The sequence below is a fragment of the Mycobacteroides sp. H003 genome, assembly GCF_001440135.1.
Lineage (GTDB): Bacteria > Actinomycetota > Actinomycetes > Mycobacteriales > Mycobacteriaceae > Mycobacterium > Mycobacterium gwanakae.
Map to the genome: position 1 here is coordinate 972,326 of NZ_LJYL01000034.1, position 56,569 is coordinate 1,028,894.

55 protein-coding genes and 1 pseudogene (2 of these 56 cut by a window edge) are annotated in these 56,569 nt (G+C 63.9%); 32 read left to right on the forward strand and 24 right to left on the reverse strand.

Features of this window, described 5'->3' with window-relative positions:
- From AOT87_RS24790 to AOT87_RS24795, 3 genes are all read left to right on the forward strand, one after another.
- On the forward strand, positions 1-337 hold the 3' portion of the coding sequence (locus tag AOT87_RS24790; protein ID WP_057968442.1) for an SRPBCC family protein. It extends 272 nt beyond the left edge of the window; only the last 337 of its 609 coding nucleotides appear in the window; its start codon lies off the left edge, out of view; it ends in the stop codon at positions 335-337.
- 74 nt (positions 338-411) lie between these two features.
- Positions 412-567, forward strand: a complete 156-nt coding sequence (locus tag AOT87_RS28535; protein ID WP_044105389.1) for a hypothetical protein — start codon at positions 412-414, stop codon at positions 565-567.
- An 82-nt stretch (positions 568-649) separates the two neighbouring features.
- On the forward strand, positions 650-946 hold the full coding sequence (locus tag AOT87_RS24795; protein ID WP_057968441.1) for a metalloregulator ArsR/SmtB family transcription factor: 297 nt from the start codon (positions 650-652) through the stop codon (positions 944-946).
- Positions 947-950: 4 nt separating this feature from the next.
- On the opposite strand, the gene AOT87_RS24800 is transcribed toward AOT87_RS24795, so the two are convergent.
- The gene (locus AOT87_RS24800) at positions 951-1,418 is read right to left on the reverse strand and encodes a helix-turn-helix domain-containing protein (RefSeq protein WP_057968455.1); all 468 of its coding nucleotides are present in this window, start codon (positions 1,416-1,418) and stop codon (positions 951-953) included.
- An 89-nt stretch (positions 1,419-1,507) separates the two neighbouring features.
- Between AOT87_RS24800 and AOT87_RS24805 the strand changes: the two genes are divergently transcribed.
- Complete coding sequence (locus AOT87_RS24805) at positions 1,508-2,203, forward strand: SDR family oxidoreductase (protein WP_057968440.1); 696 nt, start codon at positions 1,508-1,510, stop codon at positions 2,201-2,203.
- A 27-nt stretch (positions 2,204-2,230) separates the two neighbouring features.
- A complete protein-coding gene (locus tag AOT87_RS24810) occupies positions 2,231-2,665 on the forward strand; it encodes a tautomerase family protein (RefSeq protein ID WP_057968439.1) in 435 nt (144 codons plus the stop codon).
- Here the strand turns inward: AOT87_RS24810 and AOT87_RS24815 are convergent.
- Positions 2,662-3,150 (reverse strand): flavin reductase family protein, encoded by a 489-nt coding sequence (locus AOT87_RS24815; RefSeq protein ID WP_030097287.1) that lies wholly within the window; start codon positions 3,148-3,150, stop codon positions 2,662-2,664. The two genes, AOT87_RS24810 and AOT87_RS24815, sit on opposite strands and share 4 nt — an antisense overlap.
- Positions 3,151-3,178: 28 nt before the next feature.
- Here AOT87_RS24815 and AOT87_RS24820 point away from each other — a divergent pair, with 28 nt between their 5' ends.
- Positions 3,179-3,976: a crotonase/enoyl-CoA hydratase family protein gene (locus tag AOT87_RS24820; protein ID WP_030097288.1), complete on the forward strand. Its 798-nt coding sequence runs from the start codon at positions 3,179-3,181 to the stop codon at positions 3,974-3,976.
- Positions 3,977-4,032: 56 nt separating this feature from the next.
- On the opposite strand, the gene AOT87_RS24825 is transcribed toward AOT87_RS24820, so the two are convergent.
- Both AOT87_RS24825 and AOT87_RS24830 read right to left on the reverse strand, forming a co-directional pair.
- A complete protein-coding gene (locus AOT87_RS24825) occupies positions 4,033-4,353 on the reverse strand; it encodes a hypothetical protein (RefSeq protein ID WP_057965465.1) in 321 nt (106 codons plus the stop codon).
- Between the two features lie 88 nt (positions 4,354-4,441).
- Positions 4,442-5,404: a 2-oxoglutarate and iron-dependent oxygenase domain-containing protein gene (locus tag AOT87_RS24830; protein WP_057968438.1), complete on the reverse strand. Its 963-nt coding sequence runs from the start codon at positions 5,402-5,404 to the stop codon at positions 4,442-4,444.
- Positions 5,405-5,514: 110 nt separating this feature from the next.
- Between AOT87_RS24830 and AOT87_RS24835 the strand changes: the two genes are divergently transcribed.
- The gene (locus AOT87_RS24835) at positions 5,515-7,278 is read left to right on the forward strand and encodes a serine/threonine-protein kinase (RefSeq protein ID WP_057968437.1); all 1,764 of its coding nucleotides are present in this window, start codon (positions 5,515-5,517) and stop codon (positions 7,276-7,278) included.
- Here AOT87_RS24835 and AOT87_RS24840 read toward each other — a convergent pair.
- On the reverse strand, positions 7,275-7,844 hold the full coding sequence (locus AOT87_RS24840) for a DinB family protein (protein WP_057968436.1): 570 nt from the start codon (positions 7,842-7,844) through the stop codon (positions 7,275-7,277). The genes AOT87_RS24835 and AOT87_RS24840 overlap by 4 nt on opposite strands.
- Before the next feature lie 269 nt (positions 7,845-8,113).
- Here AOT87_RS24840 and AOT87_RS24845 point away from each other — a divergent pair, with 269 nt between their 5' ends.
- From AOT87_RS24845 to AOT87_RS24855, 3 genes are all read left to right on the forward strand, one after another.
- Positions 8,114-9,949 (forward strand): acyl-CoA dehydrogenase, encoded by a 1,836-nt coding sequence (locus tag AOT87_RS24845; protein ID WP_030097293.1) that lies wholly within the window; start codon positions 8,114-8,116, stop codon positions 9,947-9,949.
- 94 nt (positions 9,950-10,043) lie between these two features.
- Positions 10,044-10,997 carry an alpha/beta fold hydrolase gene (locus AOT87_RS24850; RefSeq protein WP_057968435.1) on the forward strand — a complete coding sequence of 318 codons (954 nt, stop codon included), beginning with the start codon at positions 10,044-10,046 and terminating at the stop codon, positions 10,995-10,997.
- 33 nt (positions 10,998-11,030) lie between these two features.
- A complete protein-coding gene (locus AOT87_RS24855) occupies positions 11,031-11,714 on the forward strand; it encodes a DUF1361 domain-containing protein (protein WP_057968434.1) in 684 nt (227 codons plus the stop codon).
- Between the two features lie 25 nt (positions 11,715-11,739).
- Here the strand turns inward: AOT87_RS24855 and AOT87_RS24860 are convergent, their stop codons facing one another.
- Positions 11,740-12,180 (reverse strand): AAA family ATPase, encoded by a 441-nt coding sequence (locus AOT87_RS24860; RefSeq protein ID WP_030097296.1) that lies wholly within the window; start codon positions 12,178-12,180, stop codon positions 11,740-11,742.
- Positions 12,181-12,247: 67 nt separating this feature from the next.
- Between AOT87_RS24860 and AOT87_RS24865 the strand changes: the two genes are divergently transcribed.
- On the forward strand, positions 12,248-13,741 hold the full coding sequence (locus AOT87_RS24865) for a molybdopterin-dependent oxidoreductase (RefSeq protein WP_057968433.1): 1,494 nt from the start codon (positions 12,248-12,250) through the stop codon (positions 13,739-13,741).
- On the opposite strand, the gene AOT87_RS24870 is transcribed toward AOT87_RS24865, so the two are convergent.
- Complete coding sequence (locus tag AOT87_RS24870; RefSeq protein ID WP_057968432.1) at positions 13,742-14,872, reverse strand: NDMA-dependent alcohol dehydrogenase; 1,131 nt, start codon at positions 14,870-14,872, stop codon at positions 13,742-13,744.
- On the reverse strand, positions 14,869-15,897 hold the full coding sequence (locus tag AOT87_RS24875; protein ID WP_057968431.1) for an oxygenase MpaB family protein: 1,029 nt from the start codon (positions 15,895-15,897) through the stop codon (positions 14,869-14,871). Before AOT87_RS24875 ends, AOT87_RS24870 begins: the two co-directional genes overlap by 4 nt.
- A gap of 78 nt (positions 15,898-15,975) precedes the next feature.
- On the opposite strand from AOT87_RS24875, the gene AOT87_RS24880 reads away from it, so the two are divergent.
- Entirely contained in the window at positions 15,976-16,599 is a 624-nt protein-coding gene (locus AOT87_RS24880) for a TetR/AcrR family transcriptional regulator (protein ID WP_057968430.1), read from the forward strand.
- A gap of 226 nt (positions 16,600-16,825) precedes the next feature.
- On the opposite strand, the gene AOT87_RS24885 is transcribed toward AOT87_RS24880, so the two are convergent.
- Positions 16,826-18,157, reverse strand: a complete 1,332-nt coding sequence (locus tag AOT87_RS24885; RefSeq protein WP_057968429.1) for an acetyl-CoA C-acetyltransferase — start codon at positions 18,155-18,157, stop codon at positions 16,826-16,828.
- A 99-nt stretch (positions 18,158-18,256) separates the two neighbouring features.
- Here AOT87_RS24885 and AOT87_RS24890 point away from each other — a divergent pair, with 99 nt between their 5' ends.
- The 4 genes from AOT87_RS24890 (at position 18,257) to AOT87_RS24905 (ending at position 23,594) form a co-directional block, all read left to right on the forward strand.
- Positions 18,257-19,615 carry a 3-oxoacyl-ACP reductase gene (locus AOT87_RS24890; protein WP_057965473.1) on the forward strand — a complete coding sequence of 453 codons (1,359 nt, stop codon included), beginning with the start codon at positions 18,257-18,259 and terminating at the stop codon, positions 19,613-19,615.
- Positions 19,616-19,617: 2 nt separating this feature from the next.
- Positions 19,618-20,460 (forward strand): MaoC/PaaZ C-terminal domain-containing protein, encoded by an 843-nt coding sequence (locus AOT87_RS24895; RefSeq protein ID WP_030097303.1) that lies wholly within the window; start codon positions 19,618-19,620, stop codon positions 20,458-20,460.
- A 233-nt stretch (positions 20,461-20,693) separates the two neighbouring features.
- Positions 20,694-21,812, forward strand: a complete 1,119-nt coding sequence (locus tag AOT87_RS24900; protein ID WP_057968428.1) for a sulfate ABC transporter substrate-binding protein — start codon at positions 20,694-20,696, stop codon at positions 21,810-21,812.
- The gene (locus AOT87_RS24905) at positions 21,813-23,594 is read left to right on the forward strand and encodes a SulP family inorganic anion transporter (protein ID WP_057968427.1); all 1,782 of its coding nucleotides are present in this window, start codon (positions 21,813-21,815) and stop codon (positions 23,592-23,594) included.
- Positions 23,595-23,598: 4 nt separating this feature from the next.
- Here the strand turns inward: AOT87_RS24905 and AOT87_RS24910 are convergent, their stop codons facing one another.
- The gene (locus AOT87_RS24910) at positions 23,599-24,216 is read right to left on the reverse strand and encodes a TetR/AcrR family transcriptional regulator (protein WP_030097306.1); all 618 of its coding nucleotides are present in this window, start codon (positions 24,214-24,216) and stop codon (positions 23,599-23,601) included.
- Between the two features lie 174 nt (positions 24,217-24,390).
- Here AOT87_RS24910 and AOT87_RS24915 point away from each other — a divergent pair, with 174 nt between their 5' ends.
- A complete protein-coding gene (locus tag AOT87_RS24915; RefSeq protein ID WP_057968454.1) occupies positions 24,391-25,278 on the forward strand; it encodes a TerC family protein in 888 nt (295 codons plus the stop codon).
- Here AOT87_RS24915 and AOT87_RS24920 read toward each other — a convergent pair.
- Complete coding sequence (locus tag AOT87_RS24920) at positions 25,275-26,570, reverse strand: cytochrome P450 (protein ID WP_057968426.1); 1,296 nt, start codon at positions 26,568-26,570, stop codon at positions 25,275-25,277. The genes AOT87_RS24915 and AOT87_RS24920 overlap by 4 nt on opposite strands.
- Positions 26,567-27,457, reverse strand: a complete 891-nt coding sequence (locus AOT87_RS24925; RefSeq protein ID WP_057970130.1) for a metal-dependent hydrolase — start codon at positions 27,455-27,457, stop codon at positions 26,567-26,569. Before AOT87_RS24925 ends, AOT87_RS24920 begins: the two co-directional genes overlap by 4 nt.
- Positions 27,458-27,537: 80 nt before the next feature.
- On the opposite strand from AOT87_RS24925, the gene AOT87_RS24930 reads away from it, so the two are divergent.
- Positions 27,538-28,278, forward strand: coding sequence for a MerR family transcriptional regulator (locus AOT87_RS24930; protein WP_057969303.1), 741 nt, complete (start codon positions 27,538-27,540; stop codon positions 28,276-28,278).
- Positions 28,279-28,280: 2 nt separating this feature from the next.
- Here the strand turns inward: AOT87_RS24930 and AOT87_RS24935 are convergent, their stop codons facing one another.
- From AOT87_RS24935 to AOT87_RS24945, 3 genes are all read right to left on the reverse strand, one after another.
- The gene (locus AOT87_RS24935) at positions 28,281-28,643 is read right to left on the reverse strand and encodes a YciI family protein (protein ID WP_030097311.1); all 363 of its coding nucleotides are present in this window, start codon (positions 28,641-28,643) and stop codon (positions 28,281-28,283) included.
- Between the two features lies 1 nt (position 28,644).
- Complete coding sequence (locus AOT87_RS24940) at positions 28,645-29,001, reverse strand: YciI family protein (RefSeq protein WP_046255103.1); 357 nt, start codon at positions 28,999-29,001, stop codon at positions 28,645-28,647.
- A 144-nt stretch (positions 29,002-29,145) separates the two neighbouring features.
- A complete protein-coding gene (locus AOT87_RS24945) occupies positions 29,146-30,996 on the reverse strand; it encodes a fatty acyl-AMP ligase (protein WP_057969302.1) in 1,851 nt (616 codons plus the stop codon).
- Positions 30,997-31,325: 329 nt separating this feature from the next.
- On the opposite strand from AOT87_RS24945, the gene AOT87_RS24950 reads away from it, so the two are divergent.
- Complete coding sequence (locus tag AOT87_RS24950; protein WP_057969301.1) at positions 31,326-32,666, forward strand: cytochrome P450; 1,341 nt, start codon at positions 31,326-31,328, stop codon at positions 32,664-32,666.
- Positions 32,667-32,724: 58 nt separating this feature from the next.
- The gene (locus AOT87_RS24955) at positions 32,725-34,014 is read left to right on the forward strand and encodes a cytochrome P450 (RefSeq protein ID WP_057969300.1); all 1,290 of its coding nucleotides are present in this window, start codon (positions 32,725-32,727) and stop codon (positions 34,012-34,014) included.
- On the opposite strand, the gene AOT87_RS24960 is transcribed toward AOT87_RS24955, so the two are convergent.
- Complete coding sequence (locus AOT87_RS24960) at positions 34,011-35,138, reverse strand: glycoside hydrolase family 3 N-terminal domain-containing protein (protein ID WP_057969299.1); 1,128 nt, start codon at positions 35,136-35,138, stop codon at positions 34,011-34,013. The two genes, AOT87_RS24955 and AOT87_RS24960, sit on opposite strands and share 4 nt — an antisense overlap.
- An 18-nt stretch (positions 35,139-35,156) precedes the next feature.
- Positions 35,157-36,383, reverse strand: coding sequence for an RNA polymerase sigma factor (locus tag AOT87_RS24965; RefSeq protein ID WP_057969298.1), 1,227 nt, complete (start codon positions 36,381-36,383; stop codon positions 35,157-35,159).
- A gap of 347 nt (positions 36,384-36,730) precedes the next feature.
- Between AOT87_RS24965 and AOT87_RS24970 the strand changes: the two genes are divergently transcribed.
- Positions 36,731-37,072: a hypothetical protein gene (locus AOT87_RS24970; RefSeq protein WP_232785749.1), complete on the forward strand. Its 342-nt coding sequence runs from the start codon at positions 36,731-36,733 to the stop codon at positions 37,070-37,072.
- A gap of 144 nt (positions 37,073-37,216) precedes the next feature.
- Positions 37,217-37,678, forward strand: coding sequence for a hypothetical protein (locus AOT87_RS24975; RefSeq protein WP_234795784.1), 462 nt, complete (start codon positions 37,217-37,219; stop codon positions 37,676-37,678).
- Between the two features lie 12 nt (positions 37,679-37,690).
- Here the strand turns inward: AOT87_RS24975 and AOT87_RS24980 are convergent, their stop codons facing one another.
- Entirely contained in the window at positions 37,691-38,140 is a 450-nt protein-coding gene (locus tag AOT87_RS24980; RefSeq protein WP_057970131.1) for a hypothetical protein, read from the reverse strand.
- A 45-nt stretch (positions 38,141-38,185) separates the two neighbouring features.
- Between AOT87_RS24980 and AOT87_RS24985 the strand changes: the two genes are divergently transcribed.
- Genes AOT87_RS24985 through AOT87_RS25010 form a run of 6 tightly spaced genes read left to right on the forward strand, consistent with a single transcriptional unit; the run spans position 38,186 to position 41,722 of the window.
- Entirely contained in the window at positions 38,186-38,491 is a 306-nt protein-coding gene (locus tag AOT87_RS24985; protein WP_057970132.1) for a WXG100 family type VII secretion target, read from the forward strand.
- 10 nt (positions 38,492-38,501) lie between these two features.
- Positions 38,502-38,795, forward strand: coding sequence for a WXG100 family type VII secretion target (locus AOT87_RS24990; protein ID WP_057970133.1), 294 nt, complete (start codon positions 38,502-38,504; stop codon positions 38,793-38,795).
- 2 nt (positions 38,796-38,797) lie between these two features.
- Complete coding sequence (locus AOT87_RS24995) at positions 38,798-40,147, forward strand: putative toxin (RefSeq protein WP_057970134.1); 1,350 nt, start codon at positions 38,798-38,800, stop codon at positions 40,145-40,147.
- Positions 40,148-40,178: 31 nt separating this feature from the next.
- A complete protein-coding gene (locus AOT87_RS28115; protein ID WP_081343269.1) occupies positions 40,179-40,829 on the forward strand; it encodes a HEAT repeat domain-containing protein in 651 nt (216 codons plus the stop codon).
- The gene (locus AOT87_RS25005; RefSeq protein WP_057970135.1) at positions 40,822-41,340 is read left to right on the forward strand and encodes a YbaB/EbfC family nucleoid-associated protein; all 519 of its coding nucleotides are present in this window, start codon (positions 40,822-40,824) and stop codon (positions 41,338-41,340) included. Before AOT87_RS28115 ends, AOT87_RS25005 begins: the two co-directional genes overlap by 8 nt.
- Positions 41,341-41,389: 49 nt before the next feature.
- Complete coding sequence (locus AOT87_RS25010; protein WP_057966622.1) at positions 41,390-41,722, forward strand: TfoX/Sxy family protein; 333 nt, start codon at positions 41,390-41,392, stop codon at positions 41,720-41,722.
- Between the two features lie 77 nt (positions 41,723-41,799).
- Here AOT87_RS25010 and AOT87_RS25015 read toward each other — a convergent pair whose 3' ends face one another.
- Both AOT87_RS25015 and AOT87_RS25020 read right to left on the reverse strand, forming a co-directional pair.
- Positions 41,800-43,479, reverse strand: a complete 1,680-nt coding sequence (locus tag AOT87_RS25015) for a sulfatase-like hydrolase/transferase (protein WP_057968636.1) — start codon at positions 43,477-43,479, stop codon at positions 41,800-41,802.
- A 68-nt stretch (positions 43,480-43,547) separates the two neighbouring features.
- On the reverse strand, positions 43,548-44,576 hold the full coding sequence (locus AOT87_RS25020) for a hypothetical protein (RefSeq protein WP_057968635.1): 1,029 nt from the start codon (positions 44,574-44,576) through the stop codon (positions 43,548-43,550).
- 201 nt (positions 44,577-44,777) lie between these two features.
- On the opposite strand from AOT87_RS25020, the gene AOT87_RS28120 reads away from it, so the two are divergent.
- Both AOT87_RS28120 and AOT87_RS25025 read left to right on the forward strand, forming a co-directional pair.
- Positions 44,778-44,951, forward strand: coding sequence for a DUF2613 domain-containing protein (locus AOT87_RS28120; RefSeq protein WP_005063958.1), 174 nt, complete (start codon positions 44,778-44,780; stop codon positions 44,949-44,951).
- 53 nt (positions 44,952-45,004) lie between these two features.
- A complete protein-coding gene (locus tag AOT87_RS25025) occupies positions 45,005-49,249 on the forward strand; it encodes a DUF3367 domain-containing protein (RefSeq protein WP_057968634.1) in 4,245 nt (1,414 codons plus the stop codon).
- Here the strand turns inward: AOT87_RS25025 and AOT87_RS28125 are convergent.
- A pseudogene (locus tag AOT87_RS28125) lies at positions 49,195-50,310 on the reverse strand (acyltransferase); the annotation flags it as partial. The gene AOT87_RS25025 and the pseudogene AOT87_RS28125 overlap by 55 nt on opposite strands.
- A gap of 192 nt (positions 50,311-50,502) precedes the next feature.
- On the opposite strand from AOT87_RS28125, the gene AOT87_RS25030 reads away from it, so the two are divergent.
- Together AOT87_RS25030 and AOT87_RS25035 are read left to right on the forward strand one after the other, a co-directional pair.
- A complete protein-coding gene (locus AOT87_RS25030; protein ID WP_030097323.1) occupies positions 50,503-51,684 on the forward strand; it encodes a DUF3068 domain-containing protein in 1,182 nt (393 codons plus the stop codon).
- A gap of 52 nt (positions 51,685-51,736) precedes the next feature.
- Positions 51,737-53,377, forward strand: coding sequence for a hypothetical protein (locus tag AOT87_RS25035; protein WP_057968633.1), 1,641 nt, complete (start codon positions 51,737-51,739; stop codon positions 53,375-53,377).
- Here the strand turns inward: AOT87_RS25035 and AOT87_RS25040 are convergent.
- The 3 genes in view from AOT87_RS25040 to AOT87_RS25050 are tightly spaced (at most 28 nt apart) and all read right to left on the reverse strand, a layout consistent with a single transcriptional unit that may run on beyond the window.
- On the reverse strand, positions 53,343-54,815 hold the full coding sequence (locus tag AOT87_RS25040; protein ID WP_057970136.1) for an NAD(P)/FAD-dependent oxidoreductase: 1,473 nt from the start codon (positions 54,813-54,815) through the stop codon (positions 53,343-53,345). The genes AOT87_RS25035 and AOT87_RS25040 overlap by 35 nt on opposite strands.
- The gene (locus AOT87_RS25045) at positions 54,812-55,735 is read right to left on the reverse strand and encodes a hypothetical protein (RefSeq protein WP_057970137.1); all 924 of its coding nucleotides are present in this window, start codon (positions 55,733-55,735) and stop codon (positions 54,812-54,814) included. The genes AOT87_RS25040 and AOT87_RS25045 overlap by 4 nt, the downstream gene beginning before the upstream one ends.
- A 28-nt stretch (positions 55,736-55,763) precedes the next feature.
- Positions 55,764-56,569, reverse strand: partial view of an SDR family NAD(P)-dependent oxidoreductase gene (locus AOT87_RS25050; RefSeq protein ID WP_057970147.1) — the 3' portion only. 22 nt of this gene lie beyond the right edge of the window; the window shows 806 of its 828 coding nt (coding positions 23-828); the start codon falls outside the window, past its right edge; its stop codon occupies positions 55,764-55,766.

The window sequence follows — 56,569 nt, forward strand, 5'->3', positions numbered from 1 at the left end:
GGGTGTGGACTACGCCGGTACGGCATTGCGAGAGGTGGGCACCAAGCGCGCATTCGTCAATACCTTCGGGGTGTTGGCCGAACAGATCGTCGTCAATGAACCCAACCGCACACTGGGTGTCACCATCACCGCATGTTCTGTTCCGCTGGTTCTGGATTCGGCTGCGGAGATCTTCGAAGTGGCAGATAACGGCACCGGCGGCACCCGGCTCACCTGGCATGTGGGCGGCACCCCTAAATGGGTGGGCTGGCTCCCGCTGCGCCTGGCCGCACCACTCGTGCGTCCGGTGGCTAAGTGGCAGATCGGTAAGCTCCGCGCGATCATCGGGCGCCGCTGATCTCCAAGTTGTTGCGCGGGACTTTGTGACTGGTTGCCAATGCCCAATTCGGGCAATACGGGCAGCATCGGAATATGGGTGACACTGTGAGCGTCGCGGATATCCGCACTGCCATCAAGGAGCTTTCGCTGCGCGCCGATCTCGCCGATCGCGAAGATCGCGCCGATGACGCGCGCGAACTCCGTGATCGCATCCGCGGGTACCAAGAGGAACTCGCCAAACGTCCGTAGGCCGTATCAGCGGCCGGGACGTGCTGGTGACGATTCTTTATATAGCATTGCGTCTATATAGATCGAGTGCAATACTCGAAGCATGGACGTTTTCGAAGCGGTTGCGGAGCCAAGTCGCCGGATTCTGCTCGACGCGCTGGCCGGCGGGGAATGGACCGCCGGAGAACTCGTCGCGACACTGCCCGGCCTGACACAGCCCACCGTCTCGCGGCATCTTCGCGTGCTGCGCGAGGCCGGCCTAGTCGATGCCCGGCCGGATGCACAACGCCGGATCTACGCGCTGCGTGCCGATCGCCTGGTCCAGATCGACCAGTGGATCGACCCATACCGGCACTTCTGGAGCGGGCACCTGGACGCACTGGAAGGACACCTGCCCTAGCGGTCTAACGCCCCGCCCACCTGACCTCGATGCCTTCGGCACTCAGCTGCTGACCCGGGCGCGATGTCACCTGAACATCAATTTCCCGCCCGGTCTTTTTGTCGATCAATTCCAGCGGCTTGTGCCCATCCTGCAGGTACTCGTCCCCCCACTTGAGCAGGGACAGCAGTACCGGAAGCAGATCCTGGCCCATCCGGGTCAGCACGTACCCGTCCCGCTCCCGCTGACCGGGCTCCCGATAAGGCACCTTCTCGATGACGCCCGCCGCCTCCAACTGCTTGAGTGCACGCGACACCGCCGGGGCAGATACCCCGATGCGCTCGGAAAACTCGTCGAATCGGGTTGAGCCGTAAAAGCATTCGCGGACGATCAGGAATGCGGTCTTGGTGCCCAGCAAGTCCAGGGCCTTCCCGATCGAACACGCATCGGTGTTCCAGCGGGAGCGGTCCTGCAGCAGCCGCTCGAACTCCATGGTCACCGGGCCATTGTAACTAACGCTTGCGTTATTCAGCTAGTCCCGCTAGCGTCCTAACTAACGCAATCGTTAGTTAGGAGATAGGGATGGTCGAGAACAAGGTCGTACTGGTCACCGGAGGGCGCCGCGGACTGGGCGCAGCCATCGTCGACGAGGTACTGAGCCGCGGAGCGCGCAAGGTCTACAGCACCGCCCGCCAACCCTTCGAGGACCCGCGCGCGCAGGTGATTCCCCAACAGCTCGAGGTGGCCTCCGAGTCATCGGTGCGAGCGCTAGCCCGTGAGCTCACCGACGTCGAGATCGTGGTCAACAACGCCGGTGTGCTGCATCCCGATTCGCTGCTCACCGGCGACCTTGATCGGGTGGACGCGACGTTCCAGACCAACGTCTTCGGCCCGCTGCGGGTCATCCGGGCATTCGCGCCGATCCTCAAGGCCAACGGCGGCGGAGCGATCGTCAACATCCACTCGGTGCTCTCCTGGCTGGGCGGAGCCGGCGCCTACGGTGCGTCGAAGGCGGCCATCTGGTCGGTGACCAACACCCTGCGCCTGGAGCTGGAACCACAGCACACACACGTGCTGGGCGTACACGCGGGATTCATCGACACCGACATGGTGTCCGCCCTCGACGTTCCGAAGACACCGCCCGGCGTGATCGCGGCACGCATCATCGATGCACTGGAGAAGGGCGATAACGAGGTGTTGACCGACGAGCTCACCGCGCAGGTGAAGTCGCAGCTATCGGGCCCTGTCGAGAATCTCGCCTACCGTCCCGGCCACTGACCTCGCATCCACCAGGAGAAGATCGACATGCCCCTCTGGACCATCTACCACACACCAAACATGTTTTCCGACAAGGAAAAGGCCGATCTGGCCACGAGCATCACCGAGGTCTACGTCACTGTCGGGCTTCCGCGGTTCTACGTGGTCACGGTGTTCAAGGAGATCACACCGTCCGACTTCTACATCGGCGGAGAACCCACCCCGCACGCGGTACGGATCGTCGTGGATCACATCGCACGGACGCTGCCCGACAAAGCCGGGCGCGAGCGCATCACCCGGCACCTCGGCCGCGTCCTGGCACCGCATCTGGACCGGGCGGATCTGCACTGGGAGTTTCACATCGACGAGACCAGCGAGGAGCTTTGGATGATCAACGGGCTGGTGCCGCCGCCGATGAACTCCGACGCCGAACGTGACTGGGCCCGAACCAACCGGAGCAGTCCCTACCCGACGCCCGTCTAGCCAATCAGCTTGCGGAACTTACTGCGGTGGAACACGATCGGAGCCACTGCGGAGTGCACGGTCAATCCGTGGATGTTGAGGATGACGATCGCGTGGTCACCGGCAGGCACCTCGGACTGGATAGAGGTCTCGATCCAGGCGGTGGTGCCGCCGATGAACACGGCACCGCTCTCGGTGGTCGAGGTGTCCAGGCCCGCGAACCGATCGCCGGTCTTGGCGGCAAGGGTGCGGGCAGCATCGTCATGCGCCTCACCCAGCACACTGATACCCAGACGTGGGGCCACCCGCAGGTTGGGCCACGTCGTCGAAGAGTTCTGAACGCAGAACGCCACGAGCGGCGGATCCAGGGACACCGGCACAAACGTGCTGGCGGCCAATCCGGTTCGCGTTCCACCGATCTCGGCGGCAATGGCAACCACGCCGGTCGGGAAGTGCCCGAATGCCTCGCGCAGCGTCGCCGCGTCCAAAGTGGTATCGCTCGTCATAACTGGATGTCACCTCTAGTCTTGCTTCATGACGTCACATGTGACCCTACGCGTCGACGGCGAGGTAGCCCGCGTCACCTTGTCCCGGCCCGAGAAGCTCAACGGACTCACCCTCGACATGCTCAACGGGCTGACTGCCGCCGCCCGCCATATTGCCTCAGATACCTCGATCCGTGTGGTGGTGTTGTCCGGTGAGGGGGACGCCTTTTCTACCGGGCTGGATTTCGCGGCCGCAGGCAAGGACCCGGCGCGCGTGGTCGCGAACTTCATTCCGCTCCCCTGGCTGGGTACCAATGGTTTTCAGGAGGCGTGCTGGGCCTGGCGCCGGTTGCGCATCCCGGTGATCGCCGTCATCCACGGCCGTTGCTACGGCGGCGGGCTTCAGTTGGCCCTGGCCGCCGACTTCCGGTTCACCACACCCGATGCGGAGTTCTCGATCCTGGAAGCCAAGTGGGGCCTGATCCCCGATATGTCCGGAAGCGTCACGCTGAGTCAATTGATCGGAATCGACACCGCCAAACGGCTCACCATGACCGGTGAGATGTTCGACGGCTTCTACGCCAAGGAAATCGGACTGGTGACCCAGGTGAGCGCCGACCCCGAGGCCGACGCCGCCGAACTCATCGACCAGATCCTGTCGCGCTCCCCCGATTCGGTGGCAGCCACCAAGACCTTGTTCGACAAGGCATGGTCCATGGTCCCGCGCCGCGCGTTTGGCCTGGAGCGACGCCTACAACTGCGGCTCATGCGGGGACCCAACTTCGCCATCGCACGCAAAGCCGGCATCGACAAGACCGAACCTCAGTTCAAGGCCCGCAGTATCTAGCCCTCTATAAGAGGTTGCCTACTCGGCCTTTAGCCCCGTGATCGTTGCTTCGCTCGTTATGCCGCAGGCACACAGTCACGGAGCTCGGGCGCCATGCCGTACGGGCCCCACATCTGACGCTCCGCATCCTGCCGAGCTTCAGGCTCGTTACTTCCGTGACCGATCACAGAGCCAGCCCACTGCTTCATGCCGAAACCCATACCCGGCATGCTTCCCGGGCCAAAACCAGGTGGGCCGAAATTGTTGTTGGCATAGACCTGACACTGAACGGCAACCGGGCCCTCCCCCGGCACCGCCGAAGCAGCGGGTGCGGCGAACACCGAAACCAGCACCGCCGCCACACCAACCCCTGCGACTACCGAACAAATCGTCCGCATAGCTCCTCCTCCTCGGTATCTGGCAATAGTTTGCCACAACACGAGTATTTCGAGAACCAAATGTTCGCGGAGGGAAATCAGAAGATCGCTAGCGCAGATGCCCGTGCGCGGCCGCCACATCGGGATGCGCCCGTAGCCGGCTTTTCCAGGCGTTCTCGCCGTAGGTCGCATGGATCGGATCGTCCGGGTCCGTCGCCGCACCTCGAGCCCGCGCCCGAAGTTCCGGCGGGAGATCCAGCGTCGGGATACGCGCGTCAAGCCTCGGATTGAAGAAGTAGGCGATCGAGATCCGGGGCGTGCCCGTCAACGTCACGCGATGGCGCGTCGCACGCAGATACCCGCCGCTCGCCCGCTCGAGCAGCTCACCGATGTTCACGATGAATGCACCCGCACGCCCCGGCGCCTCCACCCAGGTGCCGTCCACCTCCACCTGCAGTCCGCCCACGTCCGGTTCGGCCAGCAGCAAGGTGAGCACACCAGAGTCGCGATGCGCACCCACTCCCTGGTCGGTAGTGCCGCGGGCCGGGTACCGGATGACCTTGATCAGGGTCGCAGGTTCAGAGCCAAAAGCCTCGTCGAACACTCCATCCGCAGACCCAAGAGCAATGGCCCACTCCCGCAGTAGCTTTCGCCCCACCGCAGCCAGCGCAGCGTCCCAGCTCGCGAGGGCTGCTCTTAGCTCGGGCACCGCCTTCGGCCACTGGTTGGGCCCCTGCAACCACAGGTAATCGAGATCCTTTCCGTGCGCAGTCGCCCGACGTTCCGGCCCGACATCGATCTGCTCACGCCAATCGGTCAGCCCGCCGGTCAGCTCTCCGCCCAGCCGGGTAAACCCACGAAAATGGGGGCTGCGCACCATGGCAATGGCATCCTTGTCCTCCGCGGGCAGCGCGAAAAGCCTGCGAGCGGCCGACAACACCTCGTCGACCAGCCGCGGCGAGACACCGTGGCCGGTGAGATAGAAGAACCCCACCTCATGGGTGACCTCGCGCAGCACCGCACGCAACCGATCCGGGTCTCCGGAAAGGTCTACGACGGGTAGCTCAACCATGCCCCCATGGTCCCCCGTCCGGCCTCGCGGGGGCCACCGTCTTGACCGCCATGAGGAAATATCACAAGTACGATGACCACACGGCCGGGCGAGAGGGACGCACAGGGGAAATGACGTCATCGGAGATGCCGCCGTCGGGTCCAGATAGCCAGCAACCTGGAGACCTACCGCCGGGAACGGTCATATCCGGATACCAGGTCGAGCGCGTCCTCGGTCGCGGCGGCATGGGCACCGTGTACCTGGCCGCCAACCCGAATTTGCAACGTCCCGAGGCTCTGAAGATCCTCAACGCCCAGGCCTCACGCGACCCTGACTTCCGGGCACGATTCATGCGCGAGGCCTCGCTGGCCGCGTCTCTGGATCACCCCAACATCGTCACGGTGCACAACCGAGGCGAAACGCCCGAGGGCGATCTGTGGATTGCCATGCAATACGTCCAGGGCAGCGATGCGCACTCGGAGTCGAGGAACGGGCGCATGTCGCTCACCCGCGCCATTCACATCATCAGCGAGGTGGCCAAGGCGCTCGACTATCTGCATGCCCGCGGTCTGGTACACCGCGATGTGAAGCCGGCCAACATCCTGCTGTCCGAAGGCGATCGGCGAATCATGTTGGGCGACTTCGGTGTCACTCGCGCGCTCGACGACAGCAACTCGGTTACCTCCGCGGGGAACGTGACCGCCACGATCGGGTACGCGGCACCGGAGGTGCTGTCCGGCGCCGCGGTCGATGGCCGCGCCGATGTGTATGCCTTGGGCTGCACGCTCTTTCGGATGCTCACGGGTCAACCACCATTTGGCTCCGGGGGCTCGCTACCCGCGGTTATCAATGCACACCTCTCGGCGCCGCCGCCCCGCATCTCGCAGTTCGCCTCTGTGCCCGAGTCAATGGACGCATTGATCGCCAAGGCGATGGCCAAGAATCCCGCCGATCGGTATCAAAGTGCCGGGGAGTTTGCCCAGGCCGCGCAACAGATTCTGGCCGACCCGCACCAGCACCGGCAGACCGTGACCCAACCCGTATCCACCGTGACGCCGCGGCCCACTCCCCATCTCGTACAGAACCTCGCCACGCCGACAGACTCCGCGCGAACATTGGTCAAGCACAGACGCATCGTGGCGATTGTCGGCGCCATCGCCCTGCTGGCCGCATCGACGGTTGTCGCTGTCGTGATCTGGCCCCGCCATGGTGGGGGTAAACCCGCTCCCTCGTCTGGCGCGAGCGCCTCGGTGGTGAAGCCGGGTGAATCACTTGCCGGACAACCCAACACCGTCCTGGACACCTTGCTGCCCGGCCAGTTCGACTATCCAGACGGATGGGAGAGGAACCCCTCGCCCACATTCAAGTCGGGCGAGTTCAACCCGGCCGTGGCGCCCGGTGCGGCCACCATCATTGGTGGGACCCCAGTGGGGTGCAACACCATTGATCCCGTGTGGGCGCTGCGCGCCCAGGGCCGTGAGACACCGACGTTGTATCTGCGTGATCGCAAGAAGCCCGAGAGGGAGATCCTGATCCGGGTTGTCCCGGCATCCGATGCCCTCTCCCCGGACGGCGCCTCCGACGCATTGAAGAGGTGCGACGCGGTCGCGTACACGATCCCCGGCGCGAGTACCACGTGGCGATGCTCGTTCGAGTTCGATGAGCCGGCTCCGGTCCAGAATGGCCAAAAAGAGCTCACCGCAACGGAATCGTGCTTCATGTTTCCATCCGGAGCGAACAGCATTCGGCAGCACGTGTCATTCAATGTGGTTCGCGGCCTGCTCGTGTACATCCTGGCCAGCGGTGCGTCCAACCGAAACGACGCGGCAGGCTCTCTGAGTGCGACCGCCCTGAACTTCGCGACCGCCATGAAGATCCTGCGTTACGGCCGTTAGTTCTTGGGAGACCAGGGTGTGAGCCAATCCGTGGGCTCCCAGCCCTCGGCGGCCGCCAGCAGCTCGTACATCGTTGCGCCATCGACGGACTCACGGATGATGTCGGCGTGGCCGGCATGCCGGGCCAACTCCTCGATGAGGTGCAGGGCCACCCATCGCACACTCCATGCGTCGACGTCCTTGGGAAACCACGGCGCCGACGGAACGGGCACCGGAGTCTCCAGCCCCTTGTCCTTGATCGCGGCAAGTGTTGCTTCGCACTGCGCGGAGTACGCCGCCAGCACCCCGGCGAGCGTCTCGTCCGCACGCAAGATGAATTCGTCATCGGCTCGGTGGCGGTCAGGCCCCGGATCGGGCGCGGCGACAATCTTGTCTGTCCAGCCTGCCTGCATATTGGTGACGTGCTTGATGAGCCCACCCACCGACAAGGTGCCTGCCGTCGGAGTAAGACGAGCCTGATCGTCGGTCAGGCCGAAGGCCACGATCCGAAAAGCATCTTGCTGCGCGGCGATGTACTCGATCAGGCCGTCCAACTCGGTGGAAACGGGCGGAGGCATGGCAGGCATACGGGGGTTCCTCTCAGGGGCTGTGAGCTGGCACGCATAAGCCAACACCACCCGTCTGACATCACTCGCCAGAACCGTGAAAAATGCCCCCTGACCTGCGATATCTAATTGTGACAACAACCACAAGGCCAGGACTTTTGTCATACGCAACGCAGCGGTATAGTTCAGTTGTTACCGGTGGGTAACTTAATCAGTAGTAAGAACCCAACCGAATATCAGAACAGCCCCACGAGACCCAGTTAGACCCACGAGAAAAGGCAATGACGCACATGGGCCACTACAAGTCGAACGTCCGCGACCTGGAGTTCAACCTCTTCGAGCTCTTCAACATTCAGCAGGTATTCGGTGGTGAGGAGTACCCCGAGCTGGACGAAGAGACCGCTCGCACGTTCCTTTCCGAAATGCGCACCCTCGCTGAGGGGCCACTGGCCGATTCCTTCGCTGAAGGCGACCGCAACCCGCCGGTCTTCGACCCGGAGACCCACTCGGTGGCCATCCCCGAAGCTTTCAAGAAGTCCGTCAAGGCAGTCACCGATGCGGGCTGGGATCGCCTCGGCCTAATCGAAGAACTCGGCGGCAGCCCGGTTCCGCGCTCGCTCATGTGGGCCATCCAGGAGATGATCCTCGGCGCCAACCCCGCAGTCTGGATGTACAGCGGCGGTGCCGGTTTCGCGCAGATCTTCTACAACGTCGCCACCGATGAGCAGAAGAAGTGGGCCGAATTCATCGCCGAGCGCGGCTGGGGCGCCACCATGGTGCTCACCGAGCCCGACGCCGGTTCGGACGTGGGCGCCGGCCGCACCAAGGCCGTCAAGCAGGAGGACGGTTCCTGGCACATCGACGGTGTGAAGCGCTTCATCACCTCGGCCGACTCCGACGACATGTTCGAGAACATCATGCATCTGGTGCTGGCCCGCCCCGAGGGTGCCGGCCCCGGCACCAAGGGTCTGTCGCTGTTCTTCGTGCCCAAGTTCATCCCCAACTTCGAGACCGGCGAGCCGGGCGAGCGCAACGGCGTCTTCGTCACCAACGTCGAGCACAAGATGGGCCTGAAGGTTTCGGCCACCTGTGAGCTGAGCCTGGGCCAGCACGGCGTTCCCGCCAAGGGCTGGCTGGTCGGCGAGGTGCACAACGGCATCGCCCAGATGTTCGACGTCATCGAGCAGGCCCGCATGATGGTGGGCACCAAGGCCATCGCGACTCTGTCGACCGGTTACCTGAACGCGCTCGAGTACGCCAAGACCCGCGTGCAGGGTGCGGACATGACGCAGCTGACCGACAAGACCGCTCCCCGCGTCACCATCACGCACCACCCGGACGTGCGTCGCTCGCTGATGACCCAGAAGGCTTACGCCGAGGGCCTGCGCGCGCTGTACCTCTACGCCACCACCTTCCAGGACGCCGTGGCCGCCAAGGCCATCAACGGCGTGGAGGCCGAGGAAGCGGTACGGCTCAACGACCTGCTGCTGCCGATCATCAAGGGTGTGGGCTCCGAGCGTGCCTACGAGAAGCTCACCGAAAGCCTGCAGACCTTCGGTGGATCCGGCTTCCTGCAGGACTACCCGATCGAGCAGTACATCCGTGACGCCAAGATCGACTCGCTCTACGAGGGCACCACGGCGATCCAGGCCCAGGACTTCTTCTTCCGCAAGATCGTCAAGGACCAGGGCAAGTCGCTGGCCTTCGTCTCCGGTCAGATCGAAGAGTTCGTCAAGAGCGAGACCGGCAACGGCCGCCTGAAGGCCGAGCGTGCGCTGCTCGCAACCGCTTTGGAAGACGTGCAGGGCATGGCGGCGACCATGACCGCCAACCTGATGGCCGCCCAGCAGGAGATCACCCAGGTCTACAAGGTCGGAACGGCCTCCGTGCGCTTCCTGATGAGCGTCGGCGACCTGCTGATCGGCTGGCTGCTGCAGCGTCAGGCCGCCGTGGCCATCGAGGCTCTGGACGCGGGCGCCACCGGCGCCGAGAAGTCCTTCTACGAGGGCAAGATCGCGGTTGCCTCGTTCTTCGCCAAGAACATGCTGCCGCAGCTGACCTCGACCCGGGCCATCCTGGAGAACGTCGACAACGACATCATGGAGCTCGACGAAGCCGCCTTCTGATTCACTAACGCAAAGGCCCCCTGTTCCTCCGGGAACAGGGGGCCTTCTGCATTCCGGGGTACCGCCGTGATCAGACCCCGCCTAAGGTTGCCGTATGCCTCGTTACTACCGCGACCAGCACGCGTGGAAAGACCTCCAGATGCTCCTTCCCGAGCGGCTGCGCCTGGACGAGTCGACGGCACCGCACGAGGAGTTCTGGGAATGGCGTGGCAACCAGGTACACCTGGACCGGTACCCCAATCCCGCGGCACCGGTGAAGGTGGTGCTGCTGCACGGCGTCGGCACCAACGGCCGCCAGATGTCACTGATCCTCGGTGCGCCGTTAGCGGGCAGAGGCTTCGAGACCATCGCGATCGACAATCTCGGCTATGGGCTCACCGATGTGGCGCCGGGTACGGTACCGGGATACGGCGACTGGGTGGACCTGGTGGTCGACTACCTGGAGTACGAACGCCGCCGCGACGTGCGACCCATCGTGCTGTACGGGCTGAGCGCCGGCGGGATGCTCGCCTACCACGTCGCGGCCAAGGCACCGCGTGACACGGTGCGCGGAATCATCGGCATGACGTTCCTGGACCAGCGAGTGCGTGAGGTGGCCGACGGCACCGCCCACGACCTGCTCACCGCACGCGTCGGGGTGCCTTTTCTGCGGCTCGCCGCCAAGACACCGGCCCGGCGGGTGCGCTACCCCATGTGGCTGGCCGCGAAGATGAGCACACTGGCCAACAGCCGGGCTGCGATGAAGATCTTCATGAAGGACCGCACGTCCGCCGCCAACTGGGTCAGCGTGAAGTTCCTGGCCGAGTACATGAGCTACGCACCCGCCGTCGAACCCGCCGATTTCGATGTCTGTCCCATCCTCCTTACCCAGCCCGATGAAGACCGTTGGACCCCTTACGAATTCAGTCGGCCCGTGCTGGACCCCATCACCAAGGTTCCGGTGACAGTGGTGCCGCTCGAACAGGCCGGGCACTACCCGCTGGAGGATCCTGGACTGAAGCAACTCGAAGAGGCGGCGGTCGGATTCATCCGCGCGGTCGCCGGCTGACCACTTCTGTCAATCTTCGGGCAAACTTGACGCATGACAGAAGCCCGACGTGCCGTGCTGGTTCTCTCGCTGGTCGCAACCAGTCTGTTGACCTTCCTGCTCGGGGTCACCGATCCGGCGGCTCCCCTGTTCTACCCCACCCGGTTCCTCATCTGGAATCTGTTCCTGGCGTGGCTGCCCGTCTTCGCGGCACTGGCATTCTCTGCTGTCCGGCGCAAGATCTGGCTGGTACCGATTGGCTTGGTGTGGCTCGCATTCTTGCCCAACGCACCGTATCTGGTCACCGATCTGGTACACCTCATCGACGGCATCGCATTCTGGCGTCATGTGCTGCAGTACGGTGTCGCGGCCTGGACCGGGATCATCCTCGGCGTGGTCTCACTGCGGTTGGTGCACCGGCGAATTCAGCGTGATTTCGGCATTGTCACCGGGTGGATAGTCGTCGTCATCTCGGTCGGGCTGTGCGCCGTCGGCGTGGTGATCGGCCGCTTCCAGCGCTGGAACTCCTGGGACCTGATTCACCGTCCCGGCGCGGTCGCCGCGAGCACCCTGGAATGGGTCAGCTCTCCGTTCGCGTTTGTGGCCCACACTGGTGTGGCCGTGGCGGTCGCCGCGTTCTTCGGGCTGGCCTACCTGACCGTGTGGTCGCTATCGGCTCCCGACGAGAATTCTGAAAAGGACCCGGTGCCAACAAATGCCGCAAAGGTGCCCGTCTAGCAGCCTTTCGGCCCCGTCTCACACATCACCGCGCCAATGCCCCGACGCGTTCGGCCAGTTCGGCCACGGAAAGGCGCCCATCCAATTCCACGGTGGCGCTCTGGCGCAGCAGCGGCTCCACCTCGTCGGTGTACCGGGCGATCTCGGCACGCTCGATTTCGGTTCGACCGTAGGGGTTGTCGGTACGAGAGCTCACCCGTGCGATGGCAACCTCCAACGGCACGCTGAGCAACACCACGTGGCCGAAGCTGTCGTAGAAGTCCACCTGGTTGTCCACGGTTCCGGACACGACGACATCTGGATACCGGCTCAGCAGCGCCGCCATCCTGACAGCGTCCCAGCCGCCGTCAGACAGCGTCCAGCCGTCGTAATCGGTGTCGACGGTCCGAAATCCGCGACGCGCCAGCTCCGCCAGCAGCGTGCTCTTCCCTGTTCCCGACATGCCCGTCACCAATACCCGCGCCACATCTGAACCATATGCGGTGGCGGCTCGTTGAAAGCAGGAGAAGAGTGGACCCCAAACGGAGGTGACGATGGAGCAGGCAGCACGACGGATCATCGCGGGCCTTATCGCCGCGGGCGCCGCACTGGCGGCCGGACAACTGACTGCCGCGGCCGTCGCACCGGATTCCGCACCCTTTTTCGCGGTCGGGAACATGGTCGTCGACCACACCCCGGCGGCCATACGCGAATGGGTGATCGGGGTCTTCGGTACCTCCGACAAAGCCGTGTTGTTCGCGTGCCTATTCGCGATCATCGCCCTACTCGCGGCAGCCGCCGGTCTCGTGGAGCGAGAACGACGGTATGGCTCGGCGCTTATCGCGGCGCTCGGTGTCGTCGGCGCATTGGCTGCGGTAACCCGGCCGACCGGGGCGTTCACCTGGATCTGGCCATCAGTGATCGCGGCCGTGGCCGGAGTGCTCGTACTGCGAGCCCTGATGGGCCGTGCCGATGGCCAGGACGCGCCCGACCGACGCAAATTCTTCGGAACAGCAGCGGTTTTCGCCCTCGGATCAGCCGGCACCTACTGGCTCGGCAACCGCTGGAGCAAGGGTGCCGTCGTCGCCGAGGAACGCCGCGACGCTGTACTGCCCGCACCCGTCGCGCCCGCTCCGCCGCTGCCCGACGGCATCAACGTCAAAGGTGCGGCCCCCTACATCACCGGTAATGCGGACTTCTACCGCATCGACACGGCGCTGCGGGTGCCCCAGCTGACCACCGCCGAGTGGCAGCTCAACATTCACGGCATGGTCGACCGCCCGCGCATCCTGACGTGGGCAGACCTGAACGCCATGGCAGCAACGGAACGCGCCGTCACCTTGACCTGCGTCTCCAACGAGATCGGCGGAGATTTGATCGGCAACGCGATGTGGACCGGCTTTCCCATCAAGGCGATCCTGGAATCCGTTGGAGTCCACGGTGATGCGGACATGCTGTTGTCGAAGAGCGCCGACGGCTGGACGGCCGGCACCCCACTCGATGTACTCACCGATGGCCGTGACGCCATCTTGGCCGTTGCGATGAACGGGACACCACTTCCCGTCGAGCACGGATACCCGGTCCGGCAGGTGGTGCCCGGGCTGTACGGCTACGTGTCCGCGACCAAGTGGGTTGTCGACTGGGAGATAACCCGATTCGACACCGCACGGGCGTACTGGACCGTTCGCGGCTGGTCGGCGCGCGGCCCCATCAAGACGGGATGCCGCATCGACACGCCCCGAACGGGCGGCCGCCTGGGCACAGGCACTCAGATCGTGGCGGGCACGGCGTGGGCCCAGCATCGGGGCATCACCAAGGTGGAAGTACAGATCGACGACGGCCCCTGGCAGCCCGCAACGCTTGCTCCCGAGTACTCGGTCGACACCTGGCGGCAATGGTGGTTCGGTTGGCAGGCGACGCCGGGTGAACACATCATCACCGCACGCGCCACCGACGGCACCGGAGCGGTGCAGACCGATCAGATCGCGTCCCCCGTACCCGATGGGGCGACGGGATATCCGAAACGGCTTGTCACGGTGGCGGCCTGACTAGCTGAACTCCACAATGCTGCGAATATTCTTACCCTGCTTCATGTCCCGATATCCCTGAGCGATCTCGTCAAGGGCATAGGTGCGGGTCACCATCTCGTCCGTCTTGAGTTCACCGCTGGCATAGAGCGCCAGCATGGTGGGCACTGCCTCAAACGGGCTCCAGTTCCCGTAGATAACGCCCTTGATCGTCTTCTGCATCAACGTGACCATGCTCAGATCCAGTGACACATCCTCGGGACGGAAGGCGCCCATGCTGGTCATCGCCACCGTGCCGCCCTTACGGATGGAGTCCACAGCGGCCGTGAGATCGCCCGGCTCCATCCGGCCCACCGTGATCATGGTGGCGTCCGCGCCCTGACCGTTGGTGTAGGAGCGGGCCCGATCGGCGGCTTCCTCCATCGAGGCGAACACCTCAGTCGCGCCGAATGTTTTTGCCGCCTCACGCTTGTACGCCACCGGGTCGACCAGCAGAACATTCGCCGCTCCTGAATGCGCGGCCCCCTGGACCGCGGCGGCACCGACTCCACCCAGGCCCATGACGATTACCGTCTGCCCGGGCTTGACCGCGGCGGCGTTCACGGCGGTACCCCATCCGGTGCCCATCGCACATCCCAACAGACACAACCGATTCAACGGAAGCTCTTTGGGAACCTTGTACGCGGACTGAACCGAGACGGTGGTGTACTCGCTGAACGCCGAGAGCCCCAGCTGCTGCCCGCACGGCTGCCCGTCGAGACGCAGCCGGTAGCTGGTGGGGTCGTCGAATCTGGATCCGGTGAGCGCATAGGCACCGACATCGCAGAGCTGCTGCATACCGCGCGAACACCACAGGCAGCGGCCGCAGGCGGGCAGAAACGTCAGCACCACATGGTCTCCGACGGCGAATTGCGTTGTACCATCGCCAACCTTCTCCACAACGCCGGCGCCCTCGTGACCCCCACACATCGGAAGCATCTCCACCGGGAAGTCTCCGGTGGCGATGTGATCGTCGGAATGACACAGACCGACCGCGGCCATCCGGACCATGATCTCGCCGGGTCGCGGATCTTCCACCTCTACCACGCAGGGCTCGAATTCCCCTGGCACGCTGCGTATCACCGAAGCGTGAGAACGACGATAGGACGTCATGCACTGGCCCGCTGGGCACGCCGGACGGCAGATGGTTCGCCCTTGTCGTGCGCTGCGAAATTGGCCAGTTCACGGCCGCGCATCCGGTTGATCACTCGCTGATGTTCGCGGGCATGGTAGGCGAGCGGCGAATAGGTGACACGCTCGGGCAGCACCCGAGCGGCGGCACGATAGGCGGTGAAAAACCTGCGCAGCAGACGCTCATCCCGCTGGGACCATGCGACGCCGAGAATGTCCCGCACCCGCTGATCCATGGCCCCGAAAGTCAGGACGAAGAATACGCGGGAGATCGGTGCCAGCACGGGCTTTAACGCTGCGACCACGAGACTCGAGGGAACCCACCGCGGGAGTCGGCGCAGCAGCGGTGAATCCTCGATACCGCTCAAAGGATCGACCAGTTTCCCCAGATTCTCTGCGACCGCAGGATGATTGATCAGAACCTGCCCGACCATGCGGTCGTAGTACTCCCAGAACTCCGCGCGGGTTCTGGGATACCCACGCTCGGGCACCTGAGTGATCCGGGCCAGCAGACGATTGTCCTGAAAGAGCTGCTCGTCTTCCTCGTCAGTCAGGTCCCGTCCCAGGAATCGCGGCGTCACCCGGCGCCCCGCCACATACGCCGTCGCGATCACCCAGGCGTACGCCTCCGGGTCCAGGGCGCTGATGTGCTTACCCTGCCTCCCGCCGCTCTCACCCTGCATCTGCAGCGGCTTGTGCATCGTGCGTAACCAGTAACCCTGTTCGATCGCGGCCCTACCCCCGAAGATCCACTGCTGCACCGCGTCGAAGGAACGAATGGCCCGGCCCGCCGGGTCTCGATCTGCCACCGAGTACCGATCGGTCACATCCCCGATCACCGGATGCATGCCCTGCATGATGAACGCCGCACCGACAGCGGGCAGATACAGCCATTGCCCACCCAGGGACGCGGTCACACCGAGGGGATCGAACAGCTCGGGCACCGGCTGCGCCCAATCTCGCGAAACCGGGTCCTGCGTTGCCGGGGACTCCACCAGTGCAGTCACAACGAAACCTCCTTGTGTCGTTACCCGAGAAGCTAACGTGAACACCAGGTCGCATATAAGTCTCGTCTGGGGGCCGTCATGGCATCGGAAAATCGCAGTTCACGGCTGCGCAAGGCGCCACAGCAGCAGAGATCGCGGGAACTGGTCGCAAAAATCGTGACAGCGACCGGGCAGCTGCTGCGCACCGAAGGCCCGGAGGCGATCACCACCAACCGCATTGCCGCCATCACGGGTATCGGCAAGGGCTCGATCTATCAGTACTTCAGCACCAAAGACGACATCATCATGGCCGCGATCCGGGACGCCGCTGACCGACAGCTGCCGGGGGTCCGGTCAGCGCTGGCGGCCAACGCACTGGCGCCACCGCAGCAGATGATGGACTCCGCCATCGACATGTTGATCGCATTCACCACCGACAACGCCCCTACCCTGCGCTATCTCAACGAGAATCCCGGGTTCGCACGCGAGGTCGAGGCCAGCTCGAATATGCCGGTACTGATGCGGACGATGATGACCCTGCACGTTCAGCAGTATCGCGATCAGTACCACGCCGATCTGGAAGCGGAGACGATCGCGTGGCTCTTCATCAACTCGGCAATCACCACCACGCTGATGTTCTTCCAGACCGACCGGAGTCCGATCGATCTCCAACAACTGCGAGTGGGCCTCAAACGAATGGCATACGGTCTGCTGACTTCGTAGCCGTACCGGCGGGCTGCCCAAAAAATTAGGTAGCCCCGCGCCGCCGTCGGGTCGGGGGGTCGGACGGTGGCGCGAGGCTACCCATGTATCGACACCTACTTCCAGAGCGTTACAGCCTCTCCGAAAAATCTTGAAACTTTTTTTGACCAGATTCCGGGAATGACAAAACCCCCGGTCACAGGCGTAGTGCCGATGACCGGGGGTCTCGATGAGGCGCTTAGGTCGCTCAGGCTTCCAGGATTGCGGTCACGCCCTGGCCGCCCGCGGCGCAGACCGAGATGAGTCCGCGGTACGTACCGGTCCCGCCGTTTTCCTTCTTCTTCTCGGCGAGCTGCTTGGCCAGCTGGGCCACGATGCGGCCGCCGGTGGCCGCGAACGGGTGCCCGGCCGCCAGCGACGAGCCGTTGACGTTGAGCTTGGATCGGTCGATGGCGCCCAACGGCTTGTCGAGGCCGAGGCGCTCCTTGCAGTAGTCCGCCGACTCCCACGCCTGCAGTGTCGCGAGCACCACCGAGGCGAACGCCTCGTGGATCTCGTAGAAATCGAAGTCCTGCAGGGTCAGGCCGTTGCGGGCCAGCAGACGCGGCACCGCGTAGGTCGGCGCCATCAGCAGACCATCGGGACCGTTGATGTAATCCACCGCCGCGGTCTCGCCGTCGACGAAGTAGGCCAGCACGGGGATGCCACGCTCGGCGGCCCACTCCTCGCTGGACAGCAGCGCCACCGAAGCGCCATCGGTCAACGGGGTGGAGTTACCCGCGGTCATGGTGGCGTCGCCATGCTTCACACCGAACACCGGCTTCAACGTAGCCAGCTTCTCCACGCTCGAGTTCGGGCGCAGGTTGTCGTCGCGATACAGCCCCAGGAACGGGCTGATCAGGTCGTCGAAGAAGCCACGGTCGTAGGCAGCGGCCATCTTCTGGTGGCTGGCGGCGGCCAGCGCGTCCTGCTCGGTGCGCTTGACGCCCATCTGCTTGGCGGTGATGGCGGCGTGCTCGCCCATGGACAGCCCGGTGCGGGGCTCGCCGTTCTGCGGGATGTCGACGCCGAGCGCGGCCGGCAGCTTGCCCAGCAGCTTGAGCCGGGTGACGTTGTCCTTGGCACGACGGATCGCCAGCAGGGTGTGGCGAAGATCATCACCGAAGTTGATGGGCGCATCGGAGGTGGTGTCCACACCGCCGGCCAGCACCGACTCGTAACGGCCCAGCGCGATGCCGTCGGCACCCACGATGGCCGCCTGCAGACCCGTGCCACATGCCTGCTGCAGGTCGAACGCCTGCGAGTACGGGGACAGCGGGCTGCCCAGCACCGATTCGCGGGTGAGATTGAAATCACGGCTCAGCTTGAGCACCGCACCGGCGATGACGGCGCCCAGGCGCTCGCCCTTGAGGTTGAAGCGATCGGACGCGCCGGTGATGGCGGCGGTCAACATGTCCTGGTTGGAGGCGTTCGCATAGGCGCCGTCCGAACGTGCGAAGGGGATGCGGTTACCACCGAGAACCGCGACGCGGCGGCGACCTTGCGAAGCGTCTGACTTGCGTGCCGAGCTAGTTGCCACTTGTCTCTCCACTGTTGAGGGGGCAGGATTACCGAGCATTCTTACTCTGGAGTAAGTTCTTTGTCGAATTCACCCTAGACCAATTACGAAGGACGGCACATGTCCCCCAAGCTCACTGACGACCTGTACGCGCTGCTGGTCAACTCCGGGCCCGGCAACCTGCTCGCCGGCCGCCTGGGTATCCCGCAGCCCGAGAACCTGCGCCGCTACAAGAAGGGCCAGCCCGCACTGGCCGGGCCCGTGCTGATCGGCGGCGAGGGCCGCCTCGCCGAGCCGCTGCGCGCCGCGCTGGCCGAGGACTACGACCTGGTGTCCAACAACCTCGGCGGCCGCTGGGCCGACAAGTTCGGCGCCCTGGTCTTCGACGCCACCGGTATCACCACACCGGTCGAGCTCAAGGGACTGCACGAGTTCTTCACCCCGCTGCTGCGCAATGTCGGCAAGTCCGGCCGTCTGCTTGTCATCGGCACCACCCCGGACAAGGCAGCCACCACCGACGAGCGCATTGCCCAGCGCGCCCTGGAAGGCTTCACCCGCTCGCTGGCCAAGGAGTTCGGCAACGGCGCCACCGTGCAGCTGGTCTACGTGCACCCCGACGCCAAGACCGCCGCCACCGGCCTGGAGTCGACCGTCCGCTTCATCCTGTCGGCCAAGTCGACCTACGTGGACGGTCAGGTGTTCTACGTGGGCGCCGACGACTCCACCCCTCCCGCCGACTGGGACAAGCCGCTGGCCGGGAAGGTCGCCATCGTCACCGGCGCCGCCCGCGGTATCGGCGAGACCATTGCCGAGGTGTTCGCCCGTGACGGCGCCGCCGTCGTCGCGATCGACATGCCGTCCGACGACCTGACCGCCGTCGCCCAGAAGGTCGGCGGCACCTCGCTGGCCCTGGACGTCACCGCGGCCGACGCCATCGATCAGATCACCGCGCACCTCAAGGAGCACCACGGCGGCAAGGCCGACATCCTGGTCAACAACGCCGGCATCACCCGCGACAAGCTGCTGGCCAATATGGACGACGCCCGCTGGGACTCCGTCATCGCCGTGAACCTGCTTGCCCCGCAGCGTCTTACCGAAGGCCTCATCGACAACGGCACCATCGGAGAGGGCGGACGCATCATCGGCCTGGCCTCCATCGCCGGTATCGCAGGTAACCGCGGCCAGACCAACTACGGCGCCACCAAGGCCGGCATGATCGGCATCACCCAGGCGCTGGCCCCGTCGCTGGCCGAGAAGGGCATCACCATCAACGCCGTCGCACCGGGCTTCATCGAGACCAAGATGACCGCCGCCATCCCGCTGGCCAACCGCGAGGTCGGCCGCCGCATCAACTCCCTGAACCAGGGCGGAGAGCCGGTGGATGTCGCCGAGACCATCGCCTACTTCGCCAGCCCCGCCTCGAACGCGGTGACCGGCAACGTGGTTCGCGTCTGCGGCCAGTCCTGGCTGGGGGCATAGCCATGGCTCAGCCGTCCGGGCTCCAGAACATGGTGATGGCGGCAGTGGGTGCACTGCCGTTCATCCCCCGTCCGTCCACCTTGCCCAGCAGGGTTGTTCGGACCCACGGTGTACAAATCGACCCCGCACACGTCGCCGCCTACGCCAAGGTGACCGGCTTGAGCTTCACCGACAAGGTGCCGGTGACGTATCCGTTCGCGCTGCAGTTCCCCTCGGTCATGGCATTGGTGACGGGACTGGACTTCCCGTTCCCGGCCATCGGCACCGTGCACCTGGAGAACCACATCACCCAGCACCGCGCCATCACCGCGACCGACACCGTCGATATCGAGGTGCGCACCGAGAACCTGCGCGAGCATCGCAAGGGCCTGCTGGTGGACGTCCTGACCGACATCACGATCGGCACGGATACCGTGTGGCAGCAGACCATGACGTTCCTGCGTCAGCAACGCACCAGCCTGTCCGACGGGCCCAAGTCGGAACCGCCCAAGGCCGTCAAACTGCCGCCGCCGAACTCGACACTGCGGATCAGCGGTGGACAGATCCGCCGGTACGCATCGGTGGGTGGAGACCACAATCCGATCCACACCTCGTCGATCGGCGCGAAGGCGCTGGGCTTCCCAAAGGCAATCGCTCACGGAATGTTCACCGCCGCAGCAGTTCTGGGGAACATCCAGGGCGAGATCCCCGACGCTGTGCGTTACGACGTCAAGTTCGGCAAGCCGATTCTGCTGCCCGCCTCGGTGGGCGTGTGGATCGAGAAGGACGGCAAGGGCTGGGACATCGCCGTTCGCAATCCCAAGAAGGGTGATCCGCACCTGAACGGAACCATCACCCCGCTCTGATAGCACTTCGTTGAAGGCCCGCGACCGGTAATCCGGTCGCGGGCCTTCTGCGTTCGCCGAGTGTCGACTTTCCGCGCGAAATCGCGAGAAGGCGACCCAACAACTCGACACTCGGCGCAGAAGTGTTGCCAGGCTCCTCCGGTAATACTCACGCTGATCTCGACGGCTGCACTTCGGCGAACCGCTCGTTAGGATCGCTCGTCATTTCCTGCAGCAAATTCGAGGAGTACGTCGTGCCAGCGGACGAGGATCACCAAGAAGCGCCATCCGTCGACTGGCGCGCCCTGCTGCGACAGCTCCCTTTGTTGAACATCCTCGGCGTGGTCGCCGTCCTCGTCGCGGCCACCCTGGTGGTGGTCAAGAATCTGCCCGACCACAGCACCGACCAGCTACTCAACGTGTCCTACGACCCGACGCGCGAGCTCTACAACGTCCTCGACGGCACCTTCACCAAGCAGTACAAGGACAAGACCGGCAAGACGATCGAGATCAAGCGCACCAACGGTGGATCGGGGCGCCAAGCCCGCAGCGTCCTGGACGGCAGTCAGCGCGCCGACGTGGTGTCGCTGGCATCTGTGAGTGACGTGGACACATTGAGCCTGCGCGGGCTGATCGCGCCCAACTGGCGGCAACGGCTGCCCAACAACTCCGTCCCCTACACCTCGACCATCGTGTTCGTCGTGCGCAAGGGCAACCCGCGCGATATCCACGACTGGCCCGACCTCGCCAAGGAAAACGTCGCCGTCATCACGCCGAACCCCCGCACCTCCGGGAACGGGCAGCTCTCCGTGCTCGCGGCATGGGGCTCGGTGGTGACGCGCGGGGGCACCGAGGCGGACGCACGTTCCTATCTCGCGGCGCTGTTCCGCAACGTGGCCGCGCTCGACAGCGGAGCGCGCGGTGCCACCAACACATTCTCGGTTCAACGGCTCGGCGACGTGCACCTGACGTGGGAGAACGAGGCGATCAACGAGGTGAACGCCAACAAGGGCGAACTCGAGATCGTCTATCCGCCGGTGAGCATCCGCGCAGAGCCTGCGGTCGCCTGGGTGGACGCCAACTTGCACGACACCAAGCGCGCCGCGATCGCCAAGGCGTATCTGGAGTATCTGTTCACCGATGAGGCGCAGGAGGTCGCCGCCCAGCGCGGTTACCGTCCGATCAAGCCCGAAATCCTTGCTCGCCACAGCAATACGCTGCCCGCGATAAACCTGTTCCCCATCACGGCCATCGCGACCAGCTGGGATGACGCACGACAGAAGTTCTTCTCGGACAACGGGATCTACGAGACCATCCCGCGCATTACCGACCGGGGCACCACCACCTTCGCCTCCGACAGACAAGGACGCTAGATGCCCTCGGCACTGGGAGTATTCGAGAACTACGACGCGCTCAAGGCCCGTCGCGACATCGTCGCCGGCTTGACGGTGGCGGCGATATCCCTTCCCCAAGCCATGGCCTATGCGCTCATCGCCGGGGTCGACCCGAAGTACGGTGTCTACTCCGCGATCGTGGTCACGGCCATCGCATCGATCTTCGGGTCCTCGTCGCATCTGATCAACGGGCCCACAAGCGCCATCTCACTGCTGGTGTTCAGCTCGCTGGCATTCCTTGATCCGGAGAACCGCACCGGGCTGTTCGAAGCCCTGTTCCTGCTGGGTGTGCTGGTCGGCGCCATCCAGATCCTCATCGCCGTCTTCAAGCTCGGTGACCTCACCCGCTACATCTCCGAGTCCGTCGTCATCGGATTCATGGCGAGTGCTGCCCTGCTGCTGGCCATCGGCCAGCTGGCCAATGCTATTGGTGTGCGGGACAAGGGAGATGGGCACATGCAGGTGCTGCAGCGTGCCTGGCTCACCCTGTTCCACGGCGATGCCGTGAACTACCGCGCGTTGGTCCTGAGCGTCTCCGCGGTGGTGTTGGCGATACTCCTGCGCCGTCTGGTTCAACGCTATGGCCTGCCGCAGATCGACATGCTGCTGGTGCTCATCGTGACGGCGGTCATCGCGTACGCCTATGGCTGGTCGGTGCCGGACGGCACAGGACATACCGATGTGAAGATCTCCGGCAAGATCCCCGCCAGCCTTCCGGAATTCCACATCCCCGAGGTTCAGGTGAGCACCCTCGGTGAGCTTTCGCATGGCGCATTGGCCATTGCGTTCATCGGTCTGATCGAGGCGTTGTCGATTGCCAAGGCCATCGCACACCACACCGGACAGCAGATCGATTACAACCGTCAGATCCTCGCCGAGGGGCTGGCCAACCTCACCGGTGGCTTCTTCCAGAGCCTGCCCGGGTCGGGTTCGTTGTCCCGATCGGCCATCAACTACCAATCCGGTGCGGCGACCAGGTTCTCCGGAATTGTCAGCGCCGCAACGGTGACCATCGCGCTACTGCTGTTCGCGCCGCTGCTCCGGTATATCCCGCAGGCGGCGCTGGCCGGCCTGTTGTTGGTCACCGCGGTGCGGCTGGTCGACTTCCGGCGCCTCTCGTACGCGCTCAAGGCCTCGCGGTACGACGCGGGGCTGGTCATCATCACGGCGCTGGTCGGCGTGGCCGTGAACCTGGACACCGCGGTGCTGATTGGTGTGGTGCTCTCGATCCTGCTGTTCGTGCCGCGCGCGGCCAAGCTCAAGGCTGCCGAACTCATCGTCACCGACGAGGGTGTGATCCGTGAGCGGACACCCGAAGATGAGGCCGCCAGCTCGGTTCGCGCGTCGTCTCCCGTCATCTACGACCTGGAGGGCGAGCTGTTCTTCGGCGCGGCACCCGAACTCGACCGCTATCTCGAGGCGCTGCACGCCCGGATCCGCGACGAGAATCTGAAGGTCGTGATCCTGAGGTTGAAGCGGGTACGCCATCCCGACGTGGTCTGCATCGAGCGCCTGGAGCACTTCATCCGAGAGCACCAAGAACTGGGCGTCACCGTCCTGCTCGCCGGAGTGCGGCCGGATTCGCTCGCGCTGCTGCAGAACGTGGGCTTCACCGATTGGCTCCCCGCCGAGCAGGTGTTCCCGGAGGAAGACCGCGAATTCTCGGCGACGCTGAAGGCCGTGCGATACGCGCAGACCCGGTTGGCCGAAACACCCTCGGCCCCGGCGGCACACCAGGAAAAGCTCTACTACCTGGTCTGAAGACTTAGGCGCGCTTGGCCACGGGCTCATCGCGCGGACGACCACGCAGACCGCGCCAACCGAGGTTGAGCAGCGTGTCCTTGGCGCTTTCGACCTTGATATCGCCGGTCGCCACCCGGGAGGCGACAGCCTCACCACCGCCGACGAGGGCCACGGCCATCGCGTCGTAGTCGGTATCGGGATCGATTTCCGGTGAAGCGGCCTTGATCAGCCGCGCCACCAGTTCGATGATGCGGTCGCGCCCCTCGCGTACTTGCTTGGCGAACAGCTGCGTACTGGTGGCCTGTCCGTAGATCACGATCCACGAGGCCCGGTGCGTGTCGACGTAGTTGAGAAACGATACGACGGTGGTGCTCAACACGTCTCGTGGCGATTTCGTGAGGTCGATATCGCCACGCACCGCCTCCACGAACCTGCCGAGTTCGCGCCGTAGGCAGGCCACAAAGAGGTCTTCCTTGGAGCCGTAGTACAGATAGAGCATCGGCTTGGAAATCTTGGCCGCCGCGGCGATGGCATCCATCGAGGTGTCCCGGAAGCCGTTGAGCGCGAACTCCTGCACGGCGGCGTCCAGCATCTGCTGCTCCCGAACCGCACGGGGCAGCCGCTTGGTACCACCGGCCATGAATGCCTCCGAGGTTGGGTCGTCAACGCGAACTTACTCCAGAGTAAGCTACTGGGCGGTTCGACTATTGCACACACCCCAGAACTGCGGGTCCAAAGAGAGTTTATCTGCCCGACTCGGGGGCGGCGCGCAAACGTCACCCACCCGATACCCCCACCCCGTACCATGCGCGGCGTGGACTTCACCCTTGCGCTGACCCCCGACCTGGTGGCCGTCTTTCTGACCCTGTTCGTGCTGGAGGTGGTCCTGGGCATCGACAATGTCATCTTCATCTCCATCCTGGCCAGCAAGCTGCCCAGCGGCCAGCAGGCCCGGGCCCGCAATCTGGGGCTGACCCTGGCAATGGTGATGCGCGTGGGGTTGGTGTTCCTGGCCGGCTGGATCATCACTCTCAAAGAGGACGTTCTCGAACTGTTCGGACAGGGTTTCTCGATCAAGGACTTCATCCTCATCGCCGGTGGGCTATTCCTGGTCTACAAGGCTGTCCACGAAATACATCTCAAACTCGAAGGCACCGGCGAAGAGAGCGGAACATCCACGGGTGCAGCGACATTCAAGTCCGTGCTGGTGCAGATCCTGCTACTGGACCTGGTGTTCTCGCTCGACTCGGTGATCACCGCGGTGGGCATGACCAGCAACATGATCATCATCGTCACCGTGGTGGTGCTGTCCTTCGCGATCATGCTCTTCGCATCGCGGTTCGTCTTCGCCTTCGTCAACCGCCATCCCACCGTCAAGATGCTCGCGCTGTCCTTCCTGCTGCTCATCGGGGTGTTCCTCATCGCCGACGGATTCGGCATCAAGATCGACAAGGCGATGATCTACGGTCCGATGGCGTTCGCCATCCTGGTCGAGGCCCTCAACCTGATAGCCGCCGCACGTAAGGCGAAGCAGGACAACACGACTCAGCGGCCCGTTGCCCTACGTCCCAGCTATCCCGATGTGGACGAGTCCGTGGCGATTGCCGCGGCCACCTCGGCGAGTCCGGACGCAGGTTCGGTCGGACTATCCCGAAAGCCCGTGGCAGGCGGGGGCGGCGATACCCCGGCCGGACTCGGCTAACGTGCCACGAGCCGAACCCGCAGCTCCTCCAGGCCACGTAATGAGCTGTTGGTAGTCCACCTCGGCGTGCCCTCGATTTCGACGCGCTGCACTCGGTTGACTAGTTCTCGCAGCACCGCTTGCCCTTCCATGCGGGCCAGCCCTGCCCCCAGACACAGATGTACACCCGACCCGAACGCCACGTGCTGGGTCACCGGCCGAGTCGCGAGATAGCGATCCGGGTCATCGAACTCGCGCGGATCACGGTTGGCCGCACCCCACAACAACGCCACCCGGGCACCTGCCGGGATCACCGCGTCCCCGACGGGGTAATCCTGCGCCGCAGTGCGATAGAAGTTCTGAATCGGCGAGGAATAGCGCAGCTGCTCCTCGACCGCGCCGGCAAGCAGCCGCGGATCGGACCTGATGAGCTCGAACTGGTCCGGGTTTTCCGACATCGTCAAGAACATGGTGCTCAGCAGGTTGGTCGTGGTCTCGTTGCCTGCCAGCAAGAGCAACAGCGCGAAGTAGAAGAGCTCGTCGTGGCTGATCTGTCCCTCGCCGGCATCCGCGACGAGCTTGCCCAGCACGGTGTCCGCTCCCAACAGGTTTCCCTTACCGAGTTGGGTCATGAAGTAGTCATGCAGATGCCGAACACCGTTGAGAGTTCCCGGAACCTGCCGCAAGCCCTTGGGGCTGAACTCGACATTGGCCACTCGCACCGATTCGTTGGACCAGTGCCGGAAGAACGCCTCATCTTCGGGCGGAATGCCGAGAATGTGCGCGATCATCCTCATGGGTAATGGAACTGCCAGATGCTCAACGACATCCGAGCCGGGGTCGTCCAGGAGCCCCGTCACCAACTCGGCGGCCAGCCGGTCCACCGTCGGCGCCCAGCCCTCCAGTGCCCCACGGGTGAACCCGGGCAGTGCCTTACGGCGAAGTTCGGTGTGCCGCGGCCGGTCCATGTTCAGCAGCACCGGAACTTCAAACCGCGCCCGTACGACACCGTCGCGGTTGGACAACAGTGCGTCGTTGCGAGCCGCCGCGCGCACATCCTCATAGCGACACAGGATGAAAGCATTGCGTTTTCGGTTGTAATGCACCCGGCCACCAGCTAGCAGCATGCGATATCCCGGGTATGGATTGGCGGCGGTCTCCGGGTCCATCGGATCGAAAACAGTTTCCTGCACACCCGGAAACCGGCGACCGGAAACCTTGGCCCGCATTTCGGTGGCTGCGTTGGTGATCAGTGACCGAACAACGGGTTTGGTGGTGGCGTAGACGAGACGTGCGTCGTGCTTCAGGGTCATTTCAGGTGCCCGACAAGTTCACCCTCGGCGCCGAAGAGCCTTTCTTGCCATTCGACCAGGAGGGCATTGGTGTCGATGTCATCCGGATGGAATCCCTTGCGCATGAACGGCTTCATCTCCCGATAGATGCCTCGGAACAGCGGTCCGCGCACCATCCCGAAGGTCTCTCGCAGTAGTCGCAACGGCTGGCGCCGCCCCACCGGATCCGTGGTGAAGATCGACACCCACGATGAGGCCACGATCGCTGGCACCGCGATCGTGGAGAGGAGCCGCATCATGCGGATGCGCAGCTGCTCCGACGCGCCAATATCGCGATAGACGTCGAAGGCCACCGATTTGTGTTCCAGCTCTTCCAGCGCGTGCCAATTGAGCATGTTCCGGATTTCGGGATCCGACAACAACTTCTGGATGTCTGGCCGTCCCAGCACATTCTCCGCGAACACCGCGGTGAAATGTTCGGCCCCAACGGTGAACGCCAAGAGCAGGTGCCGAATTCTGCGGCACCGATCCGGGTCGGGATACTGCTTGTCGAGAAACTTCTCCATACGCTCGGTGCTCTGCAGAAAGTATTCGAACCATGCGGTGGGGTATCCCATTTCGGCGAGCTGTTCGTTGAGCTCGCGATGCTGCAATCCATGCGTCATCTCCTGGCCGATGAAACCGGCCACCCGCTTCTTGAGGTCGGGATCGGTGATCTTGTCCCGGTAGCGACGCACCGACCGCACGAAGATGTCTTCCCCCGGCGGAAAGATCGCCGACAGGAAGGCCACCGTGTGACTGAACACGATGTCGTTCTGCGCGAAGTGCTTGGGCCCGGCCGGTGTGTCGGTGAATCCGAACGCGATACGACGGGTCTTCGGGTAGCTCACCTGGGCAGTGTCGGTCATCGAAATCCTCTCCGTTGACGTTCCAAGAACAAACGTAACGGAAACTTCCGTAACGGACAATGGGGTAATCTTTAGGCCTGATGGACCTGACTATCGATCAGCTGGCGCAGCGCGTGGCCATGACGGCGCGCAACATCCGCGAGTGGCAGACGCTCGGGCTGGTACCCCCACCCGAGAAGCGGGGACGCGTCGGCATCTACTCCGACGACCATGTCGCGATCATCAATCACGTCAAGAACTTGAAATCCCAGGGGTTTCCGCTGGATGTCATTCGCCGGGTCATCGACTCAGGCGGCGGCTCCGAGGACAGCGTCCGCAAGATGGTGATCGAGGCCCTCAGCCCATTCGCCACGGGAGAGCCGGTGGTGATGCCGCGCGCCGAGCTCACCACACGCGTCGGCACGGGCGCCGATGTGGCACTGGCCGAGCTGGGGCTGGTGTCCGATGTCGATGCGAAAACGATCTCGGTACGCGACTGCGAAACCCTCGACGCAATCGAACTGCTGATCGCCGCAGGCATGTCGATGTCCCGCATCACCGAGACCCTGCGCGAAGTGGACCGGCTGCAACATCAGATCGCACAGCTGTTGCTGGGCGCCTACGTGGCCGACGTCTGGCAGCCCTTCGTCGAGTCCGGTTATGCGTCCGAGGACTGGGGTAAGATCGCCGAAAATGCTTCGAAGGCAAAACAATTGACTGTCACGCTGGCATCGCGACTGTTGGCGCGGGCCCTCGATGACACCGTCGACCCGATCCTGCTGCAACAGGCCGACGAGGCCGAGTCCGTGCTGGAACGCAACCGCCCGGCCTCATCGGCCTAGTCTCAGTCGACCTCGCCGCAACCCCGGTCCAGGCCACGAACCTCGATGGGGCACCACACCGCACGGGATACCTCGGCGGCCCACTGCTGGGCTTCGGCCAGGGTCGGCACCTCGATGATGCTGAAGCCACCGAGTTGTTCCTTCGTCTCGGTGTACGGCCCGTCGGTCGTGGTATGCCCAGAGGCGTTGGCACTCACCATGGTCGCGGTAGCGGCCGGCTGCAGACCAGCGGCGAAGAGCCACACCCCCGCCTCCTGCATGCGGCGGGTGACAGCCTGTACATCGGCACCGATGGTCTCCAAGGCGGCATCGTCGGGCTGCACCGCATCAGGTGGATAAACAATCGAGAGCAGATAGCGGCTCATGTCAGGCCTCCTCGTCCTGGAAGGGCCGCACCTCGACGGGCTCCTCGCATGCCGCCGACCCCTCGGCGGCCCACTTCAACGCCGCATCGAGGTCAGGCGCATTGATGATCCAGAAACCACCGAGGTGTTCCTTGGTCTCCAGGTAAGGGCCATCCGTGGTGGTGACCTTTCCGTCCACACTGCGGACGACGGTCGCATCCGATGGTTCGGTCAGACCGTTCGCGAACACCCAGACGCCAGCCTCTTTCATTCTCTCGTTGAGCGCGCCGGTCTGGGCGTACAGCCGCTGCACATCCTCATCACTCCAGTCGGCTGCGTTCTCCGCGTAGCTGTGGACCGAGAGTAGGTACTGCTTCATGGTCGTCCTTTCTATCCGCTTCTGGCGATGGGGACGCCCGGTCGGCTTCCCTTCAACCTCACTACGAATAGACCTGCCCGAAATCGACACCTCATCGCATAAGTCGGAAAGAAATTGCGGAGGATCTCAGTGCGGGCAGCCGAACTACGAGCCGTGCGTCCCGAGCTTGTTGTCCAGGTATTCCTGGCGGCAGGCTCGGCGCGCGATCTTTCCGCTGCTGGTGCGCGGGATCGCGCCGGCCTGAACCAGCTGGACATCGGCGATGGGCAGGGCGTGCCGACGAGAGACAGCAGCCCGGATCGCCTCGACGATGGGGCCCGGTTCTGCCCGCCCGGCTCCCGCGGCGCGTTCGGCGACGATGACCAACCTCTCTCCGGCACCTTCACCTGCCTCGACGCCCACGGGCAATTCGTTGGTGGGCACTGAGAAGGCCGCCACGAATCCACGCCGCACCACCGGAGAGGCGTCCTCGACGGTGGCCTCGATGTCGTGCGGGTAGTGGTTACGGCCGTCGACGATCACCAAATCCTTGACCCGGCCGGTGATGTACAGCTCACCCTCGAGATAGACGCCGAGATCGCCCGTGCGGAACCAGGCAGCGCCCAGTCCGGCACCGGTGGCATGGCTGCCCTCGCCCAGGCGCGCCCGCAGCGTGTTGCGGAAAGAGAAGTCCGTCTCCTCCGGACGGCCCCAGTATCCGCGGCCAATATTGTTGCCGTGCAACCAGATCTCGCCCACCTGTCCGTCGGGCAGCTCCGCCCCGGCAGTCGGGTCGACAATCACCGCCCACTGACTGCGGGCGATCTGACCACAGGACACCTGTGGCACCGCCTTCTCATGGGCGGCGTCCACCCGTACCGCGTATCCGGCACCCAGCTGTTCGCGATCCACATAGATAACGGACGGCTCCGCTTCGGGCGCGATCGAGGAGACGAACAGCGTCGCCTCGGCCATACCGTAAGACGGCTTGATGGCGTTGGCCGGTAATCCGTGGGGACCGAAGGCCTCATTGAACTTGCGGATCGACGCGATGCTGACCGGCTCGGAACCATTGATCAGCCCCGCCACCTTGCTCAGATCCAGGGCTTCGCCATCCTTCGGCAGGCCTCGCTCGGCGGCCAGCTCGAAGGCGAAGTTGGGGGCGGCGCCAAAGGTGCGGCCCACATGAGACGCGGCCGCGAGTTCCTTGATCCAGCGACCGGGCCGCCGCACAAACGACATCGGCGACATGAGCGTCATCCGCCCCCCGCACAGCGGGAACATGAGCATGAGCAGGCCCATATCGTGGTAGAGCGGCAGCCAGCTCGCTCCGCGGACATCCACATCCAGACCAACGGAAATGACCATCTGCAGCACGTTGGTCATCACCGCGCGATGGGTGATCTCGACGCCGGCGGGCACTCGCGTCGATCCTGACGTGTACTGCAAATAGGCGATGTCATCGGTATCCGGCGTCACCCGCACATACGTCGCGCCCACCGAGTCGGGCACGCCGTCGACGGCCAAGACCCGGGGCCGGCGCTCGCGCGGCAGCCTCCGGACGAAACCGCTGACGGATTCGGCGGCCGCCTCGTTGGTGAGCACCACCGTCGGCTGGGCATCGGTCAGCACCGCATCGAGCCGCTCGGCGTGACCCGGAAGTTCGGGGGCGAAAAGGGGCACCGCGATGGTCCCGGCCTCGATGGCGGCGAAAAAGCCGACGACGTAATCGAGGCCCTGAGGCGCCAAGATCGCGACCCGATCCCCGGGCGTGGTCACCTGCTGAAGCCTCGCCGCGACCGCACGCGAACGCGCCCGCAGTTGGGGCCAGTTCAGATCGGACGGAGCGCCCTCCGGGTCGCTGCTGAAATCGACATAGCGGTAGGCAAAAGTGTCGTGCTCGCCATCGACGGCGCACTCCAAATAGTGGTTGACGGTGTAGCCATCCGGTAAGGAGATCGCGCCCGTCTCGTCCAGGTACTCCTCGACACGCAACCCTGACACCAGCGCACTCATCGCAACCTCCGCGTAGCCGTAACTACGACAGCCGGACAACAACAAGCAGCAACGAATAGCCATCACGCTTTGCTACGGTCCCGACCGAACGTAGATGGTACGTGACGTACCAGTAGCAAACGGTACTCGAAGTCCCAATAGGACGCCGCGCCTAAAAAGGCCGGAAGGCACATTGTTCACTGTGTGCTTTGACACCCCCGAGTAGCGATGTGACGGGTGCGACCGCGACGGGCCGAACCTGCGCTGGTGCCCGCCCCTTTTCGGGCATTCCCTTCCCCGCCGGTCACTATTAGACTCGTGACAAATAGCATCCAGCGTCGGAGGCGAATATGCGATCCAGGGATCTGATCAAGTACTGGTCGCGGTGGGTGACCATGCACGGCATCAGCCGCGTCGGACTGCTCACCCAGGTGCGCAAAATGCCCTTGGCGGCGTTGTTCCTCAGCCCGGATCGCGCCAACAACCATTACCGGTACATCGAACAGATCCGGTCCGTGGGCCCCATTGCTCCGGCCCGGGCCACCGGCCTGGTCTTCACCGGTCTGGCGCAGACACGCGAAATCCTGCGGGACCATCGATTCATCACCATGGCGCCCAACAACATTCCCTCCCCGGTGCTCCCCCAGGGACTCAGCCGGTGGATCTTCAACAGGACAGAGCCAGGTCTGCCCAACCCGGTAGAGCCTCCCGCCATGCTGGCCGTCGACCCACCCGAACACACCCGGTTCCGCAAGCTGGTGTCGAGGGCGTTCACACCACGCGCGGTAAGCAAGCTGGAGGACCGCGTCCGTGAGGTGACGCTAGAGCTGCTCGACAACCTGGAACGCAAGGAGCGAGCCGACCTGCTCGACGACTATGCCTCGCAATTGCCGGTGGCGATCATCGCCGAGATGCTCGGTGTTCCACGCGAAGACGCTCCGTTCCTCCTGGAATGGGGCAATCACGGTGCGGCGCTGCTGGACATCGGCATGACCTGGTCTGCGTATCGCGATGCCACCCAGGCGCTCATCGAGATCGACCGCTACTTCGACGCTCACCTGGTCCGGCTGCGCCGCGAGCTTGCACAAGACCCGACCATCGACGGCATCTTGGCGAGCATCGTGCGCGACGGCGATCTGGACGACCGCGAACTCAAGGCCACCATGGCACTGCTGCTCGGTGCCGGATTCGAAACGACGGTCAACCTCATCGGGAATGGCATCGTGGCCCTGCTGCGTCACTCCGAACAGTTGGCGTACCTGCAGGAGAATCCGGAAGGCTGGCCGAACGCCGTCGAGGAGATCCTGCGTTACGACTCCCCGGTGCAGGTCACCGGCCGGGTGGCCACCGAAACCGTCGAATTCGACGGCCACACACTGCCTGCCGGCTCGATGGCGGTGCTACTCCTCGGCGGGGCCAACCGCGATCCCGTTGTTTTCGATGAGCCCGACGTCTTCGACGTGAGCCGCGCCAACGCCCGAGAACACGTGGCATTCGGCAGTGGTGTCCATGTCTGCCTGGGCGCGAGTCTGGCGCGGATGGAGGGTGTGGTGGCGCTGCAGTCGCTGTTCGAACGCTTCCCCGAGCTGGCGCTGGCAGCCGATCCCACCCCGGGCAAGCATGTCAATCTGCACGGCTTCGGAAGCCTGCCAGTGAACCTCGGCCGTGCCCGGGTACGAGCCAGCAGTTAATCTCGAGGCTGCGCGATGTCCGTTCGGCATCGAGCGAGCCGACACGGGGATCGGACGGATGCACGACCGGATCAAACAGCGCACCCATTGGGCGGTGACGCACGGGATGGCCCGTGCGTACCTCAAAGTGGCTGCCCGCCGCGGTGAACCCGTCGCACAGCTGGGAATCGACACGGCCCAGGCCGCAAGCATCTACGCAATCATCGACAAGATCCGTGGCCGCGGAAGGATGTCGCAGGCAGGCGATGGCTGGATCACCGCAGATGCGCAGATCGTCCGAACGATCTTCCGCGACAACCGGTTCGTCACGTTCAAACCCGAACACCGGTCCTCCTCACCGATCATTCAGCGCTTGGCGGCGTGGAGCGACCCGCAGCTGCTCAATCCCGCCGAACCGCCGTCCATTCTGATCACCGATCCACCCGACCACGGGCGGCTGCGACGCCTCGTCGCCGCGCCGTTCACCCCACGCGCCATCGAAGCCCTGCGCGGACGCATCCAGGACGTGACGAACGGCCATCTGGACGCGCTGGAGCAGCATCCGCACCCGGACCTGATCCCCGATTTCACCGCGAAGATCCCCATCGCCGTGATCGGCGAGATGATCGCCGTGCCGCCGCAGGATTACTCACTGCTCTATACCGCGATGAATCGCGCGATCCAGCTGATCGCGACCACCGCCCCGTCATGGCGCCAATATCAAGACGGCACAGCGGCTTTACGGGAAATAGACGAATACCTCGAGAAACACGTCGCCCGTCTGCGCCGTGAAGGCACCGAAAGTGAGCTGGCCACAGGACTTCTCGACAGCGATCTGAGTCACTTCGAGCTCAAGATGTTCTTTGCAGTGTTCCTGGGCGCGGGATTCGTCACCACCACACATCTGATGGGCAAGGCTATCCTCGCGCTGCTTCGCCACCCCGAGCAGCTGGCGGCGCTGCGTGCCGATCCGAGCCTGTGGCCCAACGCCGTCGAGGAACTCATGCGCTACGACACCTCGAACCAGTGGTCGGCCCGCGTCGCCACCGAAACCGTCGAAATCGAAGGACACACCATCGAGGCCGGCCAGTCGGCGCTGCTACTTCTCGGCGGAGCCAACCGCGACCCTGCCGTGTTCGAGAACCCCGACGTCTTCGACATCACCCGGCCCAACGCGCGCGAAAACATCACGCTGGGCACCGGAATCCACGTGTGCCTGGGCCAGGTGCTGGCACGCGTCGAGCTGCATACCGCGCTGCAATCGCTGTTCGAACGCTTCCCAGGGTTAGCGCTGGCCGGTGAGCCGGAGTACTTCGACGGGATGGGTATTCACGGGCTGCGCAGCCTGCCCGTGACGCTGGGACGTTAGCCGCAGGCGGCGACGCCCTTGAAAGCCAGCACCCGGCGCACCGAGGCGTTGATCGCGTCGCCGTTCAGTTCGCCTGCGTTGTAGGCCGATTCGAGGCGATCCAGGACTGAACCAACCTTTTCGGTGCTCACCCAGAGCGCCCAGTCGACACCGGCCTTGATCGACTTGAGCACCGCCTCCTCGATCGGGAAACGGTCGGTGATGGCGGCCATCGAGGACAGGTCATCGGTGAAGATCACTCCGTCATAGGCAGGCGCCCCGTAGCCGGTTCCCTTGCGCAGCAAGTCGACTGCGGCCGGACTCAGACTGGATGGGTCGTCACCGGTCAGTCCGGGGACCTGCATGTGCCCGATCATCACGGCGGCACCGCTGGTTACCAGCGAGCGATACGGCACCAAATCGTTGTCCTTCAGCTGCTCCAGCGGCGGGGTTACCACGCCGTTGGTGTGCGAGTCACCCGACGCGTGGCCATGGCCCGGAAAGTGCTTCACCACAGCGCGCACACCGCTGGCCTGATATCCCCGCACCGCTGCCTCCGCGTATTCGGCGACCTTCTGCGGGTCGCCGCTGTACGAGCGGTCCCCGATGGCGCCGTCCGGATCGCCGTCGGTCACGTCGGCATCGGGGGCGAAGTCGATGGTGATGCCGAGATCCTTCATCTTCTGACCGCGCTCCTGGCTGAGCGCCTGCACCTGTTCAGGGGTCTGCGTAGCGGCCAGTTCCCGCGCGGACGGGGACGGACCGATGAGGTCCTTGAGGCGAGACACCCGCCCGCCCTCCTCATCGACGCTCACCGCTGCCGGGATCGGACCGGCGGTGACGACGTCGTGGAGGGAGCCGTCAGTCAGCATCTCCTTCTTGGTCCAGCTGCCGACGAAGATGCCGCCAACGTGATGGTCACGCACCAGCGCACGGGCGTCGTCGGCGTCCTTGACGCCCACCATGAGCAGCTGCGCCAGCCTGTCACGGGTACTCAGGCAGGCCAGGTCAGCAGCGGGCGCTGCGGTGGCGGGGGCCTTTCCCGAGGACGACGGCGAGGGTTCCTTGGACGGCTCCGAGGTGTTGCCGCCGCAGGCGGACAGCGCCACCACAACGAGACCGGTCAGTACTGTCCCTGCGCGCATTCTCATGAGGCCATCGTGTCATGCGCCGGTGTCCAGCCGGGCCAGCCGGTCGCCGAGGTACCCACGGAACACCTCATTGTCCGTGGATACCAACGCTTTTCGGTAGGCCTCAGCGGCTTCCCGATTCCGGCCGAGTCGGGTGAGCAGATCGGCGCGTGCGGCGTGCAACGGGTAATACGCGTCGAGGTCCTCCCGTAACGGGTCGATGACATCCAGTCCGGCCCGCGGGCCGTCGCGCTCACCAATGGCCACCGCGCGATTGAGCGCGACCACGGTAGTGGGGGTGAACACCGTCAGCTGGTCGTATAGCGCGACGATCTGGCTCCAGTCGGTTTGTGCTGCCGTGGGCGCATCGTCATGCACGGCATTGATGGCGGCCTGGATCTGATACGGCCCGGGGGCGTTGCGTCTCAGGCAACGCCGCACCAGCTGGTGCCCCTCGTCGATCATCTCGCGGTCCCATCGGGTGCGGTCCTGATCGGCGAGCAACACCAGCGCCCCGCTGGCATCGGTACGGGCGCTACGGCGCGCCTCGGTGAGCAACACCAATGCCAGGAGCCCCAGCACCTCGGGCTCGTCCGGCATGAGATCGGCCAGCACCCGCGCCAGTCTGATCGCCTCGGCGGATAGGTCCGTACGGGTGAGCGTGGCACCCGAGGACGCCGCGTAGCCCTCGTTGTAGACGAGGTAGAGCGCGGCCAGCACCGACGACAACCGGTCCGGTAGATCGTGGTCCCCCGGCACCCGGTACGGGATACCTGCCGACGCGATCTTCTTCTTGGCGCGCGTGATGCGGGCGGCCATGGTCGATTCGGATACCAGATATGCGTTGGCGATTTCAGGGGTGGTGAGTCCGCCGAGCAGGCGCAACGTAAGCGCGACCTGCGCCTCCTGGGACAAGGCCGGGTGACAGCACGTGAAGATGAGCCGCAGGCGATCATCCCGCACCGGACCCACCTCCTGCGGTTCCGGCCGCTCCTCCTCGAGAACGCTTGCCTCTCTGGATAACTCGTCGCGCCGCTGGTCGCGCCGCAATTTGTCGACGCCGCGGTTGCGGGCCGTGGTGGTGATCCACGCACCCGGATTGGGCGGAATACCGTCTCCTGGCCATTTCGCGATGGCCACCTCGAACGCCTCCTGTACGGCGTCCTCGGCGAGGTCGATGCTGCCGAAGTAGCGGATCAAGGTTGCCACGGTGCGGCCGTGCTCCTCGCGGAAGATGCGGCCGATCTCGTCGTGCGCCACGGGTCAATGGTGCCTCTCCGGTGTCGGGTGTCCTACAGACACCACGAACGAGCCGCGCGGAAATCGACAGCGCGCGCCCGTACAGTCGATTTGTGAGAGGCAGTATGCGGCGATACGCGGCGTATGCGTGCGTTGCTGGTTCACTCGTGCTCGTGGCATGCACGGATCAGGTTCCAGGCACACCAACCCCGGCGGCCACCGCCACGTATTCATGTCAGGCACGATCCGTAACAGGGCGGGCCTACACCCAATTCCGCTCAAATGGTCACCCGTTATCCGTCTCTATCCCCAAACTCCCAGACTGGCGGTCAGCTCCGACTGCATTGAGGGAAAACCAACTCGCCCTTATGAAAACGATCGGGACAACCCAGAGTTATGTTGCGCTGTCAATTCTGCGGCCGGAGCCGGATCGCGACAAAGCTTCCGCGCAACTGAGCAAGTTGACTAGGTTCGACCCGTCAGTGTCTATCGTTCAAGAAGAAACGGTGAATGTTTGTAGCCTAGAGGCATCACGACTCGCCGGAATTGCCGAAAATCGAGGCCTGCGGTTCGACTATCTGAACCTCGCGTATCCGGCCAACGGAGTCTTCTATCCAATCCAACTCCGCAATCAGATGGGCGCAGGCGATGTTCCTCTATTCGGTACCGATGTTGACGTGATTTTCCGAAACCTGCAGATCGGACCGTAGAGTCGGCGCATGCACAACGACGTCCGTCGGAACATCCTCCGTGCCATAACTTCTGGTGCGCTCATACTCGCCGGGTGTTCGGAGCCACGGTCCGGGGCACCCACTGCGGAACATTCGACGTCCTATTCATGCCAAGCACAGGCGGTGACGGGCGAGACCTATACGCGGGCAGGTACGCCCAAGGCACCGTTCACCGTTTCCATCCCCAAGCTGCCCGGTTGGGAACCGGCCGCGACAGCGCGCACAGATAACAAGCTTGCGGTGGTTAAGACGATCGGAATCAGCAGGAGCCTCACCATGCTGATGTCCCTGGACTCTGCCCCTAGCTACGAGCAGGCGCAGGAGCAGCTGAATAGCTTTACCAATATCGTCGGGCCAGTAAAGATCACTCACGATGAGGCCCTTGAGATCTGCGGCACAAAGGCCACCCGGCTGATCGGCACCGCTGAAGAACGAGGTCAACAGTATGACTACCTCAACGTGACCTACCACTCCGGTGATAACTATTACCCCGTACAGCTGCGCAACCAGATGAAGCTTAGCGATGTACCTCTATTCAGCGCCGACATCGACGTCATGTTCCAGGGTTTCCAGATCAGCCCATAGATGACTTGTGTGCTAGCCGTCCCCACGAATATTCGGGGCCCACAACAACAGTTCAGCGCGCGCCGCATTCGCAGCTTGCACGTCAATCGTCGCACCCTCCGAATCGATTCGATAAGGCACAAGCATGTCGATAGCGATTCCCTCGGAATGCTCAAGTTTGATCTTGATGGCATCTCCTGCCACAGGCACCGAGGCAGTCACGTCTAATACAGCGGCCCGCGCTCGCAGCTGCTGCCTGTCGCTGGGCAGTTCCAGGCCATCAATGATTCCAGGCTCATCCTGCGGCATCGCAGCTATCGCCGACCGTCGTACCGATACATCACCAGCGAGCCCAATGACCATCATGAACGGTGCGAAGTCATCGGCATGCGCAAGCTCCACCGCGACGAACTTGATAGCATCGCCAAACAGCTTGTCCACATCGTCTTGTGCTTGCGGCGATGCTGTCGATCTCCATTCCATTGGACATCCTTTGAGCTGTTGGCGGGTTGGGCAGGGAGGGGATTCATGGCAGACCAACGACTGCGTGTGTCGACAACCGCGCTCGAGCAAGGGGCACGCGAGCTGCGCCAGCATCATCGCACGATCGAGACGGCTGTTGCCGAAATCCATCGGCGGGCTCAAACACTTCAGGGTGTATGGACTGGCTCAGCTGCAAACGATGCGGCAACGGCATGGGACGATCTTCGCAAGACGCTCGCATCCCACCTGGATACGCTGTCGGAGCATGCTGAGTTGTTGCTCAGAACCGCGAAGCTGCACTCTGATCAGGAACAGCTGACCACGCAGGCCATCGCCTCAACGGATAGCTAGCGGGGTTGATATGGCTGAACGTACGTATGACTTGGACGCGATGCAAGAACACATCGACTTCCTGACCAAGCAAATAGAATCGCTCACCGATCAGGCGAAAAATGTCGAGCGCACGGCGGAGGGCGTCCTGTCTCAGTACGAGGGACAAGGCGCAGAAAAGTTCATGGAAGCAAACGCTGAGTGGCGAACCAAATTCACACAGCATCTTGAATCACTTGGGGCACTGCGCGACAGAATCAAGATCACTCACGGCAACTACCTCGATGCGAGGACGAAGAACCGCGAAATGTTCCCGGGGGCGTAATCATGACAAAGGCCGATCCAGAATGGTTCTACTCCGTCGCCACCAAACTTGCAGAGGCGGCCACTTCCTTCGAAGCCCGCTTCACCGCACTTGACCAGAAGCTGAATGTCTCTCGATCAGCGGGTGGCTACGCAACCGGTGGACCGCGCTGGAGCTCCAGCTATGACCAATCCGCGTCCGATGTGTTCGAAGTCGGCTCCCTTGGGGTGATGGCAGCTACGGTCCTTGCAAAGTTGGTACACGAAGCAGGGCTCAACGAGGCCAGAGCGGAGAACGAGTCGAGTCCAACGGGCCCTCAAGAACGCACTCCGCCACCGCCCTCGGGGAGCAAGATCAACCACGCCATGCACCCCAGCCAGCTTTCCGTCGGCGGAAACAACTCCAAACCAGACCATTGGTCTCTCATTGCCGACTATGTAAAAAAGGAATGGGCTGATTGCGACGAGAGTCGAATTCGTGCGGCCGGATCCGCCTTCAGTTCCTTCGGCACAGACAGTCAGAAGCAAGCAACCGATCTCTGGAACGCCTGCACGGCGATCTTCACTGAAGATCGACAAAAAGGCTATCCAGAGATCAATGAAATGGTCACTGAAATCGCCAATGTATGTGGCGCACTCAAAGGGGAGGTCGCTTCTGACCTGGGCGTCGCCTGCGAAGCCGTAGGTTCAAAGGCCGACGAGATGAAGAAGTTAGGTCAGCAATCCCTTACGATACTGCACTACATTATCCTATCCTATGAAGTGGACAAGGTACTGGCGCGCAGACTTCCTTTTGGCGATCGGATAAGAAAAGGTATCGATCGATTAATTGAATTCAATAAAAGGGAATACGCCAAAGCTAACGACAAACTCATGGAGTCGATCAACCAAAAGGTAGACCAAGCAGCCGAATCCAACGAAGGTATCAACAACCTTGCGACAACGGATGCCAAGTTTCTGTCAAATCTCCTGGACAGAATTCCCAGGCAAACGGACCCCATTCGCAATCGCACGAAAGAAGAAAATGAGGCCGCTGGCGACGAAGGGGAGCGGCGAGCAGGAATCGATCCCAGAGGCCGCAAGAGAGAGGTGCGAGTCATCGTCGACACGGGCTCCGGGCCCGTAGCACGCGAGGTCGTACCTGATCGAATTGATGACGTGAACCGGCAGGTCATAGAGGTTAAGAACACCAACGAAATCAGGCCTGATCGCGTACAGATTCTCGCGGAGGCTGAGTGGGCGCGACAGAACGGCTACACGATGACCCTGGTCGTTGACCATCGCACCGCGATCAATGACCCGAAGATCCAAGAGATGGTGAACAACGGGCAGATTCAAGTCGTCAGGAAGGAACTTGATGATGCATACTTCTAATTACATCGGCATACCGCAGGGCGACGACTGGATGGACAATATTCCCTCCCAGTATGTTCACGGAGAGCGTGGGTTTGATAAACGCATCATGCACGACCTCGCAAAGGTTGGCGTGCGCGCTTACACGTTAGATGCGCTCGCGAACGGTCCCGCAACGATTCCCGAGGCCATTCCTGTCTTCATAGACTGGCTATCTCATTTGGAAGAACGTATACCCGGGCCGGAACCAGACCATGGACACCGCTCGATTATCCGATCTGGGCTAATCCGCAACCTCATCGACCCTGCAGCACGGGGAAATCAGCAAGCAATTGACCTCCTTATCAGCCAGGTCCAACATCAGCCGCCCCTACCATTGCGACAGATCGATTGGGCTCTCGGAGGCCTCAAATTAATATGCGGACCAAAAGAATTCTCAAAAATCGTTGCGCTCATTCCCGATCTGCCAGCGGGTACACCAATTATTCCGGTCATTCAATATCTAGGAAAAGTCAAAACACACGACTCTCATCAATTGCTCGTCAGATACCTGGACGGGCCGGCACGCGGATTCGCAATCAAAGCACTCGTCCAAGCGAAGGCGCCAGGCGTTCGCCATCTCATCGAACCCCTTGTGCACGACCCGGATTCTCTGGTTCGAAAGGCGGCCCGACGCGCCATGGAACGACTACCCAATGACTGACGAGCCCGATCACCTCAAAGAAATCGCAGAGCGTGTGCGCGCCCAAGTGGCGGAGCTGGAATCGCAGATGAGCAGGATCGACGCGATAGAAGCCGAGGCCGAATCCATGGATCGGATGGTCCGCGTCCGAGTAAACGCAAACGGAATGGTCCTCGGCATCCAGCTTCACCAAGCGACAGCACGCATGGATCGTGGGCGACTCGGAACGCTGATCGCCGAGACCGCCCAGGCCGCGGCGTATCGGGCCTCTGATGCTGCCCATCAATTTTTCGAGGGCCTTCTCGCGACACGCGCTGAACTTCAGCAGGCAGCAGAGGCAATCAACCCCCAAGCCCGCGAAATGTTCACCCGGCAGCCGTCAGCGCCGCAATCTCGTGCACCAGGCCTTGGCATGCCGACGGAGCCACCCCCTGTCCAGCCAGCACAACAACGCCCACAGCAGCGTCCCTCACTCGATGACGAGGACGCCCATTACGAACGCTTCAATCAAAACCCCTTTGGGAGAAGTTGATACAAGCGAACGAGTCGCGCGGAAATCGACAGCGCGCCACAATTGCCCCATGGCCTACGACGAGGACCTGGTGGAGCGCATCCGTGAAGTGATCGCCACAACCAAGGGCGTCACCGAGAAACGGATGTTCGGCGGCCTGGCGTTTCTGGTCGACGGGCACATGACCGTCGCCGCGAAACGCGAGGGCGGCCTATTGGCGCGCTGCGATCCCACGGAGACCGAGGCTCTGGTGACCAAGACTCACGTCAGCCGGATGGTGATGGGCGGGCGCGAGATGGCCGGCTGGCTGAGCATCGAGGCCGAGGGCGTGCGCACCAAGCGGCAGCTGGAGGCGTGGGTGAAGCGCGCCCTGGTCTACGCCGGCTCGCTGCCGCCCAAGTAGCCCGCGCCGAGTGTGAAGTTGTTGCGGGAAATCATCCGAATTTCCGCCGTAACTTCACGCTCGCCGCGCGGCGGCCACTATCCGCCGCGCAGCACCATCAGCTTCTGCATATCCGCCAGGCCCTGCTCCTGTGCCTGCCCAAGGAACGTCGGCAATGGGGCCTGCACTTCGGGTAGTACCTCGTTGTCGATGAGGCCTTGCAGCTCGGCCTCCTTACCGCCGCGGCCTGCTTGGTTCTCGATTTCTTGCTGCCCGGAAAGCGTTGAATAATCGTAGAATTCGCGATCCGACGGCCGCGTGCTATCGACCTGCATGCCGCCGGGTTTCCAATACGAGTAGTTGGCCAGCTTGGCTTCCGCGGTGCGGACCGCCACGATGTGGCTGGGCGCCGAGGTGGGAATCTCACTGGGTGGCGCGATCTCACCCATCAACTTCTGTGTGTGTGGAGATTTCATGAGCGTGGTCATCTCCTCCACCGACATGTCATCGGTGACGTGTGCAATCCACTTGCGTCCCGCCACATTGTTTTTGGCGATATTGGCGATATCGGCGCGCGCGGCCAGGTACGAGAATCGCGGATCGGAACGCCATCCGTTGCCCCCGGATCCGATGGTCAACAGCAGGGGTGCCAGGTCGACACTGGAGGTCAGTTGGGTGCGCGTCTCCCCCGGTTTCGGGGTGAGCACGCCGTGCGGATCCCGAATGTAAAGCGGAACGCGGATGGCTTCCTCGTACGCGGTAGCACCCTTGCCGCGCAACCCATGTGAGCCTGCGTACTCACCGTGATCGGAGGTGAACACGACCACCGTGTTGCGGTCGACGTCCGGACGCGATGCCAGCTTGTCGAGAACCCGGCCGATCTGGGCGTCCACCTGCTGTTGTAGCCACAGGTACATGTCCAGGCAGCGGGCCCATTGGCGGGCCATGTCCGGACCTGAATAGGGCACCGCGCCGGTCATGATCGGCGACATGAAATTGGCGTAGTCGATCTGCAGCTGCGGCTTGCGATGCTGACGCAGCTCATCGGGCGTCTGAAAATTGGCGGGGACATTATCGAACCAGTGCGGAACATCTTCCGGAAGAGGGTTTCTCGGCCACCAGCAGATGTCGTGCGGATTGACCAGTGACACCGTGGTGCACCAGGGCCCCTTGCCCGCTTCGGCGTCGAACCACCCTGTGAACTGATCGACTATCCCCGGGTCCTTCTGCAATCCCTGGTTGGGAGCCCCATTGGGCGAGGGGAAGGTTCCACCCGAGAAACCGTGTGCGTCAAGACCTTCGGGATTGGTATCGCTCCAGTCTCCCAGGTGCCACTTACCCCACCACCAGGTACGGTACCCCTGCTGTCGCAGCATGGTGCCCCAGGTGGGGAACTGCGGAGCCAGGCTCGATTCACTGGGCCCTTCGCCGGTGAACAGGCAGCCGGTCTGGTGCGAGTACAGCCCCGTCGTCATGGCTCCTCGCGATGGAGTGCACATGTTCGACGCGGTGTAGTGCGATGCGAAAGTAACGCTTTCCCTTTGCAATCGGCTAAGACTCGGCAAGAGGTTGGTGAGCTTCTGGATATCGGGGAACCACTGCGGGGCCCTCATCTGATCCACGATGATCACCAAGATGTTCGGCTTGTTCCCGCTTGCCGCCGGCGAATCAGTACGCCCCGGCGTGCGGAGCAGTTCGTATCCCCCGAAGCCCAGGGCGGCGGCACCCGCCGCGACTGCCCCGGTGGTAAGCACGGTCCTGCGGTTGAGCTCGGCCACGCGTCCAACGTAATCCCAATTCCTGGGAATGGACTTAGAAGTGCTCGAATGTTTTTGGGTACGTCCCGCTACGACCGCGCGGGTGCGGCGGGAGCCGACGGCGCCGGTGCCGGAGGTCCGGGCGGGGGTGTCTGTGCCGGCGCAGGTGCAGGAGCAGGTGCCGGTGCAGGGGCGAGGGCAGGGGCAGCGGGAGGCTGGGTGCCCATGATCTCGATCTCGCTCACCGAGACCAGGCCGTTGAACGCGTCCTGCCGTTGGCCGCTCTTGTTCACGATCGACACCCCGGGTTCGGTGGCCTCGATGACCATGGTCACCGAATCAGTCACCACATTCACCTTGATACTCGCCAGCGCACGACTCACCGGAACCTGCTGCTTGACCGAGCTGCCGTCGCTGAATTCCCAACGCACCCGGGTGATCTTGCGGTTCTGAGCGAAGCGGTCCGATCCGTCGATATCGGTCTTGGCGTATCCGGGGATCAACCCCACCGAGGTGATGAGTGTTGGATGATCGAACTTGGCCGTGATCGACTGCCCGTCTTGTTCCTTCCACTGGCACCGCCACGCGGTGAGTGGGTCGTTGTCGAACGCCTTGGCGGGGTCGTAGACGTATTTCACCCCGTTGCTGTCGGTGCCGTCCTCGGCCTGAACGCAATTAGTGGACACATCCACCGGCTTAACGGCACTCGAGGGCGCAGCGGGTGGCGCCGTGGTGGCGGTCGCCGCGGCACTGCTCGTCACCTTCGGGTCATTCGGCGGCAGCATTCCGTGCGTCGGCTGCTGGGCGGATCCGTCCCCACGCACCGCCATGTATCCGACGTAGCCGAGGCCGACGATCACGAGCAGACCAGCAAGCATCGCGAAGGCCATGATGATCCCGCGATGCGATCGCGCATTGGGGTCACGCCACGGATCGGAGAATTGCACCTGCGCGGCCAGCGCGGGCGGGCACGCGGGCAACTGCGCCAGCGCCTCACGCAGATCGGGGCGTGTGTGCCACAGCCGCAGCAGTTGATCCTGAGGTAGCGCCGGGTTGTGCGCGGCGGCGAACTCCGCGTCGTAGTCCGGCGCCGGTCCGTAGTTGTATGGACCGGTCATGGGCGGCCATTATTCCGCACGAAGCGCCGTCGGGGACCACAGGTAGCCACCCGCCATGCCGGTCTCTTCACGGTTCTCCATGTTCCGTACTCGCCCCCATCGAGTATCCGCAGGCCCGCGGCGTGGTCCGCCGGAGAATCGCGACCATCTTCGGACGTGCTAGTTTGGCCGCTGGTATCTGCATGACCCAGAGGAGCTCCGATGACCAGATTTGTGGTGCCAGCCGCCGCGAGCGTGCTGATCGGTCTGCTGCTGGGCGCTGCGGCCGTCTTCGGCCTGACGCTGTCGGTTGAACAGGACAAGAAGCCCGTTGTGACCGGTATCGATCCGTCGACGGCAATCCTCAACCGTCCCGATTACGGCAATCGGAGCTGACATCGCGCGGCTCCCGGCAGCGCCGCGCCGCATTTCCTGAACCGTCCTGGACCGTGACGCACCGCCTTGACTCTTCCCCGCTGAGCCGGCGGTGGCTCGCGGTCGCATCGGTACTCGCCCTACTGCTGACCTTCGCCCAATCACCCGGACAGATATCACCGGATACCAAGCTGGATCTGGCGATCAATCCGCTGCGGTTCGCCGCGCGAGCCCTGAACCTGTGGAGCAGCGATCTGCCGTTCGGGCAGGCACAGAACCAGGCCTACGGATACCTCTTCCCCCACGGCGCTTTCTTCTCGATGGGTCACCTGCTCGGGGTGCCGGCCTGGGTGACGCAACGGCTGTGGTGGGCGCTGCTCATCGTGGCCGGGTTCTGGGGTGTCATCCGGGTCGCCGAGGCGCTGGGTATCGGTACCCGAGGCTCACGGCTCATCGCGGCGACCGCCTTTGCGCTGTCCCCCCGGGTGCTGACGACCCTGGGCGCCATCTCGTCGGAAACGCTGCCCATGATGCTGGCCCCGTGGGTGCTGTTGCCGGTCATCCTGGTCTTCCAGGGCCGGATGCCTCCACGCCGGGCCGCGGCATTGTCGGCAGCCGCGGTCGCATTGATGGGCGCGGTCAACGCCGTCGCCACCGCCCTGGCCTGCGGGGTGGCCTTCATCTGGTGGCTGGCCCACAGGCCGAACCGCACGTGGTGGCGATTCACGGCATGGTGGATTCCCTGTCTGGCGCTGGCCACCACATGGTGGATCGCTGCCCTGCTCATCTTCGGCAAGATCAGCCCGCGGTTCCTGGACTTCATCGAATCCTCCGGTGTCACCACGCAGTGGACCTCGCTCACCGAGGTGCTGCGCGGAACCGACAGCTGGACCCCGTTCGTGGCCCCGACCGCGACAGCGGGGTCCTCACTGGTCACCCAGTCGGCCATGGTCATAGCCACCGCGATGATCGCCGCCGCCGGCATGGCGGGGTTGGCCATGCGGGGTATGCCGGCTCGCGGACGGCTGGTCGCGATACTTCTGGTGGGCCTGGTGCTGCTGACGGCCGGATATACCGGAGCACTCGGATCGCCTGTGGGCCAGCAGATCCAATTCTTCTTGGACGACAGCGGCACGCCGCTGCGCAATGTGCACAAGCTCGAGCCGCTGATTCGTCTACCACTTATCCTTGGCCTGGCGCACGCGTTATCGCGGATACCGCTGCCCGGAAGCGTGCCCGTACGCGAGTGGCTCGCCGCGCTGGCACGCCCGGAGCGCAATCGGGCCGTTGCTTTGGGGATCGCCGTGTTCGTGGCACTCGCCGCGAGTACTTCTCTTGCCTGGACGGGCCGGCTGGTGCCCCGCGGCGGCTTCGATGCCATCCCCGGCTACTGGCAGGACACGGCGCACTGGCTGGCGGATCATGATGACGGCGGGCGGGCACTCGTGGTGCCGGGAGCCCCGTTCGCAATCCAGACCTGGGGCCTCACCCGCGACGAACCCCTGCAGGCTCTGGGCCAAACCCCTTGGGGTGTACGCGATTCCATCCCGCTGACACCACCGGAAACTATTCGTGCCATCGACTCCGTGCAGCAGCTGTTCGCCGCCGGCCGTCCCTCGGACGGGCTGGCCGACACGTTGGAGCAGCAGGGCATCTCGTACCTGGTGGTGCGCAACGACCTCGATCCCGATACGTCCCGTTCCGCCCGCCCGATCCTGGTGCACCACACCATTGAAGGATCCCCCGGACTGACCAAGGTCGCCCAGTTCGGCGACCCCGTCGGGGCCGGGACGGTGGAGGGCTTTGTCGCCGACAGCGACCTACGCCCAAAGTATCCGGCGGTCGAGATCTATGCGGTGGGGCGGCAAAAAGCCTACGGAGAACCGTATTTCACGGACATCGACAGCATGCCCCGGGTAGCGGGCGGACCCGAGGCCCTGCTGCGCGTGGGCGAGCGGCGCCGCCAGCTGAACCAGCCACCGCTGGGCCCGTCCCTGTTGGCCACCGACGCCGCGCAGGCGGGTTTGCGTCCCGGGCCCGCGATGGTCACCGACACTCCGCTGGCTCGCGAGACCGACTACGGGCGTGTGGACGACCATTCCTCGGCCATCCGCGCACCCGGGGACAAACGCCGCACCTTCAACCGGGTGCCCGACTACCCCGCCACCGGGGTTCCCCTCGTCAACGGAAGCTGGACCGGCGGAACCATCACCGCGTCCAGTTCCGCCTCGGATTCCACGGCGCTGCCCAATGTGGCACCCGGCACCAGCACTGCGGCCGTCATCGACCGCGACAACGCGACAAGCTGGGTCAGCAGCTCACTGGAAGCCGCTCTTGGACAATGGATCCGAGTGGACTTGGATCGGCCGATCACCAACGCGATCCTGACCGTGACACCGAGCGCCACCGCATTGGGAGCGCAGGTGCGGCGGCTGGAGGTCGAGACCGACAACGGCACCACATCGGTGCGGTTCGATGAGCCGGGTAAACCCCTGGACATCGCGCTGCGGCCGGGGGAAACCAACTGGATCAAGGTGACGGCCACCGGTACCGAAGACGGCACCTCGGGTGTGCAGTTCGGGATCACCGAGTTGTCCCTCACTCAATACGATGCCGCCGGATACGCCCATTCCGTCGATTTACGCCACAGCGCAATCATTCCCGCGCCGCCCGCGGGAGCCGCGGTGCTTGGCTGGGACCTGGGATCACCGCTGGAGGGGCGGCCCGGCTGCATGCCGTCACCGGAAAGACTGCGCTGCGCGGGGACGCTCTCGCTCTCTCCCGAGGAGCCGGGCACCTTCATCCGGACACTGACTGTGCCCCAGCCTGTTTCGCTTACGCCTTCGCTCTGGGTACGGGCCCGCTCCGGGCCGCAGCTGCGCGATTTGATCACGCAGCCCGGAACCACCACGGCCTCCGGCAGTGCCGACCTGATTGACCTGCGGGGCTCGTCCTATGCGGCCACCGACGGCGATCCGGGCACCGCCTGGACGGCACCACAGAACTCGGTACTTCGCGAGCACCTCCCCTCTCTGGTGATCAAACTTCCCAAACCCGTCGCCGTCGGTGGTATTCGATTGCGCCCCAGTAGCACCGAGGTCCCCGCACACCCCAAGCAGGTAGCGATCGATCTCGGGGATGGTCCGCAGGTGCGTTCCATCGATCCCAAGGCCGACACCTCCACGCTGGCTCTGCATCCGCGCGTCACCGACACCATCACCGTCACGGTGATGAACTGGACCGACATCATCGACCGGACCGCGCTCGGAACCGATCAGAACAAGCCACCCGGTATTGCCGAGCTCGTCGCACTGGACACCAGCGGCCGACCGGTCGCACCCGCCAACGCAAACACCAACGACAACCGTGTGATCAAAATTGGATGCGCTGATGGGCCGGTGCTGGCTCTTGCCGGGCGCTTCATCCCCATGTCCATCACCACCACAGTGCGGAAACTATTGGACGGCAGTGCCATCCAGGCCGCACCGTGCGATACGACACCCATCGAAACGGGCGCGGGGCCTCAGGACGTCACCGTCAACCCACGCCAGCAGTTCATCGTCGACGGTGTCCAGCTCACCGCACCGGGCACAACACCGTCCGCCGCCACCGTGACAGCGGCAGTCAAGGGCAGATGGGACGCGGCACGACGCGAGGTCTCCGCGGATCCCGCCCCGCAGGACCGGGTGCTCGTGGTCCCCGAAAGCATCAACCCCGGGTGGACTGCCCGCGACGGGCAAGGACACGCGCTCAAGCCGATACGGGTGAACGGGTGGCAGCAGGGCTGGATGCTTCCCGCCGGCGTCGGCGGCCCCATCACGCTGACCTTCGGCCTCGACACCTGGTACCGAACGGGACTCTTCGGCGGACTGGCGCTGCTTCCCGTCCTTGGGCTGCTTGCCCTAATCCCGGCGCGGCGAAGAACCACACTGCCCCAGGTGATCCCCTGGGGCTCCGGCCCGGGTACCGGTGTCGCGGTGCTGGCCGCCCTCACCGCCATCAGCGGCATCACCGGCGCCGTGGTGGGCCTGGCGGCACTGGCGTTCAAGGTAGGAACACGCTGGCCACTCCGCGCGCTCACAGCAGCAGGCGCATATATATCGGGCGGCTCGCTTCTCCTGGCCGGGGCGGCTCTCTCACGACATCCGTGGCGATCGGTGGGCGGCTACACCGGCCACTCGTGGTGGATTCAGTTGTTGGCGCTGATCTCGGTGGCCACCGTGGCCTTCGCCGCGGTGCGGCTCCCTGCCCGAAAACCAGCGCGCCGGTTCTGGAAGCGTCGTAATGCTTCACGTGACGGGGATTCCACCAGCGCGTAACTGACAGCGGCCATCGCGAAGCCAAAGATCAACGTCAGAATCAGCACCAGTGGGAAGTGACCGCTGAACGGAAAACGACCGATCACGGTGAAGACCATGTTCAGCGCCGCCAGATGCCAGATGAACAGGCCATAGGACCACCGCCCGAGTGTCACCATCAGGGGGCTGCCGAGTATCCGGTGCGGCGTGCCCGGGGTGTCCAGTGTCAACGGCAGCAGCAGCGCCCAGGCCAGCGTCGCCCCCATCGCGATCTTGACGGCGTACTGATGCGGTGGTGCCTGCGTCAGGCCCTCCGGGCCGGCCAAGGGGGACGCGGCCACCGCGAATGCGACGAGGGCCACCAGGGCAAGCAGCACCCGTCGGCGCGCCAGGCGCAGCGTCCAGCCGGGTGGTGCGGCGCTCCACTCGGCCAGCAGCATGCCCGCCACGAACCACGAGAAGAAGGCCGGTGGCCATGTCAACGGATTGATGCCGACAGTGGTGTGAAAGGGGATGAACGCCCACCCGAAACTGGCGGCTCCGGCCATCACCAGTACCGGTGCACGCCAGCGCAGCGGTACCCGCCGCATGATGAGCGCGATGGCGGGCAGCGCGATGTAGAACGCGACCTCCACGGCCAGACTCCACATCTGTGTCAGACCCGCCGTGAGTGTTAGCGGAACGTACAGCTGTGTGAGCGTCAGATTGGCGGCCCAGACCACCCAGTTGGCCCCCGCAGCGTCCGGCAGCAGCAACAGGATGACGAAGACTGCGGCCAGGTAGGCCGGGACGATACGGACGAACCGCGACGCGAAGTACCGCCCGGTCGACTGGGGTGCGGGCCCATCGTGTGCCGCCAGCGCGTGTGGCCGCCACAGCAGAAATCCCGATAGCGCGAAGAAGACTGCCACTGCCAGGTCAAAGCGGCCCAGAATGCGTCCGTCGACGCCGCCATTGTGGCCGGTTTGGAATGCGGTGTGTGTGACGACGACCCCCATCGCGGCACAGGCGCGCATGCCCTCCAATGCCGGGACGAAGCCCCGGGCATGGACGGCCGGAGCCGATACGTGCGCTGCTGTCACCCCGCCGAGGGTACGGTTCTAAGTCGATCCGGCGGCGTTTGACCAGAACGAGACCGGTGAATCCGTAACATCGCCGAATGACCACCTGATGGCAGCGGCTGTTAGGGTCAGACAGATTTGCCCTGGGCATGCAGTGTCATCCGGCCACCGCCGGGACCAGGGTTACCGCACGTTAAGGAGGGTTCGGCGACTGTGAACCGCGGGGTCATGATGCGTATCGCAGCGTGCGGACTGCTGGGGCTCGGCTCGGCTCTTATCATCGCCGCGCTGTTGCTCAGCACGTACACCAGCAACCGGCTTGCGAAGATTCCGCTCGACTGGGACGCGACTTTGGTGAGTGAGGGCAAGGGCCGCGCCCTGGACCCGGCGTCGCTGTCCGGACAGAAGTTCATCGCCGACCCGGATAAGCCGCTGGCACTGCAGGAGCAGATCAGCACGGTCAGCCCCGCCGATGCCACCAAGGTCGGCCTGCAGGCGGGCATCACCCTGCGACGGACCGACAAGCAGGGCGACGCCGGATTGATTCTGGCCACCGTCGACACCGTCACCGTCGATCGTCACTCCGCCGAGGCCATCTCCAGCGATGACAACCCCGGCGGCAGCGTGCAGAAGCCGCGCGCCATCGAGGACGAGACGCCCCCGACGACCATCGCGCTCAAGCACGAGGGATTGAGCTACCGGTTCCCCTTCGACACCGAGAAGAAGACCTACCAGTACTTCGACGTGGTCGCCCAACGCGCCTTCGATGCCAACTACACCGGCGAAGAAGACGTCAACGGGCTCACCGCCTACCACTTCACCCAGAATGTCGGCTACGACGCCAACGGCAAGCTGGTGGAGCCTGTCTCTTACCCCTCGCTGTACGACAAGGACGAGGACTCGAAAGTGACGGCGCGCGCCGTGCAGTGGGGTGTGGAGGCCGAGCGCGAGGACGAAGAGATCACCATGACCCGTTACTACGCGGCACAGCGCGAGTTCTGGGTCGACCCGGTCAGCGGCATCATCGTCAAGAGCAAAGAGCATGCGCTGCACTACTACTCGCGTGACGCGCTCAAGCCTGAGGTTCCGATGGTCGACTACACCGTGCAGTCGAACGACGAAACCGTCGAGAAGCAGGTGAAGGCGGCCCGCGATACCCGCGACAGCCTTTCCATCTGGTCGAACATCCTGCCCATCACGTTTGCGGCCCTGGGCGTCGTGGCCCTCGTCGGCGGCGGCCTGCTGGGCTCGTTCAGCCTGCGGGCCGAGTCCGCACTGATCGATCCCGGTCTGGACACGGTGGATCACGGCTTCTTCGGCCGCCGGAGCCCGGAGAAACCCTCCGCCAGCGAGGCCGACACCGACAAGTTCCCGTCGCCCCGAAACCACCTCTAGCCGGGACGTCTTGCGCCGCACAGGCCTTATTGCGCCGCTGTACGCATTTGGCTTGGCGGCGGCGATTACCGCGCCACTTGCCGCACCCGGTTATCTGCTGATCCGCGACGCCGTCTCGACCCCGCGCTCGTACCTGACCGACGCGGCACTGGGGGTCGGTGAAGCAGCTCCGCGCGCCGTCCCGCAGGACTTCTTCATCGCCCTCGTGACAACGCTTGTCGACGGCGGAATTCTCGTCAAAATGCTTCTCGCAGTGGGTTTATGGCTTGCCGGCTGGGGGGCGGCGCGCCTGGTCGGCCACCTGGTTCCCACTGCAGGGATTCCCGGCGAGCTGGTAGCGGCCACCATCGCAATCTGGAATCCCTATGTGGCCGAACGACTTCTGCAAGGACACTGGAGCCTGCTGGTCGGCTACGGGTGCCTGCCGTGGGTTGCGCTGACGACAATCCGGCTGCGATCGGCATCCGGTATCGACACCTGGTGCACGCTGGCATTCTGGGTCGCCTTGGCCGGATTGACGCCCACCGGAACGGTGCTCGCGCTGATCGTCGGGCTTGCGGCGGCACCGGGCCTACGGTCACGGCTAGGCCTACTGACGATCTCGCTACTGGCCGCGATGCCGTGGCTGGTGGCCTCGGGGCTGGGAACCGCCATACCTGCCGGGGACGAGGCGGGGGTCCATGCCTTCGCGGCGCGCGCCGAGCCCGGGTTGGGCACGCTCGGAAGCCTGGCCTCACTGGGCGGTATATGGAACGCGTCCGCTGTACCTGCCTCACGCACGACACTGTTCGCGTTGGCCTTCTCGGCGGTACTCCTGGCCGTGGTGGCCGTGGGCGCAGTGGTGCTGTGGCGCGCCCGGGCAGCGCTCGGGTTGCTCGGCATCGCCGGTGCGGCCGTGGTCATTCCGGCACTACTGGCAACGGGCCCGGGATTGACGCTGACCAGCTGGCTCATCACCGAAGTACCGGGGCTGGGCATTCTGCGTGACGGCCAGAAATGGGTGGCATTGGCGGTGCCGGGGTACGCGCTGGCCGGCGCAGCGGCCGTCACCGTGCTGCGTGAACGTTCCTCACAACTTGTGGCTTCCGGGCTAGCTTGCGCAGCGCTGATATTCACACTTCCCGATCTGGCGTGGGGGGTGGGTGGCCGCGTCGAATCGGTGACCTATCCGGCCGGATGGGCTGCCGTCGCGGCCAGCATCAACGCCGAACCGCATCCGGTGGCGGTGCTGCCCGCCGAAACCGTGCGGCAGTACCCGTGGGGACCGTCATCCATCCCGGTGCTGGATCCCTTTCCGCGCTGGATCCGTGCGGACACGGTGAGCAGCGGCGACCTGCGTGTCGACGGACAAGACGTGCGCGGGGACGGTACCCGCGGCCGCCACGTCGAGGAACTACTGCGCGCCGGGGCCGCACCTCATGAGCTCGCGGTACAGGGTATCGGCTGGGTCGTCGTGCAGGCGAACACCCCAGGCCAACAAGAAGTCTCGACGACATCGCTGGATCAGCTCGAACCGGTCTACCGCGACGGTGACATCGCGCTCTACCGGGTCCCGGGCCCATGGACCCCCATCGGCGCATCCCCGGTCCGGCGCGTCACCGTCATCGCGGCGCACCTGATGTGGATAGCGCTCCTGGCGGCAGGCTGCGCCCCCGCGATTACCCGACTGCGGGAGCGGTTGCGACGGAGGTAACGCTGTAGTCGTCCAGCTCGACCGTCCGCAATTGCCGCACGAACTGGGTGGCGAATCCCGGAAACATGGTGGTGTTCTTGCCGTCGTCGGTCAGATACCAGCTCTGGCACCCGGAATTCCAAGTGGTCTTGCCCAGCCGCTGCTGAATATCGTCGTTGAACTGATCCTGCCGGTCCTTACGCACATCGAGCGTCAACAGGTCCTTGCTCCGGACGATGCTGATTGCCTGCACGATGTAGTCGATCTGCGCCTCCATGTAGACGAGCGCGGAATTATGCCCCGGCCCCGAGTTGGGCCCGAACGTGAAGAACAGATTCGGGTAACCCGAGACATTCACGCTCTTGTACGCGTAGGAGCCGCCGGACCATTCGTCGGCAAGCTTCCTGCCATCTCGCCCTGCGATCGGGAAAGGCGTTTCGGCCTTGCACACGTCGAAGCCCGTGGCGAACACGATGCAGTCCACATCGTGCTCGATACCGTCGGCAGTGCGGATCCCGTTGGGAGACAGGGTCGCGATCGGCCAGGTGATCAGCTTGCAGTTGTCCCTCTCTAGAGCCGCGTAATAATCACTGGTCATCAGCATCCGCTTGCACCCCGCACGGAAGTCGGGGGTCAACTGGCGCCGCATCCAGGGATCACTAATCTGCCGCCGCAGGTTCGCCTTGGCGATCCACTGGATGAGGGTGGTCACCGGGGTATCCCACACCATGCCGACCGCAGCAGCCTCGTGCGTCCAGTACCAGGCCTGCCGCGCGAGACCCTGCACCGCCGGATTGCTGGCGAAAAGCTTTTGCGCCCATCCGGGATGCTGGAAATCCAACCGCGGCAACACCCAGCCGGGGGTCCGCTGAAAGACCTTGACTCGGGCCGCCGTCTTGGCCAATTCGGGAATGATCTGTACAGCACTGGCTCCCGTGCCGATCACCGCGACATACTTGCCGGTCATGTCGTAGTCGTGGTCCCAGCGCGCGCTGTGGATCTTGTGCCCGGTATAGGTTTCGAACCCACGGATATCGGGCCAGCTGGCGTTGGCCAGCGGTCCCGCGGCCATGACAGCGCACCGACCCGTGAAGATCTCGCCGGTAGCGGTGTCGGCCGTCCAGGTCCCTGTGGTCTCGTCGAAGGTCAGCCCGGTGACGTCGGCGCCGAACTTGATGAAGCGTCGCAGCTGGTATTTATCGACCATGCGCTGGATGTAGCGCAGGATCTCCGGGCCACCCGAGTATGCCTTAGACCATTGCGGATTCTGCTCGAAGGAATACGAGTACAGCAGGGACGGGATATCGCATGCCGCACCGGGATAAGAGTTGTCGCGCCATGTTCCGCCGACGCCGTCACTCCGCTCAAGAATCGTGAAGTCCTCGATCCCCTGCTCCAACAGGCGGATAGCGGTGCCCAGGCCTGCGAAACCCGCGCCGATGATGAGCACCTCGCTCATCGCGACACCGGCTCATAGGTGAGTTCCTGGGACCAGGTTGGGGTCTTACCCAGCACGCGGATCGGGAACAGATCGATGGCCTTGCCCAAAGATTCGGCGATGAACTGATACGGCTGCACGCGGTTAATGGACAGTCCCATGTGGTACTTGATGATGTGGAAAGTGGGAATTCTACGAGTATTCGCACTGCGCCCACCAATGCTTTCATATCGCCTCACGGCGTTGTAGAGCTTTTCCTCGGAGAGCCCCATGGCCGAGATATTGGTCATCATCCGGGTGAGCAGAGGCGAGTAAATCAGCGCGCCGAGTATCAACGACGGTTTAACTACGGTTCCCACTATTTCGATGATGAGTTTGCGCATGGGGCTAGCGCCCAACATGTCCAGGACCCCGAAACCCACCGCAAGGTGGCGGGATTCATCGCTATTGATGTGTTGGAAGACCTCGTGGCACAGCGGGTCCGCAACCTCGTCGAGCAAGAACTTGACCAGAGCGCCGTCCAGCGCGGTCTCCAGCGCAGGGATAGCGGTCCCCAGAACCGCCAGAGAAAGGTCGTCGCTGTAACGGTCGAGCCATTCGATGACCAGACGAATATTCTTGTTGGGCAACGGTATTTCGCCCTCTTCGACCATCCCCCAGCGCCGCATCAGGGCCAACTCGGCATTGGCGTGCCGTTGCTCCTCGGCGTGAAAGTAGGTGTAGATCTGCTTGAGGTTCTCATCGGACGCCTTTTTGGCCAGCTCCTCGAACCCCCGCGCGCCCACGTTCTCGATCCACACCAGATCGGACATGAACGCCTTGAGCGCCGGGCGCTGTTCATCGGTGATCTGATCGGCACCCGGTGCGTCCCAGTCGATATCGGCCAGTGCCCACTGCTTGTTCTTGATGGTTGCAAGAATGTTATCGAATGCGATTGCCATTGCGTTTCCTTTCTAGTCAGTTTCCGCGTTAGCGGGAGAATCGTTCCGCGATGCCCAGTGCTTTGGTGTAGATGTCGGGCGCCAGGCGCTTGGCCTGCCACATCAATCGCGCATCGAGCTGTGGGAGCACGTAGAGCTGGCCCCGGTCGTGTGCGTCAAGACAACCACGCGCCACCGAATCGGCAGAAACACCAGTCCATTTCATGGCGGTGGCGGCCAGGCGGGCGGCCGAGTCCTCGATGAGGGCGCTGTCGACGATGTTGGTCTTAACAAAGGTCGGGCACAGTACGGTGACTGCTACTCCCGTGCCGCTGAGTTCGGCGGCAAGCGTCTCGGAGAGCGCCAACACCCCTGCCTTACTGACGTTGTAGGCACCCATACGCGGCGCGGCCGCAAAGCTCGCCGCCGAGGCCACGTTGATGATGCCTCCGCGCCCGAGTTCCCGCAGGCGTGGTGCGAACACGTGGCAGCCGTGGATGACACCCCACAGGTTCACCCCGAGTGTCTTCTGCCAATCCGGCAGCGGGGCAGTGCCGACCACCCGACCACCCGCACCGATGCCCGCGTTGTTGATCACCAGATCGGCCGGTTTTCCGAACCACTCCTCGGCAGTGTCGGCCAGTGCTTCCACTTCACCGAACACCGACACATCACAGGCGGCCTCGACCGCCCGCTCACCGATCAACGCGGCCGTTTCCTTGGCGCCGGGCAGGTCCACATCAGCGCACACCACCTGTCCCCCCCGACGAACCAGTTCAAGAGCAAAGGCCCGGCCGATACCACTTGCCGCACCCGTCACCACGGCATTGACTTTCCGCGTTCGGCGCTCGCCAC

Bases quoted from the DNA above. Each gene is read 5' to 3' on its own strand.
- AOT87_RS28535 (WP_044105389.1), top strand. From the start codon at position 412: ATGGGTGACACTGTGAGCGTCGCGGATATCCGCACTGCCATCAAGGAG.
- AOT87_RS24795 (WP_057968441.1), top strand. From the start codon at position 650: ATGGACGTTTTCGAAGCGGTTGCGGAGCCAAGTCGCCGGATTCTGCTC.
- AOT87_RS24800 (WP_057968455.1), bottom strand. From the start codon at position 1,418: ATGGAGTTCGAGCGGCTGCTGCAGGACCGCTCCCGCTGGAACACCGAT.
- AOT87_RS24805 (WP_057968440.1), top strand. From the start codon at position 1,508: ATGGTCGAGAACAAGGTCGTACTGGTCACCGGAGGGCGCCGCGGACTG.
- AOT87_RS24810 (WP_057968439.1), top strand. From the start codon at position 2,231: ATGCCCCTCTGGACCATCTACCACACACCAAACATGTTTTCCGACAAG.
- AOT87_RS24815 (WP_030097287.1), bottom strand. From the start codon at position 3,150: ATGACGAGCGATACCACTTTGGACGCGGCGACGCTGCGCGAGGCATTC.
- AOT87_RS24820 (WP_030097288.1), top strand. From the start codon at position 3,179: ATGACGTCACATGTGACCCTACGCGTCGACGGCGAGGTAGCCCGCGTC.
- AOT87_RS24825 (WP_057965465.1), bottom strand. From the start codon at position 4,353: ATGCGGACGATTTGTTCGGTAGTCGCAGGGGTTGGTGTGGCGGCGGTG.
- AOT87_RS24830 (WP_057968438.1), bottom strand. From the start codon at position 5,404: ATGGTTGAGCTACCCGTCGTAGACCTTTCCGGAGACCCGGATCGGTTG.
- AOT87_RS24835 (WP_057968437.1), top strand. From the start codon at position 5,515: ATGACGTCATCGGAGATGCCGCCGTCGGGTCCAGATAGCCAGCAACCT.
- AOT87_RS24840 (WP_057968436.1), bottom strand. From the start codon at position 7,844: ATGCCTGCCATGCCTCCGCCCGTTTCCACCGAGTTGGACGGCCTGATC.
- AOT87_RS24845 (WP_030097293.1), top strand. From the start codon at position 8,114: ATGGGCCACTACAAGTCGAACGTCCGCGACCTGGAGTTCAACCTCTTC.
- AOT87_RS24850 (WP_057968435.1), top strand. From the start codon at position 10,044: ATGCCTCGTTACTACCGCGACCAGCACGCGTGGAAAGACCTCCAGATG.
- AOT87_RS24855 (WP_057968434.1), top strand. From the start codon at position 11,031: ATGACAGAAGCCCGACGTGCCGTGCTGGTTCTCTCGCTGGTCGCAACC.
- AOT87_RS24865 (WP_057968433.1), top strand. From the start codon at position 12,248: ATGGAGCAGGCAGCACGACGGATCATCGCGGGCCTTATCGCCGCGGGC.
- AOT87_RS24870 (WP_057968432.1), bottom strand. From the start codon at position 14,872: ATGACGTCCTATCGTCGTTCTCACGCTTCGGTGATACGCAGCGTGCCA.
- AOT87_RS24880 (WP_057968430.1), top strand. From the start codon at position 15,976: ATGGCATCGGAAAATCGCAGTTCACGGCTGCGCAAGGCGCCACAGCAG.
- AOT87_RS24890 (WP_057965473.1), top strand. From the start codon at position 18,257: ATGTCCCCCAAGCTCACTGACGACCTGTACGCGCTGCTGGTCAACTCC.
- AOT87_RS24895 (WP_030097303.1), top strand. From the start codon at position 19,618: ATGGCTCAGCCGTCCGGGCTCCAGAACATGGTGATGGCGGCAGTGGGT.
- AOT87_RS24905 (WP_057968427.1), top strand. From the start codon at position 21,813: ATGCCCTCGGCACTGGGAGTATTCGAGAACTACGACGCGCTCAAGGCC.
- AOT87_RS24910 (WP_030097306.1), bottom strand. From the start codon at position 24,216: ATGGCCGGTGGTACCAAGCGGCTGCCCCGTGCGGTTCGGGAGCAGCAG.
- AOT87_RS24920 (WP_057968426.1), bottom strand. From the start codon at position 26,570: ATGACCCTGAAGCACGACGCACGTCTCGTCTACGCCACCACCAAACCC.
- AOT87_RS24925 (WP_057970130.1), bottom strand. From the start codon at position 27,457: ATGACCGACACTGCCCAGGTGAGCTACCCGAAGACCCGTCGTATCGCG.
- AOT87_RS24930 (WP_057969303.1), top strand. From the start codon at position 27,538: ATGGACCTGACTATCGATCAGCTGGCGCAGCGCGTGGCCATGACGGCG.
- AOT87_RS24935 (WP_030097311.1), bottom strand. From the start codon at position 28,643: ATGAGCCGCTATCTGCTCTCGATTGTTTATCCACCTGATGCGGTGCAG.
- AOT87_RS24940 (WP_046255103.1), bottom strand. From the start codon at position 29,001: ATGAAGCAGTACCTACTCTCGGTCCACAGCTACGCGGAGAACGCAGCC.
- AOT87_RS24945 (WP_057969302.1), bottom strand. From the start codon at position 30,996: ATGAGTGCGCTGGTGTCAGGGTTGCGTGTCGAGGAGTACCTGGACGAG.
- AOT87_RS24950 (WP_057969301.1), top strand. From the start codon at position 31,326: ATGCGATCCAGGGATCTGATCAAGTACTGGTCGCGGTGGGTGACCATG.
- AOT87_RS24955 (WP_057969300.1), top strand. From the start codon at position 32,725: ATGCACGACCGGATCAAACAGCGCACCCATTGGGCGGTGACGCACGGG.
- AOT87_RS24960 (WP_057969299.1), bottom strand. From the start codon at position 35,138: ATGCGCGCAGGGACAGTACTGACCGGTCTCGTTGTGGTGGCGCTGTCC.
- AOT87_RS24970 (WP_232785749.1), top strand. From the start codon at position 36,731: ATGAAAACGATCGGGACAACCCAGAGTTATGTTGCGCTGTCAATTCTG.
- AOT87_RS24980 (WP_057970131.1), bottom strand. From the start codon at position 38,140: ATGGAATGGAGATCGACAGCATCGCCGCAAGCACAAGACGATGTGGAC.
- AOT87_RS24985 (WP_057970132.1), top strand. From the start codon at position 38,186: ATGGCAGACCAACGACTGCGTGTGTCGACAACCGCGCTCGAGCAAGGG.
- AOT87_RS24990 (WP_057970133.1), top strand. From the start codon at position 38,502: ATGGCTGAACGTACGTATGACTTGGACGCGATGCAAGAACACATCGAC.
- AOT87_RS24995 (WP_057970134.1), top strand. From the start codon at position 38,798: ATGACAAAGGCCGATCCAGAATGGTTCTACTCCGTCGCCACCAAACTT.
- AOT87_RS28115 (WP_081343269.1), top strand. From the start codon at position 40,179: ATGGACAATATTCCCTCCCAGTATGTTCACGGAGAGCGTGGGTTTGAT.
- AOT87_RS25005 (WP_057970135.1), top strand. From the start codon at position 40,822: ATGACTGACGAGCCCGATCACCTCAAAGAAATCGCAGAGCGTGTGCGC.
- AOT87_RS25010 (WP_057966622.1), top strand. From the start codon at position 41,390: ATGGCCTACGACGAGGACCTGGTGGAGCGCATCCGTGAAGTGATCGCC.
- AOT87_RS25020 (WP_057968635.1), bottom strand. From the start codon at position 44,576: ATGACCGGTCCATACAACTACGGACCGGCGCCGGACTACGACGCGGAG.
- AOT87_RS28120 (WP_005063958.1), top strand. From the start codon at position 44,778: ATGACCAGATTTGTGGTGCCAGCCGCCGCGAGCGTGCTGATCGGTCTG.
- AOT87_RS25040 (WP_057970136.1), bottom strand. From the start codon at position 54,815: ATGAGCGAGGTGCTCATCATCGGCGCGGGTTTCGCAGGCCTGGGCACC.
- AOT87_RS25045 (WP_057970137.1), bottom strand. From the start codon at position 55,735: ATGGCAATCGCATTCGATAACATTCTTGCAACCATCAAGAACAAGCAG.